The following is a 44,462-nucleotide window of genomic DNA, read 5'->3' as shown; positions in this document are numbered from 1 at the left end:
TGCAAGCAGCAGCCACAGCCATGCGCCTTCAACCCATCCACCTATTGCGCCCTTGAAATTTGTTATCTGCAGATGGATTGCGAGCGGAATGATGGAATAGGCATAGACAGGTACAATCTCTATGACGCCGTGATATTTATCGCCGAATAAAAGCCCGACTGCCGGTTTCCCGAAAAGTTTTAAGAAGGCATATCCTGAAATGAATAAAATTACGGTGATGCCTAAGCCCCAGAGAAATGCGAGCAGCCCCTTTTTGTTCAGCCGCTCCTCTATGAGTTTTGGATAGACAACTGCCGAGGCTATCATGGAAAACGCAAGCAGTCCTTTCCCGATTAAAGCTGCCGCCGCATATATGCCTGCATCCTCAGGCATGAAGAATCTCTTAGCAAGAAGCATATCAAGCTCAAGGAAAAAACCTACGGGTAAGGCAATAAAAAAAACCTTTGCAGTTATATTTTTAAAGCCTGATTCAGGTGCGCCCTGCCTCAGCCGTTCATTGTAGGCGTCAATGAGGTATTTTCTCTTTGCATAAAGAAAGATAAAGACGGCGGAGGCGCCAAAAACCGAAGAGGCTATGGCCCCGAATACCTTAAGGCCCCAAAGCACGAGCCCTATGCCGCAGACGGCCCTTATGAAAAGCTCAGCGGCGGCGGTGTAAGAAAGCACGCCAAAGGCCTCAACCGAGGAAAACAGACCCCGCAGGACTCCTGTGAAGCTCCAGATGAATAGTGCCAGTCCGACTGAAATAAATATTGGCAGATTACCTGCTTTTAAAAAGCCACTGATTAAAGGAGATAAAATCACAGGGCCCAAACCAACGGCTAATGCCAGAAGAAAACCCAGTCTGAGGGAAAAGCTTTTTATTTCCTCAAAAGCAACGCCTGTAGCCCTGCCTGTTACTGCAACTCGTGTGACGGCCCCGCTTAAAATATTTACAGGTCTTGACAGCGCAATCATCAGGGCGTAAAGAACACTGAACTCTGCATATACGGCAGGCCCGAGCTGTCTGCTGACAACCGCATGAAACACATAGCCGAAGACCGTAGTTGCGATAAAAGAAAGAGACAGATAAATAAAGTTATGAAATATGTTGGTAATCCTCCTTATGAATTTTGTCCGCTCATAACCTTAATCAAAAATCTCTCATAATCACGGGCAATATTATCCCACAGATATTTTTTTGCATATTCCCCTGCCTTCTGCCCCAGGGCTTTTCTTAACGTGTCATTTTCAAGAAGAAAATTTATTTTCCCGGCCAGATCATCTGCATCGCCTGTTTTAAATGATATGCCGAAGCCTGCGTCAACGGCGTATTTTAACTCAGGGATGCTGCTTATGATTACAGGCTTGCCGCAGGCCGCGGCTTCAAGTATGACTATGCCCTGGCCTTCATAGCGTGACGGAAGCACAAAAAATTTTGACCTGCCTATAAAATCTCTCTTTTGATCGTCATTTAGATAGCCTTTAAATTGGACTTTTTTGTCCAGCCCGGATTTTCTAACAAGAGAAAATAATTTATTTTTGTCTTTTCCCGCCCCTCCGATAACAAGTCTTTCATTAATCATTTGTATTGCCTTAATCAGGGTGTCAAGACCTTTGTTATGGATGTGCAGCCGCCCCATGTATGATATATAATCTTCTTCATGGAATCCGGGTTCATCAAACAGTTTTTCATTAATTCCATTAGAAATGATGACTGCGCCCGGAAGCCCGAATTTATCCCTGCTGGCCTCAGAGACGCAGATGCTGTTTTTAAAAAGTCCCGGATAAAACTTCTCTACGGTCATAAACGGCAGTCCAAAAATGAAATATTTTTTAAATAAATTTATCCCTTCTTTATGGTGAACCTGTACGGCATGCGGAGTCTTTGTCATTAGTGTTGAGAACAGGGGATTGTAAGGCGCGAAATCTTCAACTATGACATCATAAGATTTTGAATTTGAAAGCAGAAATTGCGAAGCCTTTGCGGCATAGCAGAATGTGCTTAATACATAATTATTTTTGTGTGTTCCAACAAAATGAAAATCTAAATTCCTCTCGCTGTAGTCTGTTGCTCCGGGGTATTTTCCGCAGACAACGGTTATGTGATGCCTCTCTGAGAGCCTTTTATAAAGCTCATAAACCCTGACGGCCCCGCCGCCGCCGACCCACGGGTTATTTATATGGTCGTAAATTAAATGAAGGATTTTCACTTTTGAATAAGCGCCTTAGCTGTTTTTTTCAGACGCAGCAGAGCCTTTCTCAAAAACAAATGTTTGGCAAGCAAAAATTTATTTATTTTTTCAAAAGGCAGGGTCTGATAATAAATCAGCGGGTCTGAATTTTTTAATTCAGGATATGTTTTAATAAAATCCTCGGGGGACAGAGCATAAGGGACGGCATTATTTGCAGATGCCGCAATGGATTTAAGGCCCTTAAAATAAAGCGGGTCCCTCACAGGCCTGCCGCCCCGGGGCTTAAGTTCATTATATCCAAATGCATTGGAGTATTGCCTCGGCAGGCCGCTGCAGATAAGCAGTAAAGAACACTTTCGGCACGGAGGCGGCTGTTCGTATCTTATGGCATTTTCCTTCATGGCGTAAAAAAGATAGTCATATTCTCCGTCAAGCCTGTGGCAAGGCTTAAAGTCCCATTCCCATCTGTCAAAGGGAAGCTGGGGGAAATTCATGACGTGTTTTTCAAAGCCTTCAAAAAGGCAGAAGGGCATATATCTTACATTCACCTCAATCCCCGCTGAACTTAAGATTGAAACAGCTTCCATGATGTACGGCGCCGCTTCGCTGTATTGCATCTGGAATTCCTGCAGCGGAAGATTAATCCATTCCTGAAAGGGGTTGAACATGATGAGGTTGACAACTTTGGGTTTCATTTCCGCGAATTCATTTGCAAGCCCGGGGAGGGTTTTGTAATTTACCTTTGTCACGACGGTGTTGGTCCTGAAGGTTAACCCTGCATCAAGGACATTTTTAATGCCGGCGCGCATGGCTTTATATCCTCCGGGTTTATTTACTACATAATCGTGCTCTTTTTCCATGCCGTGGCATGAAATAAGAAAATCCTCTATGCCGGCGTCCTTTAAGTTTTTTACAAGCTGCGGGGTGAGCCTTTGCCCGTGAGTTATAATGGTCGGTTTGAGGTCCATAATACGGCAATGCTCAACAAGAGGAATTATATAGGGGTATATAGTAGGCTCTCCGCCTGTGATGTCCACATGCGTATTGCCGTAGAATTTTTTAAACCTGCTGCATTTATTTTTCAGGTCTTTAAGCGGATGAAATTTTCTTTCTGCCGCGTGCTTGTAATAACAGAAGGCGCAGTCAATATCACACGCCAAACCCACATATAGAACGCCCCGTCCGGTCAGCTCCCGCCTGCCGAACCATTTTTCTTTGAAATAATTATAATTTTCCGTTAAGGCGTTGCGGTAAAGGTTGTGATGATATACCGCCGATTCCCCGCAGTAAAGCAGATGAAAACCGCTCATTTTTATCTGCATTGAAAAATCGCAGTCTTCCCACTGCGCGCCTTTATAGTTTGTATCAAAGGAGCAGGCGTCAAGTATTTTTGAATTATAGAGATTGCAGGTCCCGGACAGCAGCTCAGCGGTTCTTACATAGTCAAACCGGCCGTTGTCTTTTTCGCCCATGCCGATGACTTTGTTTTCACCCCATGGAGCAATAAAGATTTTCTCTGCAGAGAAAATCCGTCCGTTCGAGAAAAGCAGTTTTGACTGTATCTGTCCGATGCCGTTGCCTGCGTATTTAAGCAATTTTTCAAGCCAGCCATCCGAGACGGTTACGTCATCATCCATCATAACAAACCATGGAGAGCGGACCATGGAAAGCGCTATGTTTCTGTTTTCAGCGGCGCTCCGCCTGCCCTCAACAACGTGCACTTTATAATCAATGCCCGGGGTAAATTTATCAATGCTTTCTATGCACTGCTCTAATAACGGCGTGCGCTCGTAGCATATTATGAGAATATCTATTTTTTTAATTTCTGACATGACTCAGCACCTTTCGCATATTTTTTAAGATGAAAAAGACATGGCTGAAAAATGAGCGCCTGTCGTATTTCAGGATAATTTTCAGCGCTGTCAGCGCCCTTTTTAAAACACTTCCGGTCTCGCCCGCAACAACCAGATAATGCTTTCTCTTTAAATTTGAGATGTAAAATGCCTTTTTTCTGTCTTTAGCCGCATAATCTTCCGTCTCAAACACGGGCTCTGCATTGCCTCCGAAATGAAAAGAGTCTGTCCAGTCTCTGAGGATTTTTATCCTTTTGTCGCCGGTTATGTTTTCCCAGAGTTCTGTGCCTGGATAAATGCTGATAAGGTTAAAAAGCGCATCATTTAACCTGAGCGCCTCACTGTATTCAAGGCTTTTCATATCATCCGCATAAGTGCTTCCCGGCAGTCCGAGGATAAAAAATCCATTAACCCTGATGCCGGTTTTTTCAGCCGATTTTATGGCCTGTTCTATATCTGCAAGCGCCTCTCCTTTTTTCAGACTGTCAAAAACCTTTTGAACGCCGCTCTCAATCCCGATATTAATAGACGAACAGCCTGACATCTTCATCAGGCTCAGCAATTCTTCGTCCAGCCTGTCAGCCCTTACGCCGTTGGGGCAATGCCATTCCTTTTGCAGTCCGCTTTCAAGCAATCTCCTGCAAAAATCTTTTGTTCTGCCGGTATCAAGCGTGAAGTTGTCATCTATTATATGAAATTTTTTAAAATGATATTTTTTCTGCGCCTCAAGGAGTTCTTTAATTATGTTGTCAACTTCCCTTGCGCGCCATTTCCTGCCTGAGACTGCTCCGACACAGCAGTAGATGCACTGATAAGGACAGCCTCGGCTTGTAAGAAGCGGATAGTCTTCTATTAGGCCCCTGAAGGAGTCAAATACCTCATAATCAGGAAACGGCAGCAGGTCCAGGTTTTGCTCATGTTCTTTCAGCCCGAAATGACAAATATCGCCTGTTGTTTTGTCCCTGTGCCAGATATTGCCGATACTGCCAAGGTCCCTTCTGCCCTCTGCATATTCCAGAAAATTTACTATTGTATTTTCAGCCTCTCCGATTACTCCGGCGTCAAAACCGTATTTTTCAATAAAGTCCCTGCCTGCTACCGTGATGTGAGGGCCTCCGCAGAGCTTAAATCGTATTTTCTTATTTTCATTCAGAAGTTTAATCAGCGGTTTTGAAGAGGCGGCAGTGGCGGATTTAAGCGAGACTCCGACAATGCCGCTGTCAATCTGCCGTATCCTTTGTTCAAAATTATCCTGCCGGTTGTTGAGGTCAATAACTCTGACTGTTTTGCCTTTGGACAAGAGCGAGCCTGCAAGATATGCCAGTCCGGCGTTCAGCCCCCTCGTTGCGCCTGTCGGGTCAATTAATGTTATGTCCATGCAAGAGCTTTCTGTATAAATTAATTATCTTGTTTTTATGAACTTCGGGCGAAAATTCATCTGTAAATTTTTTCTGCCCGTTAAGCCCGAATTTATAAATCATGTCTTCCGTATTAAATAAAGTCATTGCCTTTTCTGCAAGCGACTTAGGCGAATCAGGAGGAACCAGAAAACCGTTAACGCCGTCTTCTATCCAGTCAGGTATGCCGCCTATATTGCTGCCAATAACCGGCTTCCCTGATGTCATTGCCTCAAGCCCCACAATACCAAGCACCTCGGGCCAGAGGGATGGAACAACGAGCACATGTATCTTATCATAAAAACTTCTCATCTCATCCCTTCCGAGTTTTCCCAGAAAGCGCACCCTGTTTTTTATGCCTAAATTCCCAGACATCCGTACAAGCTCGTTTTTGAATATGCCGTCGCCGGCAATTAGGAGTTTTGTGTCTTCAGGCAAAAGGCTCAATGCCTCAAGCAGTACATGAACTCCCTTTTCCCTGATGAGTCCTCCTGCGTAGCCTATATATTTCCCTTCGGGCCGGGCAATTTCTTTTACTTTAAAGTCAGATGTGTAAGGCAGTGTTGTCAGTTTGTCTTCCGGCACGCCTGCTACCTTAAGCAATTCTTTTTGTGATTTATTGGGGCAGATGAATTTATCAATAAGGGGGATTATCCGCTTCAGGCGGTTTTTGCGGATTTCATAAAGCAGTCTGCAAAACATATCAGATCTCAGCATTCCGGAAAAGATTCGGCATGCGCCCCACCTTTTTTTTATTTCGGAGGAATAGTATTTTTTCATGCAGGTAATACATTTGTCCATGGCGCATATTTTCCCATCCTCATGCACAAACCGTAATGTCGGGCAGAAAAGGTAGAAATCATGCACGGTCATGACAAGGGGGAAGCCTCGCGAGGCAAAGACGGCGGCAGAGCTTAATGTGGCGTGAATATTATGCACATGCACGATATCAGGTTGTAATTCCGAGAGAAATTTTTTAATTTTTTTATAAATTAAAAAATTTGGAATGAGAAGGGATGTCAGGGCATCAGAGTTTCTAAGATTCAGATTGATAATGCGCCTGTCTTTAAATTCCCTGCCGCGGACATTTGTAATTACATAGACATTATCTGCACTGCCGGAAGACAATGCCTTTACAAGATTTTCAACATATATTTCCGCGCCTCCTCTGGCAAAGGGGGGATAAAGATTTGTTATCTGGACAACCTTCATTATTTTATAAGGATTACTTCCTGCTATTAAATTCAGTCCTGTACCATTTTTCAATGACGGCTATATCGTTTTTCATCTCCGTATCAGACACGGCATATTTGAGCTCTGAGATGAATTTTGCGGCGGCCGCATTGCCCCTTTTATCATACAAAAAATTTACATAATCTTTTATTATTTCATCCTTGAACCCCCTTCTTGCTATAAAAAATGCAAGCCTGTAAAAATAGTCGGTGTCTTTTGAATTTTCAGCGGCAAGAAGGTTGGCATATTCCCATATGGTTAATACATAGGATCTGCGGATATCCGCAGTCATGATATCCCTGTTGTCTCCTGTAATTATGGGAAGATAATCAATTTTCTCAAAGTTTTCTTTCAACTGTTCGTTCAACGGAAATTTGTTGCCTTTAGGCAGGAGTATTGGGATTATGACATAGCCTTTTACGTCAAACCTGTTTTTGAAAAACTGAGGGAGCGAGCCGATACTGCTTGCATACAACCGGCCCTCCTCAGCGATGGGATAAAAGTATTTGATGGAGGTTCCTGCCGTTTCGTAGAACTCAGGATACCACATGCCGAATTTCCACCGGGGAGAAAGGATAAGGCGAAAGCTGCTGTTTCCAGAAGCGGCATCCATGTACAGCACATCGTCTCTCAGCCGTTCAACTCCAAAACCATAAAAGCCTAAAAAGGCGGGATTATCCCCGAATGCAAAATAAAAGCTCTTTGTTTTTAAGACCTTTGAAATATCTTTTATCCAGTTATATGCGGTGAAGTATTCGGTGAGGGATGATTTTTGAATTGCGACTGGGACGTAAGCTGCCTGAAAAATAATTAATCCGAGTGCTACGGTTTGAGCCACAAGGGATGAACGGGCATTAATTTTTTCATAACATTTATATAAGCCTGCACCGGCAAGAATCCCAGCGATAGGAATAAGCTGCAGAAAATACGGGCTGATAATAAACAGGTCATGATAAGTAGGCTCTTTTTGACCGATAGTCATTTTGGCAAGAAGCAGCCATATCACAAGCGAAATAAAAATATATCCGAAGAGCTTTTTGTTTTTAAGCAGGCTTGCCGTGCCTATAAGTGCAAAAAGCCATATGACAGGGTGAACCTCTGAGGACAGGATTCGTCCGATATTTTTTATGGAATAAAGCCAGCCGATACTGTAATTAGGAGTGCCTTCAATGGTCTTAAGAGTGCCTCCTGAATATTCAGCCCTGAAAAAAACCGTAAGAAAGTCCCTGAAGGAATGAACCTGTGAATAATCAATAAAGGTATTTGTATGGCTCCTGATGTACAAGTAAAGATAAACGGAAAACCCTGTAATGAATAAAAGAATGCTTAGTGTGATTGTGCCAAAAGGAATATCCTTTCTCCTTGCAAAGACCGCATAAAGCAGGGGAATGAGCATAAAACCGGCTATATGGTGATTGCCCATGCCGAGCCCTAAGATAAAAGATGAGATTAATATGCTCCGGAAGAAATCGGTTTCTTTTAAGGCCCTCAGCCCTAAATAAAATATAAGGACGATTAAAAAAGTATTTAGCGTATAAACCTCTGCCTTTGAAGACTCAAGGATAAAGTTGGGCGAGGCTAAAACGGCAAGTGATGCAACTATGCCTGCGGCATAATTTTTTGTAAGGTAAAAGGCTGTCATGTAAGACAGCAGGACGGTCAGCGCCCCGAAAACAGCGCACACGAGATTGACCTTAAATGCAATGTTTCCAAACGGTATGAAAGTCAGAAGCTTCCCAAGCAGTAAGAATAACGGATAGCCGGGCGGATGCGCCGAACCGAGGGAATATGATGAAGCGGTAAAAATACCGCTGTCGCCGACATAAACAGTTGGGGCTAAGGAATAAACAAGTATTAAGGAGAATGAAAGCAGGAATAATAAAAGCCTGGGGAAGACGGCTTCCCCAGGCTTTGAATCACAATGAGTTGCCACTAATCAGAATAAATAGTCTTGGTATGGATATTAACTCCGCCGTTGTCCCTTGCAGTTATTGACACGGCTGTTGTGCCAGACATGATACATGCAATCTGTCCGCTGCCTACAGCAGTAGACCAGAGGTTTCCCACGCCTGCCCATGGGGATTGTCTGCCCAATGCAGTCTGAGCGACTATATACTCGGCGCATACGCCTGCCACAGACAGTTCGGAATTTGTATCATCACTACCGTCAATAGCGCCGTTACCGTCAGTGTCATTTTCCCTTAATGTTGCGCCGGTGCCTGTTTTCAAAGAAGAATTAAGCCATGCCTGAAGTTCAGGCTCTGCAGCTGACGCAGACCTTGTGACAGCGCCCTTTCTGGACCTTTCCTGCATGCCGAGATATCCGGGTATTGCTATAGCAGCAAGGATACCGATGATTGCAACGACGATGAGCAGTTCAATAAGGGTAAAGCCTTTTTGCTCTTTTAAATTATCTACTGCCTTAAACATTACCTTTCCTCCTTTTCTGAATTAAATTATTAAATCACAGGTCGTTAGCGACCTTCGTACAAGCCTTGAGTCTTTTTTCGGGTGGTCTCACCTCCTTTTAAATTACCTTATTAAAGTATAGTCATTTTATATATTATGTCAAGCTTTTTCGTATGCGTTTGACTTAAGCATACCACTCTGGAAAAGAAAGTTAATGTGACATAAATCACATAATCGGTATTTTTTTAAAGAAAGCGGGTTTAAGGAGTATATATCTGTTGTCAAGGATTTCAACCTCGCCCCCCTTTAAAAACCTGCTTATAAAGCGGGTTACAGTTTCTCTTGAGACAGAGGCATACCCAGCAATATCCTCATGGGTGAGTTTTAAAGAGATGATAGTCCCTCTCATATCTTTTACCCCGTACTGCGAACCGATGAGATTAAGAATTGCCCTGACCCTTTGTTCGGCTCCGGCAAAGCGCGACACCTTAAGCATCAGCCATGCCTCCCTTAATCTCTGGCAAAGCATCGGGACAATCTCTTTCAGGACTTTGGTGTTTTTTAATAAATATTTCTCAAAATCCTCTTTTGTTATTATCCAGACATCTGAATCCTCCATTGCTATGACGGTAGCAGGCGCGGTTTTTCCGTCAAGCAGCGACATCTCTCCGAAGAAAGAGCTTTTCTTACGGATTGCAAGTATCTGCTCTTTTCCCTCAACGCTTGTCTGCACTACCTTTACCATTCCGGAATAAACGATATACATGTAATTATGAGTATCTTCTTCCAGCAGAATTATCTCGTTTTTTGAAAAATGTTTTTTCTGGAAGATTTGTTCCATGCCGGATAGTTCTTCGTCTGAAAGGCAGGCTAAAAACGGGATGGTTTTTATAATGTTATAAGGCTTGGATTCCATATGTACATTAATTATGCAACATTGCAAAGTATTCGGCAAGTGCATGGCATTATCTGTCATCGGGCAGTTGACAACAGGCGCTTTATCAATTAATTTAATCCATGCCGTATTTTCTGCTAAAAAGACTTTTGCTGATGGCACCAATGATACTTGGCATTACCCTTATAACCTTTGTAATCATACACCTTGCCCCAGGCGGGCCGGCAGAGATTCAGGCGGAGATGAGTTTAAAGGCATCTGCGCAGGCAATTGAGAACTTAAAAAGGCTTTACGGGCTTGATAAACCCCTGCATGTGCAGTACATAGACTGGCTGAAGAGATTTGTGTTTTTTGATTTTGGAACATCTTTTGTTGACGGCAGGCAGGTCCTTGAAAAAATTACAGAACGGATTCCCATAACATTAACCATAAACGTCATATCACTTTTTTTGATATTTCTCATTGCCCTTCCGCTTGGGATTTTCTCGGCGGTTAAACAGAACTCTTTATTTGATAAAATCACAACGGTCTCAGTATTTATCGGTTTTTCAACGCCGCATTTCTGGCTTGCGCTGCTTTTGATGATTTTATTCAGCATTAAGCTTGGCTGGCTTCCCATATCAGGACTGCAGAGCCTTGATGTAAGTGATATGAACCGGCTTCAGCTTTTTATGGACAGGGCGCATCATCTTATACTGCCAATTTTTGTCGGCTCCTTCGGAGGGGTTGCAGGGTTAAGCCGTTACAGCCGTTCAAATATGCTTGAAGTGATAAGGCAGGATTATATAAAAACCGCCAGGGCCAAAGGGCTTAAAAACTCGGAGGTGATTTTTAAACATGCCTTCCGCAATGCCTTAATGCCGGTTGTTACTATCCTCGGGCTTTCGGTCCCGGGGCTTATAGGCGGCAGCGTAATAATTGAAACACTGTTTTCCATTCCGGGCATGGGACAGCTTTTTTATTCATCTGCAATGTCAAGAGATTATCCTGTAATAATGGGGATACTCGTTATCGGGGCCTTCCTGACGCTTGTCGGCAACCGCCTTGCAGATATCGGGTATGCGCTTGTTGACCCGAGGGTGAAGATTGGGGGAAAAGGTTGAAGGTTGAGGGTTGAAGGATAATGAGGCAGATGAGGCTGTTTAACGTTATCTGGAGGCGGTTCTGCAGAAACAGGCTGGCCCTGTTCAGCGCCGTGATAATTATTTTTCTGATAGTTATTTCGCTGTCAGCGCCGCTTATCGCCCCCTATGACCCTGCGGATATAGATATCACCAATGTGCTTTCTCCGCCGAGTGGAGCGCATCCTCTTGGGACCGACGACCTCGGAAGGGATTTGCTGTCAAGGATGATCTGGGGCAGCCGCATATCGCTGTCAGTTGGTTTTGCGGCTGTAGGCATTGCGATAATCACAGGCATTATTGTCGGCGCTGTTGCCGGCTATTACGGCGGATGGATTGATACGGCGCTCATGCGGTTTGTTGATATAATGCTTACATTCCCCACATTGTTTTTGATACTTGCAGTTGTTGCAATCATAGGCCCCGGCATTTTTTTAATCATGCTGATAATAGGTTTGACGGGGTGGATGGATGTTGCGAGGCTTGTCAGGGCGGAGTTTCTGACATTAAAAGAGCGGGACTTTGTCTGGGCTGCAAGGTCCATAGGCGTAAAGGATGCGGGTATTATCTTCCGCCATATTCTGCCGAATGCCCTTGCCCCTGTTTTTGTCGCCGCAACTATGGGGATTGCAGGCGCAATACTTACCGAGTCCGGCCTTTCATTTTTAGGCCTCGGCGTTCAGCCGCCGGTGCCGAGCTGGGGCAACATATTGACGTCAGGGAAAGACAACATTGAAATAGCGTGGTGGCTTTCTGTATTTCCCGGGCTTGCCATCTTATTTACCGTTTTGAGCTATAACCTTATGGGAGAAGGCCTGAGGGATGCCATTGACCCGAGACTATGGGGAAGCGGAGAAGAGTAAAAAACAGATACAGGATTCAGAGTGCAAGACTTGTCTGCCTAAGGCGGATTATAGCTGAAATAATGTCAAATTCTAAAACCCAAATTTCAAATTCTGACCCCCCAACCTTCATTTGGCATTTGAATTTTGTAATTAGACATTTTACTTACATCTGTTTTTATACGCCTTGAAAATCTCTTCTTTTGTCAGCAGGATTTTGACAGGTATGCCCAATGCCTCTATCGCCTCCCTGCCGCCTTCCTGCCTGTCTATAAGCACAAGGACGCCTGCGACCTTCAGCCCGCATTCTCCGGCTTTTTTAATTGCCTCAATACTTGAGCCTCCGGTTGTGATGACGTCCTCCACGATTATGACCTTATCGCCTTTTTTTACATGGCCCTCTATCCACTGCATGGTGCCGTGTTTTTTGGCGGCCTTTCTTACGACAAATGCCTCCATATTTTTCCCCTTGAGATGTGCCGTATAGGCAATTGCATTTGCAACGGGGTCTGCGCCCAGCGTGAGTCCTCCGACTGCTTTAATCCCGCCCGGCTTCCACTTTTCAATTATTTTATACAAAAGATTGCCTATGAGATATTTTCCTTCTGAATTAAGAGTTGTTAGTTTGCAGTTAAAATAAAAATTGCTTTTTTTCCCTGAAGCAAGGGTGAATGAAGGTTTTTTTGTGAATTTAAAAGAACGCGCAAGTATTAATTCAATAAGCCGCTGTTTCATTTCAGCAGGGTTCAAAATTCGTGACCCTTGACGCGTAACGCGTAACGGGTCACGAATTTTGAAATCTTTACCCCTTGCCCCCTTGAATCCTTGCCCCCTTCTCATATCTTGTACCTTGATTTCTGAATTTTATCCCTGTAATTTGATACCTCAAGTCCTTTTTGCTCATAGCCTTTGCGTCCCATTATCCCATAGGTCAGATTCTTGCCCTCTTCCACTGCAGGCTGGTCAAAGGGATTTATCCCGTAAAGCATGCCTGTTACGGCAGTCACGAGTTCAAAAAACAAAAAGAGCTGTCCGGTGTAATACGCATCTATCATCGGGACATTAAGCCTCATATTCGGGACGCCTGCCTTCTGAAGCGCAAGCTCTGTAGCCTCCTGTTCTGCCTTAATCAATTTGCAAAAACTATGCCCTGATAATTCATGCCTTCCACGTCTTCGAATACTTTTGGTATCTTGAAATCTGCATCTTTAGCTAAGATAATAGCATACAATAACATCTTAGGCAAAGGTGATATGGAGAGTTTATTTTTTTGAATAACCCTTGTATAATAATTTAGTATTAAAAATATAATGAACTTACGAATATTACCACGCATAAGGATGTTGATATAATATTACTGTGTGGGGAGGGAGGTCTAATTTATCAAAGATAAAATTATTGGATTCTCTGAACGATTTTGTAAATAGTTATCTTTTCTTTTTTTAGAATATCCCGGAAATTATAATGGAGAGCAATAGTATGAAGGAAATATTAAAAGTTGATGTCGGTCATTTGCTTGACGAAGAAGATACTAAGAACTTTATTTCTTTGTCCACTTTTAATTCTTTTCATGAAAAATATAATTCTTGTTTTGATGAAATTCGGGCATCTTTGGAACAGAAAATATCACCGATTACTCGTTCATTTTTGACAGAGTCCTCTATATTAGCTATCAAAGATATAGCTGAATCTTTACGAGGGAAATATGAAAATATACTTGTTATTGGTATTGGAGGCTCCACATTAGGCTTTAGGACAATCGTTCAATATCTTAAAGGGCCTTTTCGTAATTTTGAAGCTATATTACGTGATTGGCCACGTGTTTTTGTTCTGGACAATGTGGATCCTATACTTGCAAAGCATTTGGGGGATATCCTTGATTTCAGGAAAACTGCTCTCGTTTATATAAGCAAGTCAGGTTCTACGCCCGAACCAGCAGCAAACTTCGTTTACTTTTATAAAAAGTATAGAGAAGCTGGAGGTTTTACAAAAGATATAGTCATTATTTGCGATCCGGGGGATAATGGTATTAACCGCATAGCAAGAAATATTGGATGCCACATACTGCATGTCCCTTCCGACTTGCCTGGCAGATACTCAGTTTTATCTCCGGTCGGATTCCTACCTTCTGAACTTATTGGTATAGATAGCAGAGAACTTTTAGAGGGTGCAGCCAAAATGCATCATGCAATTGTTAGCACCCCAGCCCAACAAAATGCTATATTTACACTAGGATCTTGCTTATCGGAACTATCCAACAACGGCAAGTCAATTCACGTATTATTCAATTATAGTAATATTCTTTCTGAATTTGGCCTTTGGTTCGTTCAATTATGGTCAGAAAGCCTTGGGAAGAAAAAGTCTACAACTGGAAATGTTATCAACGCAGGTACAACACCACTTGCCGCTTTAGGGGCTACGGATCAACATTCGCTTTTGCAGCTTTTTAAAGAAGGGCCAGACGATAAAGTTTTCGGTTTCATTACAGTTGATGATTTTCCATCCGATATTACACTAACTAATGAATTCCCCTCTGAAGTGGAATATTCTTACTTCGCCGGACATACTTTGAGTGAGCAACTTAAGATTGAGCAACTATCTACTGAGATAAGTTTAGTGCGGGCTAACCGTCCTTGCTATCGAATTTTTCTTAAAGACATCTCTGCTTCTACCTTGGGGGCACTATTTTACTTTATGGAGTCACTTGTTGTTTTTACTGCCAAACTTTGGAATGTCAACCCGTTTGATCAACCTGGGGTAGAGGAAGGAAAAAATATTACATATTCTCTCATGGGAAGGAAAGACCACGCTTCTATGCGTTCACAATATGAAGCCGAATTGGCTGCATTCGATAATGAACGTAAACTATTTCTATTTTAGAATAAGGGTAAGAAAGTATTAGTCACTTTAGGCTTATGAGGAAAAATGTTGCATTAATAACCTTAAATCCCACGCTTGATATATTTTTTCAAGGAGAAGACTTTTCTTTTAACCAAAAGATATTTACAAAACATAGTTGTATTGCTGCTGGTGGATCGGCAGTTAACGTTGCAAGAGGGCTTCAAGGGCTTAAGCGTTCTTTCAAACTTTATATTATTATTGGAGGGGAGATTGGTACGTTAGTAAGGATGGATCTGGTTAAAGAGGGGGTTCCATTTTGCTTCTCTGAGAATAAGGAGGAAACCCGAGTTACCTCAATATTAATGAGTGGTAATAACAGAAAAATGTTTGTTGCACCTTCCCCTAAGATTGATTCAGCTACACTTAGAAAATTTATTTATGATTACTATTCCGAAATTGCTGATAACACGGTCGTTTTAATCGGCGGAAGTGTTCCAGATGAGTTTTCTGAGCGCATTATCTTAGACTTAGTGAATTCACTTATTAAGCAAGGGGTAAAAGTAATTGTTGATTCAAGAGGTACATTCGCGCAAAATGTATATAAGAAAACCCCTTATTTTATTAAGTATAACAATCAAGGTATCTCAAGAATTAACCGGGACATCCAAGCTGCTTGTAATTTACATAAGAAAGGGGTTGCCCTTGTGGTACTTAATACCGAAAGATACTGTTATGCAATTTACGATAATTATATTTGGCGCTATCCAAACTTCACACAATTTACCAAGCGTATATATGGAAGAGGCGATGCTTTTCTTGCTGGAGCGATTAGTGCCCTTCTGGATAAATGTAGTTTTGGTGAAGCAGTCCAGTTTGCCATTGCCTGTGGAGCATCTTTCACTCGTGATTTTCCTCTTGGTGAAATTTCTCGCAAACTAATTCCGAACTATCTTTGTAACATACAATGTGACATAACACAAAGAATAATATGAAAAAAATTATAAACTTCTTAATAGGAAAGCACTCTGTTATTACATTAGTTACGATATTATTTATACTTGACATCCTTCTTATTGCAAGTCTTATTGCTCCCCAGGTGTTACAGTTTTTAATAGAAAAACATCTTTTTGAAATAGTAGTTCTGACTACACTTGTCGAGGTACTTCTTCTTCTATCAACCAGCCTTTGGCGAGTAACACCTTTAGCCATTGGATCTGAAGAGGAGGCACAAGAAAAAGTACGATATCTATTAAAGGAAGATACTGCTATTAAATCAATAAATGTTTTATCTGCTGGACTATCTTCTCGATCCTCCTTTTTACGTGAGCTCATAGAATCACATAGAAAATATAAAATCGAAATAATTACTTGTTTTAGTGAAAGAAGCCCTAATCCTGATCCAAGGGATCGTGAAAAACTTGGGCCAGCTATGTATTATAAAATTATACATGACCTTGAACTGGATGTCCCAGATGTAGAATCTCGGCTAAAGATATATAGGTCACATAATACGCCTTCATTCCGCTGCATTTTATTAGCAGATTCCCGTGGTCCGCGTTATGGTATTGTCGGATGGTACACATATTATGACAGAAACACAAAAATTGCTGGACGCCGCAATATACAAATCTTTGTAGATAGAACAACAGAAACTGGTGTTGCTTTACTCCACTTTGCAGAAAAAAAATTCCAAGAATATACAAGTAACCAAGAGGCAGAAATTCTTTGGCCTACAAGGAAATGAAGCAGCAGAATGATTTATTGCTAATAAATCCTGGCATATATTCTAGTACAAGAAGTTATGGTCAAATGCTTCATGAACCAACCATGGGTCTATATGTCCTCAGAGACTATTTAACAAATAGAGGTTTTAAAATAGAAATTCTGGATGGAGCTTATAAAAAATTAGACAAAGCGGAAATTTTAAAGAGAATACAAGTCTCTGCAGTAGTTGGCTTCTATGCTGTCTACACAAATATGAAAACTATTTTTGAATTATCTTCTCTTATCAAGGATAAAAATCCTAACTCTATTATACTTATAGGAGGTCCTAATTGGCCGGCTGGGAGAGAAATCTTATTGGCTGAATCTAATATTGATATTGTAATTAAGGGTGAAGGGGAAAGTAGTCTTGAGAAAATTCTTCTACGATTAAAAGATGGTGGAGGTGTTACACCTGAAATTACAAACGGTACTTTTTTACGATTTTCAGGACAAATAATTAATGCGGGCAAGGATTCTTCTCTACAAGTTTCTTCAAAGAATTCAAAGCCTATTTCTATACAGTTTAATGTGCCTAATATGAAGAAATCCATATTGAAGCTGATCACCGCGAAAGGGTGTCCCAATAGGTGCCACTTTTGCCCCTCTCCGAAATGGCAAGAACTGGCAAGTATAGAGAAATTAGTACAGGTAATGGAGGCAGCTTGGCATAAAGGAATAGATACCTTCTATATTGCTGATGAGAATTTTTGCCCACCAAAATTATCTCATCGAACAATTCTTTTTTGCAATTTAGTAAAGAATTGCGACCTAAAAAAGGCCCGTCTTTACCTTAAGCTTTTTCTTGAACCACACATGCCTTTAGATGCATTAAATCAGTTGAGTCAAATTGCTCATATTACTGCTTTCGTTGGATTTGAGAGTTTTTCTGATAATACCTTAAAATTTCTAGGCAAGAATACTACTAGACAAAACAATTTGCTATTCTGGAATACAGCAAGAAAATTTGGAATTAACATACTTCCAGGTATCATAACATTACATCCTTTTTTATCACCTGAAGAACTTCTTGATCTTATTAATGTTTTATCAATGCACAATGCATTATCATGGCGTCTATTGTTAAAAAAATTAGATTTGTATCCGGGAACTCATTTATTGACAAAAATGAAATCAAAATTTCCCGATTTAATAAAAAATGAATTTTCATCTTTTATTCACCCATCATACTGGAGCTACGCCTATGATAAAAATTTAGGAAGACCTATAATGGCTAATATAGAAAAAGCTTTTATGTTTATAGCCGAGCAGAATGAAGTAAAAGAGCTATATTCCTTGATGTTCGATTTAAGTTTCGTTGTAGAGAAGAAAGAGGGGAAAATCGTAGATAGATACTATTCTATCCGATCAGACTTTGTCAGATACACCAGAAAGTTAGCTCTGAAAATTGTCAAAATCATTACACAAAATCCGGATGTAAACTTTAAAAAACAACTGGATCCCTCAATATCACAATATCTTAATGTAATTGATATAATTCTTAAAAACTGTAGGAAACTTTTTTGGAGTTACGACAGTAAAAGAGATCAAGTGTAACCTTTACTACGTTCGCAATGACCCATGCGTGTCGTTTTGACATTCTACTCTAAATTTTATATTTTGACTTTTGTATTTTCTCCCTGTAGTTTGACACTTCCCGTCCTTTATTTTCATAGCCCTCACGGCCCATTATCCCATAGGTTAAATGCTCGCTTTCCTCTACCCCCGGCTGGTCAAAGGGATTTATCCCGTAAAGCATGCCTGTTACGGCAGTTACAAGTTCAAAAAACAGGAAGATTTGACCCGTGTAATATGCATCTATCATGGGCACATTAAGCCGCATATTGGGGATGCCTGCTTTCTGAAGCGCAAGCTCCGTAGCCTCCTGTTCTGCCTTAATCAGCTCTCCGAGACTGTGATTTTTCAGGTAGCCCATGGAGCCTGAGTCTTCCTTTAAAATAAGCATATCTGAGCCGTAATCATCAATTTTTATAAAGGTTACGGCCTTGTCTGCCGGACCCTCTATCCAGAGCTGAAGCTGTGAATGCTGGTCAGTTGTGCCTAATGACGGATACGGCGTCTGTCCCGCGCCATTTTTTCCAAGGCTCTCTGCCCATAACTGGCAGTACCATTCAGAAAAGGTTTTCAGCCTGTCGGAATACGGAAGCAGCACTGATATATTTCTCCCTTTCTTTTTGTCAATGAGATACATAAGGGATGCGGCCATGTATGCAGGATTTTTCCATATATCTTCATCACTGCATTTTTTGAGCATGTCGCGCGCGCCCTTCAGCAGCCCGTTTATATTTATTCCTGCAACCGCGGACGATAAAAGCCCGACCGGACTGAGGACAGAGTATCTGCCGCCTACATCAGGCGGAACAGGCAAGGTCCTGAAGCCGGTTTTCGCGGCTATTTCCCTCAGGGCGCCTTTTTCCGGGTCCGTAGTTGCAATAATCCGTTTTGAAAATTTATCTCCGTGCACTTCTTTTAAGGCATTCATCAGGATTAAAAAAGAAGCCATTGTTTCAACCGTGCTGCCTGATTTTGTGATGACATTTACCGTGGTCCTCTTTAGGTCAACAATTGACAGTATTGATGTAAGAGTGCCGGGGTCTACATTATCGTAAATAAAAATCTTTGGGGAGTGTTTAAGGTTGTAAAACGGTTTTAAGGCCTGAAGTATTGCCTTTGGCCCCAGAGCCGAACCGCCGATACCGAGAAGCAAAAAAAAGTCAGAGGTATTTTTTACATTATCCGCCATCAGGCTTATCTGTTCGGTATTTTCAGATGGCAGGTTCAGAAAGTGAAATTCACGGTTTTTTTTCTGTGTTATGTCCGCATGAATTATCTTAAGCCTGTCTTTAAGGGCGTTTATGTCTTCAGGGGTCAGCCCCTGAGCAGTCATCATATTTGTAAAATCCAAGGTTATCATTTAACGCTCCCCTCTTAACTTTAAATTTTGCTCTGTCTCATCCCTTCAACAAGTATCAAAACAAAAACTACGGTAAAGCCAAATAGCAATCCGAAGACATTGACTATTTTAAAATAAACAAGAATAAAAATTGCAGAAAATAATAAAAGCAGCCGTATCATATTTAAAAATACAATCTTTGCCGCTGCCTTTTCCGTGCCGATAAGTCCTGAAACGCTTCGCGCCAGCCCCCTCAGGTTCAGGAGTCCGAACAGCCCGCCAATTAAAATTCCCAGCGGCAGCCGCTCTTGTTTCAGAAACACAGATGCAATTGCAGCCGGCACGAGGATAATGATGCTTTTTTTGATTACGCCTTTTAAAAGTTCCATATCGAAAAATTTTAATTTTACTTTTTCAATTTTGCATTTTCTTCATCCGCGCCTGCCTTAAATGCGATTTTAAACAAATGTTTAAAACCGGCTGCAATGCCCAGAAGCAGAAAAATTATGGTAAACCACGGGTATGTGTTTAAATACCTGTCAACAAGGTAATATCCAAGCGCAAAGCCAATAAATGTGCTTAGGACAAGATTTATCCCGACTGTGCTTGCTGTGGCAAGCAGGCGAAAAAATTCCCGCCCGGGTTTTTTCTCAGGAGAATTCCGTTGTCCGGTATTGTCAGTCATTTGAAAAAGTTTAGCAAAAAGAACAGAAAATTCAAAGGAATAAAAAATTTGTTATAATCTGTAAATGTTTGAAGCAGTGATACTTGGCATTGTTCAGGGGCTGACGGAGTTCCTTCCTGTAAGCAGTTCGGCGCATCTGATACTATTCCCGTGGTTTTTCAGATGGCAGGGGATTATAGACAGCCTTGCCTTTGATGTTGCGCTGCATACAGGCACTCTCATGGCGCTTTTGTTTTATTTCAGGAAGGACTGGATTGAATTATTAAAGACCTCTGTAAATAAAGACTGCATGCTCTGGAAGATTATTATCGGAACTATACCTGCAGGTGTTGCCGGTGTCTTCCTGCATGATTTGATTGAAGAAAACAGAAGCCCCGGCATCATTGCCTTCACCCTCTGCATTGTCTCTCTGTTTATGATTTTGTCGGAAAGAAATTACGGTAAATCAGAGCGTACGGGGATTGAAAAGGTCAGTTTCGGAAATTCCTTGTTCATCGGCATTGCGCAGGCATTTGCCCTTATCCCGGGCGTATCAAGGTCAGGGATAACGATTGTCGCCGGGCTTGTAAAAGGCATGAAAAGAGAAGATGCCGCAAGATTTTCATTTCTTTTAAGCACGCCTGCTATTGCCGGGGCGAGCCTTCTTGAGGCAAGAAAACTGCTCCATGCTCCGGATGTTCAATATGACATTTTCATTGCCGGCACGGTTGTTTCGGCAGTCACGGGTTATTTTGCAATAAAATACCTTCTCAGATTTCTGCAGCGCCATTCCATTGCACCATTTGCCTATTATCGTTTTTTTCTTGCTTTTGTTATCATATTATCCGTATTGACAAAAAACTGATTAACCACAGAGAGCACAGAGGGAATATCTTCCCGATAATCGCATTTAATAAATAGCAGAAGTAGGGTATAATATCAGGCAAAAGCAAAATATAAAACACTGGGGATATTTGGAGGCAGTATGTTTATAAAATTATTAAAATTAATCTCAGTGTCCTCTGTGGTTTATTTTTTCCTATATTATGGACAGGGCTGAAAAGATAAAGGACGAGATATCAGGAATCCTTGCCATAATCCTGTGTGTAGTTATTCTCATAAGCCTTTTAAGCCATGACCCATGGGACCCCTCAATTTTCACTCACCTGCCCAAAAATGAGAGCATCAGGAATCTCCTTGGCCCGTTTGGCTCCTATCTGTCTGATATACTGCTTCAGGTTGCCGGCTTCACTGCTTATGTCATTCCGTTAACTCTGGCTTTGTACGGCGCAAGAAGACTGCTCAAAAAAGAAAAAAAACCACGGCTGATTGCATCTTCAGGCGTAGTTGTGCTGATGTTGTCCCTGTCTGCCCTGCTGGCCCTTGTTTTTAAAGGCTCTTCCGGAGGGATTTTAGGTTTTCTCATAACAAAAATTTCAGTCAAGGTCATCTCAACCACAGGCGCTTATCTTCTTTTTATCCCGCTTATCCTTGTCAGCCTGATGTACCTCCTGCCGTTTTCAGTGGTTGATGTTTTAAAGACAGCCATCGGGAAGGCTGCAAAAACTAAAACAACGATTAGACCGGTTCCCGTGCCGGCTGTGACAGAAAAAAAGAAAGAGGCTTTGCAATCAGAAGGCATAATAGTTGCTCCGCCGCCCTACAAACAGGAGGCGCTTCCCTTTGTTTATCCGGAGCCCAAAATAAGACCTGCTCCAAGGTTTAAGGGTGATTATGAACTGCCCAGGATTTCATTTTTAAAAGATCCTCCGCCGTTTAACTCAAGGCCTACAAAAGAAGATCTTTTGCTTGGTTCGGGCATTCTTGAGAAAAAACTTCAGGATTTTTCCATAGAAGGCAGGGTTACGCATGTATCGCCGGGTCCCATTGTAACAATGTTTGAATTTGAACCTGCTCCAGGAGTCAAAATACAGAAAGTCCTGTCTTTGGCAGACGACCTTGCGCTGTCGCTTAAGGCTGTCAATGTGCGGGTTTCCCCGATCCCGGGCCGAGCGACAATCGGCATTGAGGTGCCGAACAAGGAACGTGAAGATGTATTTCTTAAAGACATTTTGTCGTCCGATGCATTCAGAAAAAGCCCTTCCAAACTTACCCTTGCCCTCGGGAAAGACATATTCGGCAATCCAATTGTAGCTGATCTGAACCGCATGCCGCATTTGCTTGTTGCAGGAGCCACGGGTTCCGGCAAGAGCGTTGCCATAAACGCAATGGTTTTGAGCCTGCTTTACAGGGCCAAGCCCACGGAGTTAAAGCTGTTGATGATAGACCCTAAAATGCTTGAACTTCCGGTTTATGATGCAATCCCTCACCTCATGCTTCCTGTAATCACATCTCCCAGGGATGCCGCAGAATCTCTTAAGAAAGTCGTCCTTGAGATGGAGCGCAGATACATGATTCTGTCTGAGACAGGCGCAAGAAACATTGAGGCGTATAATAAAAAGGTTAAGTCAATTGCGGGGAGCGAGACCCTGCCGTATCTTGTGATATTTATTGATGAACTTGCAGACCTTATGCTTGTCTCGGCGCATGAAGTTGAGGACTCAATTGCAAGACTGGCACAAATGGCAAGGGCCGCCGGGATTCACCTTATACTTGCCACACAGAGGCCGTCGGTTGACGTAATCACAGGCGTAATCAAGGCTAATTTTTCTTCAAGGATATCGTTTCAGGTTTCTTCCAAAGTGGATTCCCGGATAATCCTTGATACCTATGGCGCAGAAAGGCTTCTGGGAAAGGGCGATATGCTGTTTATGAGCGCAGGCAGCAGGATCATGCGTGTGCACGGCGCTTATGTAGGCGAGGAAGAAATAAAAGAGGTAGTTGACTTTATAAAGGCGCAGGGAAGCCCTGACTATACGGCATTTGAGACCTTTACATTTAAAGAGACCGAAGATGCGGCCGGCGAGGACAGGGATGAGCTTTATCATCAGGCAAAAGACCTGATTCTCTCTACAGGACAAGCATCAATATCATACATACAACGGAGGCTGAAAATAGGCTATAATAGGGCGGCAAGGATTATGGAGATGATGGAGGAAGACGGACTCGTAGGCCCGCCGGGAGAAGCAGGCAAACCCAGGGAAATACTGAAGAGGAGGCTATGAAAAAACAGTTATCAGTTATCAGTTATCAGTTATCAGTTAAAAGACTGTTTACTGTTCACTGTTTACTGTTCACTGTTTTATTGACTGTTCACTGTTTACTGTTCACTGCCGTTTATGCTGCAACTGTTGATGAGATTGTTGAGTCTCTGCAGAAAAAGTATGAGGGAATAAATGATGTCCGGGGGAAGTTTTCGCAGAAAAGTTATATAAAGGACATTGAAAAAACAGAACGATATGAGGGAAGATTTTTCATATCCATGAAGCCGGTGATGAAAATGAAATGGCTATACACCAGTCCGCGGGATGAAGAGGTCTTTATAAACGGCGCTGACATCTGGGTTTACAAAAGGTCTGAGAAGCAGGCGCTTAAGGGCAAATTCGGCAAAGACTCTTATGGTCAGATCCCCATGGCGCTTTTAAACAGCATCGGGAATTTAAAGGCAAATTTTGATATAAGCGCGTTGAAGGATGATACCCTTGAGCTGAAACCAAAACAGCAGATGGGCTTTATAAAAAAAATACACCTTATTACGGACACAAAAGACTTTCCGGTAGAATCATTTACCATGTTTGATGTTTACGGCAACAGGATTGAAATAGCATTAAAAGACGCTCAGATAAATTCCGGCATTGGAGAGCAGGTTTTTATTTTCAAAGCGCCCTCAGGCGTGGATGTATTTGAATTTAATCCGTAAAACAAAGCAATAAGCAGCAAGCGGCAAAGGGAGGATTAAATGGCTTCAAAGGGAAAGGGCAAGCCCGGGACTAAAAACCATCATATATTATTAATTTTGCTTCTTATTGCAGGGGTGGTTTTTTTTCTTCACAAAGAGGCAAGCAAAGAAAGTGTGCGGAAGGATATTTCTGCTCTATTTAAGACAGAGCCAAAGCCTTCAGCGCTTCTTAGAGTGGCGGTTGTGATAGATGATTTAAGTTCAAGCAAAAAAAAGGCTGAGGAGGTTTTAAAGATCAGCCCGGCGCTTACACTCTCTGTGCTGCCGCAGGAAACGTATACAAAATGGGTTGCAGAAGAGGGGCATAAGCTTGGGCATGACATCGTAGGGCATATACCGATGGAGGCTAAGGAGCCGCATAAGCTCGGCAGGGGCGGGCTTTACACATGGATGTCAGACGATGAAATCCTTAAGACGCTTCAGGAGGACATAAACTCAATACCGCATATTAAAGGCGTAAGCAATCACATGGGCTCTGCATTCACAGAGGATGAACGCGCAATGAAGGCACTGTTTTCAGGGATAAAAAAGCACAACCTTTTTTTCCTTGACAGCATTACTACTCCGAAATCAGCAGGTGCAAAAACAGCAGGCGCGCATGGGATAAAGCTGTTTAAGCGCGATGTCTTTCTTGATGAAAAGGACACCCCGGAGGACATTAAAGCCCAGTGGGATAAAACGGTAAAAATTGCAAAAGAAAAGGGATATGCGGTTGTCCTTGCCCATCCAAGAAAAAACACAATTAAATTTTTGAAAAATGTTATTCGGGATAATAAAGAGGTAATGATTGTGCCTCTGTCTGAAGCGGCAAAGCCTTGACCTAAAACCCCCTCCCCTTGCGGGAGGGGGCGAGGGGGAGGGGTAACTTTTAAAGTTCACCCCCACCCAACCCTCTCCCGTCAAGGGAGAGGGAATAGTTTTAGAATGGAGGAATTATGGATATTAATTTTGTGCTGAAGGTTCAGGATGCTAAAATGTCAGATGTGCAGAAGGCGCTGCAAGCTGCCGGCATAAAGGTTACAAGCATTATTGAGGTATTTAAAGAGGGTATTGAAGCCAAGCCTGCTGAAGAGGTAAAGGCGCAGGCATAAAGTGCATTAGTTAATATTTGTCTTTATAGATTTTGTAAAACTATCGTCAATCTAACAGAATATGTGGCGCTCCGCCCACACCCGGGTTACCTTTCTTGCGTGCCCAAGAAACGTAACCCAAAGAAGGGCACCCTGCGAAGATTTCCGGGCGGTTCGTTCAGTCAGTCTCCGGTAAATTAATTCAAACTCAGCCCTTCGGTCTTCAAACATGAATTAATTTTTAACCCTGCGACTTCCTGCTCTCTCCTGAAATCTTCGAAAGGGGTTATAAAATAGTAGTTCAAGGGTTCCCCTTCAGATATTTTAGGTTTCAGGCGAAAATGAAAGGGATAAAGAGTGAATTTATGTCTGATGCCCCGACTTGTCGGGGCAGAGTTGAATCACTCCCCTTTCATTGAGTATGAAACCGTTAAAAAATAGCTGGGGGCCACATTTCTTTGGATACTTTCTTTGGTGGTCAAAGAAAGTATCTCCGTCTGAAAGACATAAAAAGTATATTCATTTATTGGTTGTAAATACTGTAAGTATAAATCGCAGCTATACAGGATGCGCCAGATATTATGCCATTAGCTCTTTTCCCATAACGACTGCGTCTTCGTCAGGCATCTGGTAATAATGGCGCCTTTTGTACATGATATTGAATCTGAATTTTTCATAAAGCCTTATGGCAGGTATATTTGACTCCCTTACCTCAAGTATTACAAAATTCACTCCCTGCGCTGATCTTTTAAATTCTTCAAGCGCATTTTGAAGAAGGGCGCTTGCGCTTCCCGTGCGCCTGAATTCGGGAGCGACGGCAAGATTAAGAATATGAACAGTATCTATAATTACCCTTGCACAGATATAACCGATAATTTTTCCATTTGAAACAGCTACTGTAAAGATAGTCTCTTTGTGCATCAGTTCATACTTAAACGAACCCTGCGACCATGGAAGAGTGAATGAGGCATTCTCAATCTCCATAATCTCAGGCAGGTCTGATGCGTTAGCTTCTCTGATGAAAAAATCAGGCATATGCGGGAATGCAATTCATTTAATTGTAATTTTTAATCAAAGAATTCCACGAAGCTTAGCTTCGGGATATAAATTATCGTTTCTTGTTGTCATTCCCGCTTGTCGGGAATCTTTCTCAGAGAGATTCTGGACAAGCCAGAATGACGGTTTAGATACCTCGTCCCGAAATGTCGGGAGTGCTGGGTGGTTCATTTTGTTTTATCTCTGCCTCTGACTTCCTTAAATAAAACGGGGCGAGGCTCACGGGGTCGGCAATTGTGCCCTCCTTTAATTTTTCAAGTGCAATCTCGCCGACTGCTGAGGCCGAAGGTATCATCTTTGCCGCCGGTGCAAATAAAGCGGCATCCCCGAGGACATCTTCAATGAATTTTCTATAAATCTTTGCGCCTTCTCCCATAAAAACGGCTGGTCCTTTTATCTGTCTTAAAAAATCAGCGGGATTTATTGCGGTCTCAGGCACAATCTTTGTGCATATGCCCCTTTCCCATTTATAAAGCCCTGCATACACCTCATTTTTCCTTGCGTCAAGCAGGGGGCATATAAAGTGCGGGCAAAACGGCAGGGTCCTTGCAAATGCATCAAGCGTGGGTACGGATATGATTGGTCTGCCGGTTGAATATGAAAAGCCTTTTGCAGTGCTCAAGCCGATTCTAAGCCCTGTGAAAGAGCCAGGCCCGATGGACACTGCAAATGCGTCAATATCTTTGATTGAGATGCGGGAGGCATTCAGGAGATATTCAATGGAAGGCATCAGCCTTTCAGCATGAGCCACGCTGATGTTTACCCGTATCTCGCCGATTAGCTCTTCGTCTGAAACAATCGCGGCGCTGCCCGCCATAGTGGCTGTCTCTAATGCAAGTATTTTCATGGGGATAGTTTAACTGAAAGGATTGGCAGAGTAAACAGCAGAAGGGTTGTTCGCTTTCATTTTTGCTTGATTTTACCTAAGCTGTTTTATAAATGGCAGATGGCTTCTCTCATTTCTTTTTGGGGGATTACTATTTTCTCGCGTTTTGCGCCGGAGCGGATTTCTTTGATGTCTGCCACTATTTTTACAATGTTATTGCATTTTTCCTGAAGCATTTGCGTGTACAAAAACCGTATCAGCTTATCATAGCCAATGCTGATCTTCTCCGCTTCATTTTCCCACCTTGATACTGTTACCTTGTGAACACTGAGTATTTGGGCTAATTCATTTGCCTTCAGATTCATCTGTTTCCTCAGGAACTTTAATTCATTGCCTGTCAAGGGTGAATCTTTTCTGACCAGGTCTTTTGCAATTAGTCCATGGAGACCATAAATATTAGGGATATTCGGGATAACTTCCCCGCATTTGCATTTATATACATCCGTCTCAAGGAACACATTGTCCAAGCCGGATTCCGTGTAATGATGCAGGGCGCTTTTCTTAATTGTCTTTTTTCCACATACAGGGCAATTCATTTTTCTCCCTTTCTAAAAAACGGTAATAATGAGGATAAAATTCTCCTTTTCATTTATATCAGTTGTTACCGTTATGTTTTTGGCGTCTATCCCGTTTCCGGTGATGTTGTATTTCCAGCGGTTTGTTCTTATATCCAGTTCAGGCTCATTAATAACTCTGCCGTTTCTGAATGCGTACAGAACATCCTGCATCGTGATATTCCGCTCCTGCATTCTTTGTTTAGAATGCTTTGTTGGTCTTACACTGCCATTCCGCGCAATTGATTTGATTAGCTGTGTTGCTTGAGATTTTGCATAAGGCTTGTTGCTTTCATTGCCTCGTTTAAATGTTAACATAATGTTAACTCCCTGTCAATCAGATTCTATAGCGCCAACTGTCTTTATCAGCTTTTAATTTTATACTAACTGTGTAATTATACAATATTATTGAGGAGTTGGCAGAAAAAATTATATTCTGGAAGCATTGCATTTTGCGATACCGCATCCCACCCGGCAGCTAATATGCCCGTGCCTTTTTCCTCTTGAAATATATCCACCCTAATATATCCAGTCTTTTCCCAGATTATTAAGAAACCCAGCGACATTACATGATTTAAGGAAGTCGAAATTAAGAAAAGAATCTTTCATGGAAAAATAAAACTTTTTAGGACACAAATAATTTTTTTTGATCTTATTAATTAATTTTTTTACTGCTTCAAAAAACTCAAGATTAAATTTAACAGGGTCATTAAGCATTTCCTTATCAATAAATTCTCTTTCCGTCCAAACGTTCTGGAATATTTTCTTCGATTTAAATCGCCTGTTCTTTATTCCCCAAACTTCTGCTATAACTCTATAACACTCTATAGGATTTTCTATCTTAATAGCTATAAATCCAGCTATATCATTGTAATACATCGGAGATGGATATTTATTTTCTATGGCCCTTAAAACTATTCTTTCAAGTTCTTTTGGATTTTTTCCGTAATACTTACCACTACTGCGTTTAAAAGAGGCTGCAACTTTTTTAGCCTCCTTATTGCGTAAATTCTGGAATTGTTTCGGACTATGCAAATAAAACGGGATCGTGAAAATTGGGAATATTAAATATTGGGCCATAGCGGTTGCCTTGTAAAAGATATCATTTTCGTCCTTCAATAATCGCAATCTCTTCCGGCGTAAGGCCGTAGAGGGCGTAGACCATTTCGTCGATTTGTTTTTCGAGGGCGCCTGTCTGCGTGCAACGCACAGGCAGAGAGGTGTCGGCGTTAGATAATTCCCCCTTAGAAAAGGGGGATGAAGGGGGTTGTTTTTTGGCGGTGAGGATTTGGTTGACAAGGGTGACTATAGAAACTTTTTGTTTATCGGTGGTTTTAACTACTGGCACTGTTCCGACATACATTGGTTTATATTCCAGAAAGCCGCCTGAACGCACTGCTGCTTGCATGCTGATCCACCATTTGCAAAGCGGTGAATTGAGAACAGCTAAAAGGTAGACGTCATTTGTTGGAATTATAACGGCGGGTGCACTCACGTAACATGCCTCTTCATCAATAGCAAACTTTGGTTCAGTAGCGAGATTACCCCAGGTTATCTTCGGCTGCTCGAATTCCTGATAATAAGCGCATGACCGCAGCTCCCACCAGAATTTCCCCTGATCGTCTCTCTGCTGTAATTTATCTTTCCACTGTGTCAGATGGTCATGAATTGATGGGTAAGTTTCCTTGAAGATTTTTTTTGCTTTGGATTCTGCCTTCTCATCTGACCAGGGCCAGTGATGATTAGAACTGCTTTGGATATTAATAAGATACAGCCCTGCCCATTCAGCCGTCCACTTTTTAATGTCCCGTCCTCTCAGCCACGGCTTGATAAGTTCATTTGATTTCGGATCTTCTTTTATCAGCCTCTTTCGCGTATCTAAATCAATCACGAAGGCTTCATTTAATCCAGTCTTAATTCCATAATAAAATTTCCCATGTACATATTCGCCCAGCGGCATTCCGGCTTTGCGTAGCTTCTCCATCAATGCTATGACCTCAGGTTGTTCAAGATTCCAGCCTTCCGGCCTAAGCGCCAATATCGGCATCTCGAAACCAATTATCCCAATGGTTTCATCAATATGAGCAAGTTGTTCTTCTGTTGTAAATGTTACAGCGAAAGTTTTGTCTTGTTCAGACGGCTTTCGCTTTTCTACGAGTAAAACCGAAGGATAAGTAGTCGCATCAAATATCGGCAAGTCGCAAAAATCTATGACAATTTTTGGCGTTGCTTTGGTAGCCAACAGCGCCCTTGTGTTTTTGCCGTATCCAGCACGCATGAACTTATTCGGCGCGATAAAGCAGAGATGTCCATCGGACTTGAGCACATCCAGCCCCCGATGGTAAAAATAGGTATATATATCTGCCGTACCGCAGAAGAACTCGCCAAATTGCTTTTTTAGCTCCGGTTTCATATCTTTGATAGCTTCGTGCCGCACATACGGCGGGTTTGCTATGACAATATCAAAACCACCCCCCTTAATAAGAGGGGACACAGAGGGGTTAAAGATCTCACTGAAATAAATCTTGAAATCAAAGTGCTTGTCATCATTTGTGATCTCGCGTATGAGGTTATCAATCTCATTTTTAAATTCGGTCTTCTTTTTCGGATTCGTCTCTTCAAAGAATTTGCCTTTAAGGTCTTCAAACTTTAGCAAAGCCTGATGATGGAACATCAGGTTCACACCCAACAGCGAATTGCCACAGACAATTTTATAATCCAGATTCGGCAAGGGCTTTATCTGCTTGATGTCTTCCTCATCTACCATCAGCGACAGCCACAGGCGGAGCTTGGCGATCTCTACCGCGCCCGGATCGATGTCCACGCCGTAGAGTGATTTTTCTATGCACTCGCGTTTGAAATTGTAGGGAGTTCTTTCAGCCCCCCTCTCCCTTGCCCTCTCCCGCCGGGGGAGAGGGGACCCATCTATTTCCCCTCCCTTGATAGGAGGGGAGGAAGGGGAGGGTGATAAATAAGCGCTCAGTATCTGCCTTGTCTTTACAATCTCGCTCATCATGCCCACAGGGAAAGCCCCTGAGCCGATTGCCGGATCGCAGACTTTGATATTGGCAAGCTTTTCGTCAATGAGCACGGCATTCTGACGGATTCTTTCCGGCAGTTTATGATAATAAGTATCCGTCTCTCTTCCCTTGGCGACGACAGTTGCCTCATTCTCGCCCACCTGCTCGCCGTATTTGATGAGGGTTTCAATGTCTTCTCTGGAAGGGACTGGATTCCCGTCTTTGCAGGAATGACAAGAAGATGAGGGGGAATGACAATCAGATAGTTCTGTCGCCAGATAACTGATAAGGCTCTGCCGGCACATATAGTGAACAATTTCGCGCGGTGTGTAGTAGGTGCCTTTGGATTTTCGGTCTTTAACTTCCAGCAGATTTTCAAAAACTTTGCCTAACATCTCAGGGTCAACAGCCACTTCTTTTTCCAGCGGCTCGTCCTCTTTGACAGTAAAATTGTAACGGTCAAAGATGTCCAAAATACCATTGCCCTTATCACCTTCTTTTGTCTTGAAAGAATTAGAGAAAAGTTCATTCGGTAGAATGATATCGGTGTGCACCCAGTCATAATTGTTTATGGGGTCAAAGAGTCCGCCGTTTAAGAAAGGGATTTTGCAGTTGAAGCGGCTGTAATATCCATCATCATGGCTCCGGTCAATGCGAAGCGCCTCGTAAAAAAGAGGCTCTAAAATATCGTTAAAGAAATTGGTGTATGTGCCGTGCCTGCCCTCAAATAGTTCCCTCAAGAAATGTTTAGTGCCGGTTCCCCACTCAGTATCCCTTTTGACTCCAAACCATCCCTTTTTCTGCAAGAAATAGAGAAATACGATTTGCCCCAAAAGTTTCTTTGCAAAGTCAACGGTGTTAACGCCCTTGGCTTCAAAATCTGCCTTGATTTTTTTATCTCCAGAAACAACTTCATCCAGAGTTTCTTTAGTCCGCAGAAAAAGGTCGCGGTATTTTTCAAAGAACTCTTTGGTGACTTTCTCAATATTAAATGTTTCTTCAAGCTCTGCAAGTGTGGGTTTGTGCTCGTCATCAGCAATAATCGGGTAAAGCTTGCTTTGTGCAGTATGACTATTTTCATTCTTGCCGACCAGAAAAGACCATCTGCGTGCAGGGGTAAATTCTTCTTTGACTTTGACCTTGCTGTTTTTCCCTTCTTCAAAGCGGTAGTCCATCTTAACCAGAGAGAACCGCCAGTCCTCTCCATTCGGTGACACAAATGCTGCGAGGGCGGCGTCTTTCATCTCGCCGCCGCGACTGCCGTTTAAGTACCACGCGATAAAATTTCTCTGCATGGTGCGGGCGCGTTCAATGGATGTTTTTTTCTTGAGCTTTACAACAAGGATGTCAATCTTATGATCACCGGCAGAATATTTTCCGATGCGCTCAAGAGTGCTTATATATTGCTCATATGCGTCAGGTATGAGATTGCCTTTGTAAGAAAATGGAGCGTCTTCTATAGAGTTCAGAAGATTTTTTATAAAGCCGGTGAACATGCCCTTATCAAAAGAACTTTCAAAAGTCTCTTTAACAATATCCTGAGCCTGTTGCTTATCCATGTTATTTATTGGGTAGTTTCTTAGTCTTTGAAGGCTGTTGCAGGAAATTGGTTTTAGTAACAACAGATCTGCCGAGTCTCTTCTCAAGCTGTTTTCTGGCATTGCCGGCAATATCCCCTCCGGCTTTGGCATCTGATTTCAATTTACTTATGCCTTGGGAATCTTCCGTGCGGTGAATCTCTGTGGTGGATTTTTCACCAAGCATGTTAAAGATCAGTTCAAAATCATCCATGTGATCCCGCAGGTTTTCACGCTTTAAACCCTTGAGATTCTTATATTCACCCGGCGTTACTCCAAAAGTGGCTTTGGATATCTCAGCAGTCAGAATTTCATAGTCCTTCTCTTCTTTTGCTCCCCGCTCTTTCCATTCATCAGTCAGCTCTTCTCTGATAGCTATTCCGCGCATCCTTTTTTCAATCCAGTCGTCTGGATAGCCCTTGAGTTTATACAGCATTCTTGTTCTTTTGGTGGCAAGTTCAGGATTTTCTATTTCCTGTACTCGTTCATAACCGACTTTTGCTAACCATCTTTTGAAGGGTTCTGCTTTGGGCGAAGGGATAGACTGGATAATACGGAAAACCCCTTCGGTATTGGCACAGTTAATTTTCTGTTGTCCGCCCTCAGTCTTTATAAAAAGGGGGGTGGCAATTTGCCCCCACCCTTTTGAAAGTTCCGGATCGCGTCTCCGCATATCTTTAAGGTATCCATCAGGCTGTAAAGAGTCAGTTAAAGCTGCCACGACATCGACAATAACAAACCACCATTCATCATTATGGAGTGTCTTTCTGATTTTCCTGCCTTTAAACAATGCTATTTTTGTGTCTTCCATATCTATCCTCCTATCAAATACATTGATAATATTACCTCTCTCTTGCTGAAGGATTGAGGATGGCGCTCTGCATAGTGCCCTGAAAGAAAGCGCTCAGGTATCTGCGTTTGAAGAACTGCCAGAACTTTCAATGGGTTCATTATTTCTTTTTTGAGCTCATCCAATGCCTTTAGCGTCTCTTTGGCTGTCTGTTTGGGGATGCCGCCTTCTTCAAGCTGGAGGAAGACCCTTTTAAGAATAAAGCTCCTGCTCATCGGTTAACTGCTTTGTGTTCTTCATTGTTGCCTTGAGGATTCCAAGTATCCGGCCTGCGCTGTCCCTCCCGGCTCTGCCATGTGCTTCCGGCATTCCATCTGTAGTGGCAAAAACAAATGCCCCTTTATTCATATCAAGAAGTTCGTAAAACCTCTCCGGCAGTTTAAGCCTTTTGTTTTCAAACCCGCTTTCAAGGATTGCGGCGGCAGAGATGAAATCAAGTTCCTGTGCGTTTTTAGTATCACCTGCCATGAAGAACTTTTGCAGTTTTCCACGGCGGAAATAGGTTATAAGAGAATCCTGAAATCCCCCCTCGCCCCCCTTTACTAAAGGGGGGATGGGGGGATTTTTGGCTGACCGCGCCTTTTTCGGAAGCTTCTTTATTTTTTCAAAGGTGTCGGGGTCTTTGTCCCTCAAGTCCTTTATTACTTTAAGGTATTTAAGCTCCGAGGTATCGTCTCCATCATCGCCTATGATCGCTTTATTGGATATTAGTCTGTTGAAGAGTTCGTGAGATCCCACTGGTTCGCCTTCTGTCAGGAGCGCCGCATCGCCACCAAGCAGAGTAAGAAATGCGCTTATTTTTGCTTCTGCCGCCTCTTCAAGCTTTATCTGATCATTGGACTGCTTTGTCGGGAAAAAGTTAAAGGTATAAATTTTGTCAAATTCTGTGTCAATCCTATTGATGCGTCCGACCCTCTGCATCATACGCGTCGGGTTCCATGGTATGTCATAATTAATTACCACATTGGACCGATGCAGGTTTACGCCTTCAGAGAGGACTTCGGTTGAAACCAAAATGCGGTAATCATCTTTTGGATGCCGGGCTTTGGCGTCAAAGTTTTCAATCACCTTGTCGCGAACAGCCTCCCCAGAGCCGCCTGAAAAACAGAGACTCTCGCCGGGAAAGCTCTTCTCTATATTTTTGGTAAGATATTCGGCAGTTTCCCTGGATTCGGTAAAGATAATGAGTTTGTTTTGTTTCAGGGTTTGTTTTTTGGAGAGTGCATTCAGAAATGTAAGCAGCTTTGGGTCCCGATCAACTTTCTGCCATAAGGTCTTAACCTGTTTTAGAATTGCAGAATCGCTTTGCAGGTCGTTGATAAACCCATCTGTAAATTCCTTGCTATCGTATTTGTCGGCTTTCCTCTCATCAATTAATTGCTGTATCGCCTGATCATCATCATTTTCTAATAACTCAAAAATTTTGTTAGTATGTTTTTTACTCACATACACATTCCCTTTTTTAAATTCCTTGATAAACATCTCATAAGAATGAATGAAACGGTCGATTGAATTTTTAAAGGCAAAGAAGCTGCTTTCCAGTCTCTTCACAAGAAGGATCCTCATGAATTTGCCCATATTTTCCTGTGCTAATCTGGTGGGTTGGTCAGTTACTCCTTTGTAATATTCAGGCAGCAAAGGAGTATAGCGTGAATATTTAAACTTTTGCACAATAAGTTCTATCGTCTTATTGAATATTTCATCTTCAATATCATTGAGTTCATAAAATAGCGGTTCAGGGTTTTTAACTTCTGGAAATTTAAGGTTCTGATGTTTAAGATCATCAGCAAAATATTTTGTAATCTCTGTTCTTGTGCGCCGCACCATCAGATATTTGAGCACCTTATCCCGGATTTCACGGGCATTCTCCTTTACAACCCTGATGTATTCATGATAATCCTTCTGACGGTCAAGTCCCTTAAGCTTCTTCTCAAGCCTTCCGAAAAATGCCTCAAGGTCTGGCAGATTTGGGATAGTGCTCTTTTTGGATTTCTGAAAGAGCTTAATCTGACTCAGGATGTCTTTAGGAGAGTTGTTGTACGGGGTTGCGGTAACGAGTATTACACGCTTGCTTCTGCATATCTCAGCAAGCATTTCATAGGTGATGTTTGTTTCTGTCCTAAAGCGGTGTGCCTCATCAATGATGATATTGGAATATTTGTCCGTTCCCTTATCCAGTATGTCTTGAAGTTTGCCAATGGATTCAAAGTCAGCCGGTATTCTGAAATCGGAAAAGGCATTGGGCCACGAGCCGGGGTTTGTTTTATCAAGAAGCACAGGCGGTGCAATTACAAGGGTCCTGCCGTCTATCTGTCCAGCAAGAAGCGCGGCGATATATGTTTTGCCAAGTCCTACTACATCGGAGATAAATACGCCTCCATATTCCTCCAGTATTTTTTTGGCGTTAAGTATCGCCTGCTCCTGATACTCTAATCTTTTGAAATTCTGCGGGAGATATTTTGCAAAGACCTCAGCAGAGCTGCTAAGCTCATCTTTGAAATACTCATAGAGACATTTCAGATATAGCTGATATGGAGTAATATTTTGATTGAGCCATGTTTTGCCTTCAATGGTGTCAATGTATTTTTCACTGACATTAACGGCATCTTTCCAGAGATGTTCAAATTTATCTTTTGCAAATTCATAGTCAGAGCGGTTCTTGAGTTCCACATTAAATTCAAGATTATCTATTAAACCAGCCTCAGTAAAATTGCTTGAGCCTGTTATAACTCTGCCGGCGTCCCTGTCGCCTTCAGCAAAGGTCATAATGTAAAGTTTGGCATGTATATTTTGTGACGGGTATGCCCTGATTTCCAATTTGCCGCCACGAATCCATTCAATAAATTTTACAACGCCATCTTCCACCTTCCGGTTGTCGTCGGAATCCTCCATCTCTTTTTCCACCAAACCTTCAATCGCCTGCTTTGTTTCCGAATGAGAGAACTGAAGAGCTTGCTGGTTTTCATGCGATGCAGTTTTTAATAAATCATAGGTCTGCCTGTTTGTGCTTATGCCGATAAGGATCCTGATTTTATCGGTATTTTCTAACGACCTATAAATGGCATGGAAACCGCTTGTATAAAAATAACCGACAAGACAGTCAAAGAGCCTTGTATCTTTGATAAGAACCTCAAACCTTTGTTTAAGGCTCTGCCCGCCTTCGTTGGTTATAAAGGTGAGGTCAAGATTTGTTCTCTGCATAGGGTAAGGTATCAATTATCGCCCGATTTTTCAAGGAGGATGTCTATTGGATATGTTTCTCCCTCATAAAAAAATAACCCCGCCAGAGGCCAGGAGGCTGATCCGACGGGGAGCAGATAACAAACCAGTACGCGCACGTATCTTGTTGTCTCAGGTCTTTGTTGCTTCGGTGTCAGCGTCTCCGGCGGATTGAAGTTCTTCTTTGTGGCCGCAGTCTTTTTTAAGGCAGGCCAGCACCTCTTCTTTTTTGGTCCGCTTCTCAATCAGTATGCCTGCCCCGCATTTGGGGCATTTTTTTGCAACAGGCCTGTACCATGTTGCAAACTTGCATTTTGGATAATTGCCGCAGCTAAAGAACAACTTACCGCGTTTTGTTTTCCTTTCAACAATATCTCCGCCGTCCTCAGGGCATTTAATGCCCGTGCTTAAGGGCTTTGCCGTTTTACATTCAGGATATTTACTGCACGCAAGGAATCTCCCGAACCGCCCTGTTTTAAGCACCATCGGAGAGCCGCACTTTGCGCATTTTTCATTAATCTCAGGCATTCCTGCTTCCGGCTTCTGCCCGTCTCCTTCAGATGTCTGTCCTTCAAGCGGCATTGTCGTCTTACATTCAGGATAGCCCGAACATGCCAGAAACCTTCCGTGCCGGCCCCATTTGATAATCATGGGCTTGCCGCACTTCTCACAGGTTTTATCAGTTGGAATATCCGCAGGCTTTACTCTGCCGGTGCTCTGCATTGCCTCTGTAATGTCTTTGTCAAAGGGCGTATAAAAATCATGCACAACCTTAATCCATTTAAGATCCCCCTCTTCAATCTTGTCAAGATTGTTTTCCATTTTTGCGGTGAAGCCGATGTCCATAAGCTCAGGGAATTTGTCCACAAGCAGGTCATTGACGACCATGCCGAGTTCTGTCGGCATAAACCTGCCCTCGGATTTCTCCACGTACTTCCTGTCCTGTATGGTTGAAAGTATTGTGGCATAGGTGCTCGGCCTTCCAATGCCCTTTGCCTCAAGGTCTTTGACAAGGGTGGCCTCTGTATATTTGGGCGGCGGTTGTGTGAAATGCTGTTTTGGGGAAATCTCCAGCACCTTCAGTGCATCGCCTTCGTTAAGCGAAGGTAGAAGTTCTTCTTCTTCCGCGGTTTCATCCGCACCCTCAATATAAACTGCCATGAAGCCCGGAAACTTGACAATGGTGCCTGTTGCGCGGAATTCAAATTGGGAATTAGGGTTTAGGGATTGGGGGTTAACGGCATCAATAGTAATGGTAGTCTGCTCAAGGAGCGCCGGTATCATCTGGCTTGCAAGGAAACGGTTCCAGATAAGGCTGTAAAGGTTAAAATGATCTTTTGACAGATGTTTTTTTATCCCCTCCGGAGCCCGCAGGATTGATGTAGGTCTTATAGCCTCATGCGCCTCCTGCGCCGTCTTCTTGCTTTTGTAAACAGGCGGTTTTTCAGGGGCGTAATTACTGCCGAATGCCTTGCCTATGTAAGCCTTTGCCTCCTGCTGTGCCTCTGCCGCGACTCTTACCGAGTCTGTCCTCATATATGTTATAAGACCAACCGAACCCTCTTCTCCAAGCTCAATCCCTTCGTAAAGCTGCTGAGCAATAAACATTGTCTTTTTTGCCGGGAAGCGAAGCTTTCTTGCCGCCTCCTGCTGAAGCGTGCTTGTGATAAATGGAGGAGGAGGCGTGCGTTTTTTGCCCTTTTTCTCAATCGTCCTTACTGTAAACGGTCTGCCGCTTAGTGTTTGGAGAATACCGTTTGCTTCCTGCTCATTTTTAATGTCAGCTTTCTGCCCGTTTATCTGAAATAGTTTCGCATGGAAAAAAGGCGGTTCCTTGCCTTCAAGTGTTGCCGTTATGCTCCAGTATTCCACGGAGGTAAATGCGGTTATCTCGCGTTCCCTGTCAACGACAAGCCTTAAGGCGACTGACTGAACCCTGCCTGCGCTCAGCCCCCGCCTTACTTTGCGCCATAAAAGCGGGGAAAGTTTGTAGCCGACGAGCCTGTCAAGAACCCTTCTTGCCTGCTGTGCATCAACGAGATTAAGATCAATCCTCCGTGGATGCTTGATGGCCTCTGTCACTGCCTTTTCAGTTATTTCATTAAAGGTAACCCTGAAAACCTTGCCTGAATCCCCGTTTAACTCCTCTGCTATATGCCATGCAATAGCCTCGCCCTCCCTGTCAGGGTCAGGCGCAAGAAAGACCCTGTCTGATTCTTTTGCCGCCTTTTTCAGCTCTTTTAAAACCTTTTCCTTGCCGCCGATAACCACATATGTAGGCTTAAAGTCTTTTTTAACATCTACGCCTAATTCTTTGGCAGGCAGGTCTTTTACATGACCGACTGATGCTTTAATAGAAAAACCGCTGCCAAGAAATTTGTTAAGGGTCTTTGCCTTTGCAGGCGACTCAACAATTAAAAGTGATTTCACCTGTGATGCTCCTCCTCTGTTTGATTATGATGTCTGTCAGCAATTAGCGGCAAGAAAATTTTTTCCATCCATCTGTCTTACAGCGCCTTTAAGTTCAAGGCTTAACAGTGTAGACAATGCCTCTGACGCAGGGATATTAACTTCTCTTGTGATTGCGTCTATATGCTTTGGCCCCTTGCACAGAATATTATAAACTTTTTTTTCAGCCTCAGTCATATGCGGCGCCGGAGCGGAAATATTCTGCTGTCTTTCTTCTGTCTGCGTTTCTTTAAGAATGCCTTTAATCTGAGGCGCCAGTTCATTAATGATTTCATCGGCGTTCTCAACGAGCTTGGCGCCCTTTTTTATAAGGTCGTTGGTCCCCTTAGAAGTCTTTGATGTTATATTTCCGGGCACGGCAAAGACTTCTCTGCCCTGCTCAAGGGCATACCCTACAGTAATCAGAGAGCCGCTGTCAACACCTGCCTCAATGACAAGCACGCCCAAAGACAGCCCGCTTATTATGCGGTTTCGCTTTGGAAAATTCCCTGTATTGGGCTTAGTCCCAAGCGGGAATTCGCTTATAAGAGCGCCGGACGGCATGAGCGCCCTCATCAGCCCCTTGTTTTCAAGGGGATAAGGCACATCAATGCCTGAGCCGAGCACTGCAAGCGTCCTGCCGCCTGCCATCAGCGCCCCTTTGTGCGATGCGCCGTCTATGCCTCTTGCCATTCCGCTTACAACAGTCAGCCCGTATGCAGCAAGTTTATAACTTATCCTCTCGGCAACCTGAAGCCCGTAGTCTGTCGGAGTCCTTGAGCCGACTATTGCCATGGCGTACTTATCGTCATCTCTAAGATCGCCTTTAACATACAGCAAAAGCGGAGCGTCTGGTATCTGCCTCAGCCGCTCAGGATACAGAGGGTCTTTAAAGGGGAGTATTTTTACATTATTTTTTTTTGCGTAACTAATCTCTTTGTCAACAACATCCCACTGCCTGAAGCCGGCAATGCTTTTTGCCCTATTTTCGCCTATGCCTTCAATTTTTCTCAGCTCGCCAGCCGGCATCTGAAAAATATTCTCAGGGCTTCCAAAGGCAGACAAAAGCCGCCTTGCATAAAAAGGGCCTATGTCAGGCAACAGATTGAGGGCAAGCCAGTATTTAAGGTCAGACATAACAAAAATGTTATTCGTTATTTGTTAATTGTTAATCGTATAACTAATAACCAATAACTAATAACAGTCTTTCAGATTTTTCCTTTTTGAAATTTTCTTGTTTTGAGCCTTAACGCATTAAGCTTTATAAAGCCCTCTGCGTCTTTCTGGTTGTAAACCCGTTCAGCCTCAAATGTGGCAAGCTGAGGCTTGTATAAAGACACCGGAGATTTTCTTCCGGTTACCGTGCAGTTCCCCTTGTAGAGTTTGAGCCTTACGGCGCCTGTAACTCCCTTTTGTGATTTATCAATAAAATTCTGAAGCGCCTCTCTCTCCGGCGAAAACCAGTAGCCGTAATATATAAGCTCCGCATATTTCGGCATCAGTGAATCTCTTAGGTGCATTACCTCCCGGTCCATTGTTATGGACTCAATTGCCCTGTGTGCCGTATGAAGTACGGTCCCGCCCGGAGTTTCATAAACCCCGCGTGATTTTATGCCTACAAATCTGTTTTCAACAATATCAAGCCTGCCGATTCCGTGTCTTCCTGCAATTGAATTAAGGGCTTTAAGCAGGGATGCAGGGGAAAGCCTTTTTCCATTTAGCGATACCGGGTCGCCGTCCTTGTATCCGATCTCCAGATACACAGGCTTTAACAGCGCCTTTTCAGGCGATGCAGTCAGGGTAAACATGTCTTCAGGCGGCTCTGCCCACGGGTCTTCTAAAATCCCGCCCTCATAACTTATATGAAAAAGATTCCGGTCAGTGCTGTAAGGTTTTGCCTTGGTGGCAGTTACGGGGATATAGTGCGCCTTTGCATAATTTATCAGCGACCCCCTTGAATTAAACGACCATTCCCTCCATGGAGCTATGACTTTTATATCAGGTTTAAGCGCATAGTAAGTAAGCTCAAAGCGCGCCTGATCATTACCCTTGCCCGTTGCACCGTGCGCAACTGCATCGGCATTTTCCTTTTTTGCTATTTCAATTTGCGCTTTGGCTATAAGAGGCCTTGCGATTGAAGTGCCCAGAAGATATGCTCCCTCATAAACCGCGCCTGCCCGGAGCATGGGGAATATGTAGTTTTTTGCAAACTCCTCCTTCAAGTCAACCACATAAGCCTTTGAGGCGCCGGTCTTAAGAGCCTTGCTTTTTACTGTTTTTAATTCCTCTTCCTGCCCTAAGTCTGCGCAGAATGCAATAACCTCGCACCCGTAAGTCTCCTTAAGCCACTTTATTGCAACTGATGTATCAAGTCCGCCCGAATAAGCCAAAACAATTTTATTAATCTTCATATTTGTTTTCTCCCTGAATTTTATAAACATATCACAAAGGTTCTAAAAATGTAAAATGCGGGGAAATTTAACAAGGAAGGATTTTATATTTTCCCCGCCCCTCTTGTTGTCATTTGGAGGATAGGAGATATTTTAATAGGAACAGTCATTTTACGGTTAACCCGCTTAACTTATAACAGCCTCTATCAAAACCTTTCTGGCAGGCAATGGTGAAGTCTTCCTTTGCGTTATTAATCGCCCCTGACTCGTAATAAGCTTGCCCGCGATTATAATAAAGGTATGCGTTGTTTGTCTTGTCCTTCCATACTGCGTAATCGTATTTATCTATAGCAATTGTAAAATTATTAATTGCTTTGTTATACTGTCCCATGAGTGCATAAATATTGCCAAGATAAGCATGAGACTCAATCATAAAAAAACTTTGTTTTGATATTTCAAAGTATTTAGTAGCTGCGGTTAGATCGTTTTTATCAAAGTAAGCCACCCCGAGTTGAAAATATCCTCTTGCTTTCCCAGGGCTTTTTCTTATCACATCCTCCCATAACTTTACCTTATCCTGCCATACGGCATTTCTCTGATAAGCGGCGATGGAAAGGGAAAGAACTACAGCAGCAAGCAGTAAGACCGTAATGCGTGATGCGTGATGAGAAAGAAAGGATGAAGGTTGAAGGTTGAAGGATGAAAGATAAGGACTAAAATAAAAAACGGCTGAGACAAAGGCAATTATTAACCCTATGCTTGGCAGATAAACTCTATGCTCAAAAATTACATCCACAATCGGTATAAAGCTTGATTCAACAGACAGGGTTATGAAGAACCAGAAAAGGCCGAAGGCGGTGAGGCGTAAATAGTGAACAGTGAACAGTGAACAGTGAACGGTGAACGGTGAACGACCCCCTTTTATTCCCCCTTTGTCAAAGGGGCCTGCCTGTCCGGTAGGCAGGGATAGAGGCCTATGACTCGGAGCCAACGGCTCATAGAGGGGATTTTTTGAATAATAAAATAGATAAACGGCAAGTCCGAGAATAGACAATAAAAGCAGAAACGACAGGAACACGTTTGGATTTAGAAATGAGTTATATATTGGATAGTCATAGTCAAGGTTTTGGTTCAAAGGGGAAAATAGTAGTCTTATATAAGTGACGATTACCCTTGACTGTGTAAAAAAGTATTCCCACCTTGATATGGTAACAACTTGGACTTTTGTTGTTTCACTAATACTTTCAATCAAATCTTCAGTGCTTTTACTGAAGTCAATAATGCCTAATGGGATGATGAGCAGGGTGAGGAGAAAAGGGATAAGATAGAGAAAACGTAAGGCGTAAAGTGTGAGGCGTGAGGCGTAGCCGCAGGCTTTAGCCTGCGAATTTGGAGAGAAAAAAACAAATTCATAAAGGACAATGATTATAGGGAGGGTGAAGGCAATTTCCTTAGTTTTCATGGCAAGGACAGCAGAAAGGACAGAGCCCAGATACCAGAACACAGATGACAGACTAAAGATTTTTTGCCTTTTGTCTGTGTTCTGTGTTCTGTGCTCTATGTTCTGAGTTCTGAATTTCACATACATCACCAGACTTAGGAGATAAAACATTGTTGCAAGGGATGTAAACCTCTGGACAATGTAAGTGACTGCCTGCGTCTGAATAGGATGAGAGATAAAGATAAGGGCGGAGAAAAGGGCAATTAAGTTTATTGACTGTTGACCGTTAACCGTTGACAGTGAATCCTGCCCCTCTGCCACTTTGTCCCTTTGTCCCTTTGCCACTCTAAAGAATGTCAGCAGCACAAGCCAGTACACAAGCAGTGCGTTTATGATATGGATTGAGAGGTTGACGATATGATAACCTGTGACATCAAGACCGTGCAGTCTATAATTTAGTGCAAAAGCGAGATAGCCTATAAAGCGGTTTTTAAAAGTGTTGTACAAGGGAAATTCTTTTGCCTTTGAAGGTTCTGCAAAATATTGAAGGTCTTTGATAATAGGATTTTCTACAATGTTGAATGCGTCATCAAAATAAAATGGAGCATTAAGGGTATTGGAGTAAGCAAGCAGACCGATAACAGCAATCAGTATGAGATGAAAGATTGGGTTAAACGGAAATGCTGTCTTAATGTTAACCGCTTGTGAATCTGATTGCATTCTTTCCCTCATTTTTTAATTTGTATATCCTAGCTTGTCAGCTATGCGAAAATGCTCTTCAGCTTTATCAATGAGACCTTTTTTGCGGTATTCAACCCCTAAATAATAATGTGCTTTTGCAAAATCAGGTTTTAGAGTTAAAGAATTTTCAAGGTGCTTTATTGCATTATCAGTTAAACCTTTTAAACTGTATGAAATACCCATATTGTAATGTGCTTCTGAAGAATCAGGATTTAATTTTAGCGCAATCTGATAGGATTCTATGGCTTTATCTATCAGTCCTTGAGAGTGATAAATAATGCCGAGATTAATATAAGGCTCTGCGAAATCAGGGTTTAGTTTTAATGCAATCTCATAGTGTTCAATTGAGTTGCTTATTAAACCCATAGAATCATAAGCAGTCCCAATATTATTATGTATTATATGCGGAGATTCCGGATTTAGTCTTAATGCAGTCTGATAGTATTCTATGGCTTTAGCAAAAGCGCCTTGAGTGTAATAACTAAGACCAAGGTTAATGTAAGAATCAGGGAATTCCGGTTTTAATTGAGAGGCAAATAAAAAACATTTTATAGCTTTGTCTGTTAAGCCTTGTGATAGATAAGCCAAGCCCAGATTGAGATACCCGCCCTCTTTATTTGGACTCTTCCTTACAACATCTTCCCATAAACTTATGTCACTTTTCCATATAGTATTTCGTTCATAAGCGGCGATGGAGAACACAATAACAGCAGTAGTAAGTAGCAAGTAGCAAGTAGTAAGGGAAAGACGGGAGGAGTGATGAGAGGGGGAAGATGAAGGTTGAGGGTTGAAGGTTGAAGGTTGAAAAATGAGGGATGAAAGATAAGGAATGAAATAAAAGGCGACGCTGACAAAGGCGATTATTAACCCTATGCTTGGCAGATACAGCCTGTGTTCAAATATTACATCTTTTAGAGGAATAATAGATGATTCAATAGAGAGGGTTATAAAAAACCAGAAAAGGCCGAAGGCGGTGAGGCGTAAGAGGTAAGGTGTAAGACGTAAAACGTGAGGAGTAAGGCGTTCAGCGTAGCCGCAGAGCCTGCCCCGTACTTGATACGGGGCTTCAGCCTGCGTATCCGGGGTTTGTTGTTTGGTTTTTGAACAATAAAACAGATAAACCCCGAGCCCAAAAACAAACAATAAAAACATAAACGATAAAAATACATTCGGCTCAAAAAATGAATGATATACCGGATAGTCATAATCAAGGTTCTGGTTTATTGGTAAAAACAAGAGCCTTAAGT

35 protein-coding genes and 2 pseudogenes are annotated in these 44,462 nt (G+C 42.6%); 11 read left to right on the top strand and 26 right to left on the bottom strand.

The features are described from left to right. The 8 genes and pseudogenes from HZA10_00910 to HZA10_00875 all read right to left on the bottom strand — a co-directional run. Window positions 1–1,107: oligosaccharide flippase family protein (locus HZA10_00910; GenBank protein MBI5194862.1), on the bottom strand; the 1,107-nt coding region annotated here is incomplete at its 3' end. After that, window positions 1,104–2,192 (bottom strand): glycosyltransferase family 4 protein, encoded by a 1,089-nt coding sequence (locus tag HZA10_00905; protein ID MBI5194861.1) that lies wholly within the window; start codon window positions 2,190–2,192, stop codon window positions 1,104–1,106. The genes HZA10_00910 and HZA10_00905, both read right to left, overlap by 4 nt. Then, the gene (locus tag HZA10_00900; GenBank protein ID MBI5194860.1) at window positions 2,189–4,006 is read right to left on the bottom strand and encodes a radical SAM protein; all 1,818 of its coding nucleotides are present in this window, start codon (window positions 4,004–4,006) and stop codon (window positions 2,189–2,191) included. The genes HZA10_00905 and HZA10_00900 overlap by 4 nt, the downstream gene beginning before the upstream one ends. After that, entirely contained in the window at window positions 3,993–5,405 is a 1,413-nt protein-coding gene (locus HZA10_00895; GenBank protein ID MBI5194859.1) for a radical SAM protein, read from the bottom strand. Before HZA10_00895 ends, HZA10_00900 begins: the two co-directional genes overlap by 14 nt. Beyond that, on the bottom strand, window positions 5,386–6,690 hold the full coding sequence (locus tag HZA10_00890) for a glycosyltransferase family 4 protein (protein ID MBI5194858.1): 1,305 nt from the start codon (window positions 6,688–6,690) through the stop codon (window positions 5,386–5,388). Before HZA10_00890 ends, HZA10_00895 begins: the two co-directional genes overlap by 20 nt. Beyond that, window positions 6,650–8,590 (bottom strand): DUF2723 domain-containing protein, encoded by a 1,941-nt coding sequence (locus tag HZA10_00885; GenBank protein MBI5194857.1) that lies wholly within the window; start codon window positions 8,588–8,590, stop codon window positions 6,650–6,652. The genes HZA10_00890 and HZA10_00885 overlap by 41 nt, the downstream gene beginning before the upstream one ends. A gap of 386 nt (window positions 8,591–8,976) precedes the next feature. After that, window positions 8,977–9,087: pseudogene (locus HZA10_00880) on the bottom strand (type II secretion system protein). Window positions 9,088–9,292: 205 nt separating this feature from the next. Further along, a complete protein-coding gene (locus tag HZA10_00875) occupies window positions 9,293–9,982 on the bottom strand; it encodes a Crp/Fnr family transcriptional regulator (GenBank protein MBI5194856.1) in 690 nt (229 codons plus the stop codon). A 101-nt stretch (window positions 9,983–10,083) separates the two neighbouring features. Here HZA10_00875 and HZA10_00870 point away from each other — a divergent pair, with 101 nt between their 5' ends. Together HZA10_00870 and HZA10_00865 are read left to right on the top strand one after the other, a co-directional pair. After that, window positions 10,084–11,064 carry an ABC transporter permease gene (locus HZA10_00870; GenBank protein ID MBI5194855.1) on the top strand — a complete coding sequence of 327 codons (981 nt, stop codon included), beginning with the start codon at window positions 10,084–10,086 and terminating at the stop codon, window positions 11,062–11,064. Between the two features lie 29 nt (window positions 11,065–11,093). Next, a complete protein-coding gene (locus HZA10_00865; GenBank protein MBI5194854.1) occupies window positions 11,094–11,945 on the top strand; it encodes an ABC transporter permease in 852 nt (283 codons plus the stop codon). Window positions 11,946–12,086: 141 nt separating this feature from the next. On the opposite strand, the gene pyrE is transcribed toward HZA10_00865, so the two are convergent. Then, on the bottom strand, window positions 12,087–12,659 hold the full coding sequence (gene pyrE, locus HZA10_00860) for an orotate phosphoribosyltransferase (GenBank protein MBI5194853.1): 573 nt from the start codon (window positions 12,657–12,659) through the stop codon (window positions 12,087–12,089). Between the two features lie 101 nt (window positions 12,660–12,760). Further along, window positions 12,761–13,057: a hypothetical protein gene (locus HZA10_00855; protein ID MBI5194852.1), complete on the bottom strand. Its 297-nt coding sequence runs from the start codon at window positions 13,055–13,057 to the stop codon at window positions 12,761–12,763. 346 nt (window positions 13,058–13,403) lie between these two features. Between HZA10_00855 and HZA10_00850 the strand changes: the two genes are divergently transcribed. The 4 genes from HZA10_00850 to HZA10_00835 are packed head-to-tail and all read left to right on the top strand — an operon-like array spanning window position 13,404 to window position 18,083. Continuing rightward, window positions 13,404–14,804, top strand: a complete 1,401-nt coding sequence (locus HZA10_00850) for a glucose-6-phosphate isomerase (protein MBI5194851.1) — start codon at window positions 13,404–13,406, stop codon at window positions 14,802–14,804. Window positions 14,805–14,839: 35 nt separating this feature from the next. Beyond that, entirely contained in the window at window positions 14,840–15,757 is a 918-nt protein-coding gene (locus HZA10_00845; GenBank protein MBI5194850.1) for a hypothetical protein, read from the top strand. Further along, complete coding sequence (locus HZA10_00840) at window positions 15,754–16,509, top strand: hypothetical protein (GenBank protein ID MBI5194849.1); 756 nt, start codon at window positions 15,754–15,756, stop codon at window positions 16,507–16,509. Before HZA10_00845 ends, HZA10_00840 begins: the two co-directional genes overlap by 4 nt. Next, window positions 16,491–18,083: a cobalamin B12-binding domain-containing protein gene (locus tag HZA10_00835; protein MBI5194848.1), complete on the top strand. Its 1,593-nt coding sequence runs from the start codon at window positions 16,491–16,493 to the stop codon at window positions 18,081–18,083. The genes HZA10_00840 and HZA10_00835 overlap by 19 nt, the downstream gene beginning before the upstream one ends. A gap of 49 nt (window positions 18,084–18,132) precedes the next feature. On the opposite strand, the gene HZA10_00830 is transcribed toward HZA10_00835, so the two are convergent. From HZA10_00830 to HZA10_00820, 3 genes are read right to left on the bottom strand one after another with little or no spacing between them, the layout of a single operon-like run. Beyond that, on the bottom strand, window positions 18,133–19,461 hold the full coding sequence (locus HZA10_00830) for a glucose-6-phosphate isomerase (protein ID MBI5194847.1): 1,329 nt from the start codon (window positions 19,459–19,461) through the stop codon (window positions 18,133–18,135). A 20-nt stretch (window positions 19,462–19,481) separates the two neighbouring features. After that, window positions 19,482–19,829, bottom strand: coding sequence for an ATP synthase subunit I (locus tag HZA10_00825; GenBank protein ID MBI5194846.1), 348 nt, complete (start codon window positions 19,827–19,829; stop codon window positions 19,482–19,484). Window positions 19,830–19,846: 17 nt separating this feature from the next. Then, complete coding sequence (locus tag HZA10_00820) at window positions 19,847–20,125, bottom strand: AtpZ/AtpI family protein (GenBank protein MBI5194845.1); 279 nt, start codon at window positions 20,123–20,125, stop codon at window positions 19,847–19,849. A 64-nt stretch (window positions 20,126–20,189) separates the two neighbouring features. On the opposite strand from HZA10_00820, the gene uppP reads away from it, so the two are divergent. From uppP to HZA10_00795, 5 genes are all read left to right on the top strand, one after another. Next, window positions 20,190–20,969, top strand: a complete 780-nt coding sequence (uppP, locus tag HZA10_00815; GenBank protein MBI5194844.1) for an undecaprenyl-diphosphatase UppP — start codon at window positions 20,190–20,192, stop codon at window positions 20,967–20,969. A gap of 181 nt (window positions 20,970–21,150) precedes the next feature. Continuing rightward, a complete protein-coding gene (locus HZA10_00810; protein MBI5194843.1) occupies window positions 21,151–23,229 on the top strand; it encodes a DNA translocase FtsK 4TM domain-containing protein in 2,079 nt (692 codons plus the stop codon). Further along, the gene (locus tag HZA10_00805) at window positions 23,226–23,924 is read left to right on the top strand and encodes an outer membrane lipoprotein carrier protein LolA (GenBank protein ID MBI5194842.1); all 699 of its coding nucleotides are present in this window, start codon (window positions 23,226–23,228) and stop codon (window positions 23,922–23,924) included. Before HZA10_00810 ends, HZA10_00805 begins: the two co-directional genes overlap by 4 nt. Before the next feature lie 39 nt (window positions 23,925–23,963). After that, the gene (locus HZA10_00800) at window positions 23,964–24,782 is read left to right on the top strand and encodes a divergent polysaccharide deacetylase family protein (protein ID MBI5194841.1); all 819 of its coding nucleotides are present in this window, start codon (window positions 23,964–23,966) and stop codon (window positions 24,780–24,782) included. A gap of 116 nt (window positions 24,783–24,898) precedes the next feature. Continuing rightward, window positions 24,899–25,054, top strand: coding sequence for a hypothetical protein (locus HZA10_00795; GenBank protein ID MBI5194840.1), 156 nt, complete (start codon window positions 24,899–24,901; stop codon window positions 25,052–25,054). Window positions 25,055–25,612: 558 nt separating this feature from the next. On the opposite strand, the gene rimI is transcribed toward HZA10_00795, so the two are convergent. From rimI to HZA10_00730, 13 genes and pseudogenes are all read right to left on the bottom strand, one after another. Next, complete coding sequence (rimI, locus tag HZA10_00790; GenBank protein MBI5194839.1) at window positions 25,613–26,068, bottom strand: ribosomal protein S18-alanine N-acetyltransferase; 456 nt, start codon at window positions 26,066–26,068, stop codon at window positions 25,613–25,615. Between the two features lie 148 nt (window positions 26,069–26,216). Beyond that, a complete protein-coding gene (gene tsaB, locus HZA10_00785) occupies window positions 26,217–26,936 on the bottom strand; it encodes a tRNA (adenosine(37)-N6)-threonylcarbamoyltransferase complex dimerization subunit type 1 TsaB (protein MBI5194838.1) in 720 nt (239 codons plus the stop codon). Window positions 26,937–27,022: 86 nt separating this feature from the next. Beyond that, a complete protein-coding gene (locus HZA10_00780) occupies window positions 27,023–27,511 on the bottom strand; it encodes a helix-turn-helix domain-containing protein (protein MBI5194837.1) in 489 nt (162 codons plus the stop codon). A gap of 12 nt (window positions 27,512–27,523) precedes the next feature. After that, a complete protein-coding gene (locus HZA10_00775; protein MBI5194836.1) occupies window positions 27,524–27,847 on the bottom strand; it encodes a DUF4258 domain-containing protein in 324 nt (107 codons plus the stop codon). 201 nt (window positions 27,848–28,048) lie between these two features. Then, on the bottom strand, window positions 28,049–28,648 hold the full coding sequence (locus HZA10_00770) for a hypothetical protein (GenBank protein MBI5194835.1): 600 nt from the start codon (window positions 28,646–28,648) through the stop codon (window positions 28,049–28,051). Further along, window positions 28,632–32,108 (bottom strand): Eco57I restriction-modification methylase domain-containing protein, encoded by a 3,477-nt coding sequence (locus tag HZA10_00765; GenBank protein MBI5194834.1) that lies wholly within the window; start codon window positions 32,106–32,108, stop codon window positions 28,632–28,634. Before HZA10_00765 ends, HZA10_00770 begins: the two co-directional genes overlap by 17 nt. A gap of 1 nt (window position 32,109) precedes the next feature. Next, window positions 32,110–32,937, bottom strand: a complete 828-nt coding sequence (locus HZA10_00760; GenBank protein MBI5194833.1) for a Bro-N domain-containing protein — start codon at window positions 32,935–32,937, stop codon at window positions 32,110–32,112. A gap of 2 nt (window positions 32,938–32,939) precedes the next feature. After that, window positions 32,940–36,177 (bottom strand): annotated as a pseudogene (locus HZA10_00755) (helicase). 150 nt (window positions 36,178–36,327) lie between these two features. Further along, complete coding sequence (gene topA, locus HZA10_00750) at window positions 36,328–38,625, bottom strand: type I DNA topoisomerase (GenBank protein ID MBI5194832.1); 2,298 nt, start codon at window positions 38,623–38,625, stop codon at window positions 36,328–36,330. 36 nt (window positions 38,626–38,661) lie between these two features. Then, on the bottom strand, window positions 38,662–39,780 hold the full coding sequence (dprA, locus tag HZA10_00745; GenBank protein ID MBI5194831.1) for a DNA-protecting protein DprA: 1,119 nt from the start codon (window positions 39,778–39,780) through the stop codon (window positions 38,662–38,664). Between the two features lie 71 nt (window positions 39,781–39,851). Then, a complete protein-coding gene (locus HZA10_00740; GenBank protein ID MBI5194830.1) occupies window positions 39,852–41,054 on the bottom strand; it encodes an argininosuccinate synthase in 1,203 nt (400 codons plus the stop codon). Window positions 41,055–41,199: 145 nt separating this feature from the next. After that, window positions 41,200–43,194 carry a tetratricopeptide repeat protein gene (locus tag HZA10_00735; GenBank protein MBI5194829.1) on the bottom strand — a complete coding sequence of 665 codons (1,995 nt, stop codon included), beginning with the start codon at window positions 43,192–43,194 and terminating at the stop codon, window positions 41,200–41,202. A gap of 15 nt (window positions 43,195–43,209) precedes the next feature. Beyond that, window positions 43,210–44,462, bottom strand: a 1,253-nt coding sequence (locus HZA10_00730) for a tetratricopeptide repeat protein (protein ID MBI5194828.1), incomplete at its 5' end; no start/stop codon positions are given.

It is taken from the genome of Nitrospirota bacterium, from assembly GCA_016212185.1.
Lineage (GTDB): Bacteria > Nitrospirota > Thermodesulfovibrionia > UBA6902 > DSMQ01 > JACRGX01.
The sequence above is the reverse complement of the archived record's forward strand: the minus strand, read 5'-3'. Positions and strand labels throughout refer to the sequence as shown.

Coding starts and splice junctions, on each gene's coding strand:
- HZA10_00900 (MBI5194860.1), bottom strand. CDS start 4,006: ATGTCAGAAATTAAAAAAATAGATATTCTCATAATATGCTACGAGCGC.
- HZA10_00895 (MBI5194859.1), bottom strand. CDS start 5,405: ATGGACATAACATTAATTGACCCGACAGGCGCAACGAGGGGGCTGAAC.
- HZA10_00875 (MBI5194856.1), bottom strand. CDS start 9,982: ATGGAATCCAAGCCTTATAACATTATAAAAACCATCCCGTTTTTAGCC.
- HZA10_00870 (MBI5194855.1), top strand. CDS start 10,084: ATGCCGTATTTTCTGCTAAAAAGACTTTTGCTGATGGCACCAATGATA.
- HZA10_00865 (MBI5194854.1), top strand. CDS start 11,094: ATGAGGCTGTTTAACGTTATCTGGAGGCGGTTCTGCAGAAACAGGCTG.
- pyrE (MBI5194853.1), bottom strand. CDS start 12,659: ATGAAACAGCGGCTTATTGAATTAATACTTGCGCGTTCTTTTAAATTC.
- HZA10_00850 (MBI5194851.1), top strand. CDS start 13,404: ATGAAGGAAATATTAAAAGTTGATGTCGGTCATTTGCTTGACGAAGAA.
- HZA10_00845 (MBI5194850.1), top strand. CDS start 14,840: ATGAGGAAAAATGTTGCATTAATAACCTTAAATCCCACGCTTGATATA.
- HZA10_00840 (MBI5194849.1), top strand. CDS start 15,754: ATGAAAAAAATTATAAACTTCTTAATAGGAAAGCACTCTGTTATTACA.
- HZA10_00830 (MBI5194847.1), bottom strand. CDS start 19,461: ATGATAACCTTGGATTTTACAAATATGATGACTGCTCAGGGGCTGACC.
- HZA10_00825 (MBI5194846.1), bottom strand. CDS start 19,829: ATGGAACTTTTAAAAGGCGTAATCAAAAAAAGCATCATTATCCTCGTG.
- HZA10_00820 (MBI5194845.1), bottom strand. CDS start 20,125: ATGACTGACAATACCGGACAACGGAATTCTCCTGAGAAAAAACCCGGG.
- uppP (MBI5194844.1), top strand. CDS start 20,190: ATGTTTGAAGCAGTGATACTTGGCATTGTTCAGGGGCTGACGGAGTTC.
- HZA10_00810 (MBI5194843.1), top strand. CDS start 21,151: ATGGACAGGGCTGAAAAGATAAAGGACGAGATATCAGGAATCCTTGCC.
- HZA10_00805 (MBI5194842.1), top strand. CDS start 23,226: ATGAAAAAACAGTTATCAGTTATCAGTTATCAGTTATCAGTTAAAAGA.
- HZA10_00800 (MBI5194841.1), top strand. CDS start 23,964: ATGGCTTCAAAGGGAAAGGGCAAGCCCGGGACTAAAAACCATCATATA.
- HZA10_00795 (MBI5194840.1), top strand. CDS start 24,899: ATGGATATTAATTTTGTGCTGAAGGTTCAGGATGCTAAAATGTCAGAT.
- rimI (MBI5194839.1), bottom strand. CDS start 26,068: ATGCCTGATTTTTTCATCAGAGAAGCTAACGCATCAGACCTGCCTGAG.
- tsaB (MBI5194838.1), bottom strand. CDS start 26,936: ATGAAAATACTTGCATTAGAGACAGCCACTATGGCGGGCAGCGCCGCG.
- HZA10_00780 (MBI5194837.1), bottom strand. CDS start 27,511: ATGAATTGCCCTGTATGTGGAAAAAAGACAATTAAGAAAAGCGCCCTG.
- HZA10_00775 (MBI5194836.1), bottom strand. CDS start 27,847: ATGTTAACATTTAAACGAGGCAATGAAAGCAACAAGCCTTATGCAAAA.
- HZA10_00765 (MBI5194834.1), bottom strand. CDS start 32,108: ATGGATAAGCAACAGGCTCAGGATATTGTTAAAGAGACTTTTGAAAGT.
- HZA10_00760 (MBI5194833.1), bottom strand. CDS start 32,937: ATGGAAGACACAAAAATAGCATTGTTTAAAGGCAGGAAAATCAGAAAG.
- dprA (MBI5194831.1), bottom strand. CDS start 39,780: ATGTCTGACCTTAAATACTGGCTTGCCCTCAATCTGTTGCCTGACATA.
- HZA10_00740 (MBI5194830.1), bottom strand. CDS start 41,054: ATGAAGATTAATAAAATTGTTTTGGCTTATTCGGGCGGACTTGATACA.
- HZA10_00735 (MBI5194829.1), bottom strand. CDS start 43,194: ATGCAATCAGATTCACAAGCGGTTAACATTAAGACAGCATTTCCGTTT.